This window comes from Stenotrophomonas sp. P5_A9 (assembly GCF_056400525.1).
The window spans coordinates 1-56308 of sequence record NZ_JBFULC010000012.1; the positions used below are offsets into that span (position 1 = coordinate 1).

Annotated in this window: 52 protein-coding genes (1 of these 52 cut by a window edge); 22 read left to right on the plus strand and 30 right to left on the minus strand. The window is 68.9% G+C overall.

Going from position 1 to position 56308, the window contains the following annotated elements:
* The 3 genes from AC1DR7_RS05460 to AC1DR7_RS05470 all read left to right on the plus strand — a co-directional run.
* Positions 1–585 (plus strand): uroporphyrinogen-III synthase (locus AC1DR7_RS05460; RefSeq protein ID WP_478076414.1); only part of this gene is annotated, 585 nt, incomplete at its 5' end.
* Positions 586–693: 108 nt separating this feature from the next.
* A complete protein-coding gene (locus AC1DR7_RS05465; protein WP_478051507.1) occupies positions 694–1677 on the plus strand; it encodes a uroporphyrinogen-III C-methyltransferase in 984 nt (327 codons plus the stop codon).
* On the plus strand, positions 1674–3020 hold the full coding sequence (locus AC1DR7_RS05470; RefSeq protein WP_478051506.1) for a heme biosynthesis HemY N-terminal domain-containing protein: 1347 nt from the start codon (positions 1674–1676) through the stop codon (positions 3018–3020). Before AC1DR7_RS05465 ends, AC1DR7_RS05470 begins: the two co-directional genes overlap by 4 nt.
* A 196-nt stretch (positions 3021–3216) precedes the next feature.
* Here the strand turns inward: AC1DR7_RS05470 and AC1DR7_RS05475 are convergent, their stop codons facing one another.
* Positions 3217–4512, minus strand: coding sequence for an acetyl-CoA C-acetyltransferase (locus AC1DR7_RS05475; protein ID WP_256776778.1), 1296 nt, complete (start codon positions 4510–4512; stop codon positions 3217–3219).
* A gap of 92 nt (positions 4513–4604) precedes the next feature.
* Here AC1DR7_RS05475 and AC1DR7_RS05480 point away from each other — a divergent pair, with 92 nt between their 5' ends.
* Complete coding sequence (locus tag AC1DR7_RS05480; RefSeq protein ID WP_478076415.1) at positions 4605–5492, plus strand: hypothetical protein; 888 nt, start codon at positions 4605–4607, stop codon at positions 5490–5492.
* A gap of 133 nt (positions 5493–5625) precedes the next feature.
* Here the strand turns inward: AC1DR7_RS05480 and AC1DR7_RS05485 are convergent, their stop codons facing one another.
* The 11 genes from AC1DR7_RS05485 to glnA all read right to left on the minus strand — a co-directional run bounded on the left by AC1DR7_RS05485 (position 5626) and on the right by glnA (position 16364).
* Positions 5626–6261 carry a superoxide dismutase family protein gene (locus tag AC1DR7_RS05485; RefSeq protein WP_457319906.1) on the minus strand — a complete coding sequence of 212 codons (636 nt, stop codon included), beginning with the start codon at positions 6259–6261 and terminating at the stop codon, positions 5626–5628.
* 53 nt (positions 6262–6314) lie between these two features.
* A complete protein-coding gene (locus AC1DR7_RS05490; RefSeq protein WP_457319904.1) occupies positions 6315–6881 on the minus strand; it encodes a superoxide dismutase family protein in 567 nt (188 codons plus the stop codon).
* Between the two features lie 92 nt (positions 6882–6973).
* Positions 6974–8422, minus strand: a complete 1449-nt coding sequence (gene ntrC, locus AC1DR7_RS05495) for a nitrogen regulation protein NR(I) (protein WP_457319902.1) — start codon at positions 8420–8422, stop codon at positions 6974–6976.
* Positions 8412–9485 carry a two-component system sensor histidine kinase NtrB gene (locus tag AC1DR7_RS05500; protein ID WP_256776773.1) on the minus strand — a complete coding sequence of 358 codons (1074 nt, stop codon included), beginning with the start codon at positions 9483–9485 and terminating at the stop codon, positions 8412–8414. Before AC1DR7_RS05500 ends, ntrC begins: the two co-directional genes overlap by 11 nt.
* Before the next feature lie 109 nt (positions 9486–9594).
* Entirely contained in the window at positions 9595–9846 is a 252-nt protein-coding gene (locus AC1DR7_RS05505; protein ID WP_478051505.1) for a hypothetical protein, read from the minus strand.
* Positions 9847–9883: 37 nt separating this feature from the next.
* The gene (locus AC1DR7_RS05510; RefSeq protein WP_478051504.1) at positions 9884–10234 is read right to left on the minus strand and encodes a VOC family protein; all 351 of its coding nucleotides are present in this window, start codon (positions 10232–10234) and stop codon (positions 9884–9886) included.
* Between the two features lie 86 nt (positions 10235–10320).
* Positions 10321–11481, minus strand: a complete 1161-nt coding sequence (mltA, locus tag AC1DR7_RS05515; RefSeq protein WP_457318883.1) for a murein transglycosylase A — start codon at positions 11479–11481, stop codon at positions 10321–10323.
* A gap of 270 nt (positions 11482–11751) precedes the next feature.
* Entirely contained in the window at positions 11752–12492 is a 741-nt protein-coding gene (locus AC1DR7_RS05520; protein WP_457318884.1) for an N-acetylmuramoyl-L-alanine amidase, read from the minus strand.
* A 265-nt stretch (positions 12493–12757) separates the two neighbouring features.
* Positions 12758–14188 carry an ammonium transporter gene (locus tag AC1DR7_RS05525; protein WP_478051503.1) on the minus strand — a complete coding sequence of 477 codons (1431 nt, stop codon included), beginning with the start codon at positions 14186–14188 and terminating at the stop codon, positions 12758–12760.
* Positions 14189–14206: 18 nt separating this feature from the next.
* Complete coding sequence (locus tag AC1DR7_RS05530; RefSeq protein ID WP_026070924.1) at positions 14207–14545, minus strand: P-II family nitrogen regulator; 339 nt, start codon at positions 14543–14545, stop codon at positions 14207–14209.
* A 409-nt stretch (positions 14546–14954) separates the two neighbouring features.
* On the minus strand, positions 14955–16364 hold the full coding sequence (gene glnA, locus AC1DR7_RS05535; RefSeq protein WP_256776768.1) for a type I glutamate--ammonia ligase: 1410 nt from the start codon (positions 16362–16364) through the stop codon (positions 14955–14957).
* Between the two features lie 222 nt (positions 16365–16586).
* Between glnA and AC1DR7_RS05540 the strand changes: the two genes are divergently transcribed.
* On the plus strand, positions 16587–17381 hold the full coding sequence (locus AC1DR7_RS05540) for an undecaprenyl-diphosphate phosphatase (RefSeq protein ID WP_256776767.1): 795 nt from the start codon (positions 16587–16589) through the stop codon (positions 17379–17381).
* A gap of 71 nt (positions 17382–17452) precedes the next feature.
* Positions 17453–18286, plus strand: a complete 834-nt coding sequence (locus tag AC1DR7_RS05545) for an META domain-containing protein (protein ID WP_457318886.1) — start codon at positions 17453–17455, stop codon at positions 18284–18286.
* A gap of 208 nt (positions 18287–18494) precedes the next feature.
* Here AC1DR7_RS05545 and AC1DR7_RS05550 read toward each other — a convergent pair whose 3' ends face one another.
* From AC1DR7_RS05550 to AC1DR7_RS05590, 9 genes are all read right to left on the minus strand, one after another.
* Positions 18495–19106 carry a YbhB/YbcL family Raf kinase inhibitor-like protein gene (locus tag AC1DR7_RS05550; protein WP_457318887.1) on the minus strand — a complete coding sequence of 204 codons (612 nt, stop codon included), beginning with the start codon at positions 19104–19106 and terminating at the stop codon, positions 18495–18497.
* Positions 19107–19116: 10 nt separating this feature from the next.
* A complete protein-coding gene (locus tag AC1DR7_RS05555) occupies positions 19117–21186 on the minus strand; it encodes a tetratricopeptide repeat protein (RefSeq protein WP_478051123.1) in 2070 nt (689 codons plus the stop codon).
* 84 nt (positions 21187–21270) lie between these two features.
* On the minus strand, positions 21271–22260 hold the full coding sequence (locus AC1DR7_RS05560) for a YheT family hydrolase (RefSeq protein WP_256776799.1): 990 nt from the start codon (positions 22258–22260) through the stop codon (positions 21271–21273).
* A gap of 56 nt (positions 22261–22316) precedes the next feature.
* Entirely contained in the window at positions 22317–23108 is a 792-nt protein-coding gene (locus AC1DR7_RS05565) for a lysophospholipid acyltransferase family protein (RefSeq protein ID WP_457318019.1), read from the minus strand.
* Positions 23109–23289: 181 nt separating this feature from the next.
* The gene (locus AC1DR7_RS05570) at positions 23290–23727 is read right to left on the minus strand and encodes a hotdog fold thioesterase (protein WP_256776762.1); all 438 of its coding nucleotides are present in this window, start codon (positions 23725–23727) and stop codon (positions 23290–23292) included.
* Positions 23728–23752: 25 nt separating this feature from the next.
* Positions 23753–25837 (minus strand): phospholipase D family protein, encoded by a 2085-nt coding sequence (locus AC1DR7_RS05575; RefSeq protein ID WP_457318020.1) that lies wholly within the window; start codon positions 25835–25837, stop codon positions 23753–23755.
* Entirely contained in the window at positions 25834–26424 is a 591-nt protein-coding gene (locus AC1DR7_RS05580; protein WP_256776760.1) for a YceI family protein, read from the minus strand. Before AC1DR7_RS05580 ends, AC1DR7_RS05575 begins: the two co-directional genes overlap by 4 nt.
* A 4-nt stretch (positions 26425–26428) precedes the next feature.
* Positions 26429–26905: a SixA phosphatase family protein gene (locus AC1DR7_RS05585; RefSeq protein ID WP_256776759.1), complete on the minus strand. Its 477-nt coding sequence runs from the start codon at positions 26903–26905 to the stop codon at positions 26429–26431.
* A 17-nt stretch (positions 26906–26922) separates the two neighbouring features.
* Positions 26923–27555: a nucleotide-binding protein gene (locus AC1DR7_RS05590; RefSeq protein WP_457318021.1), complete on the minus strand. Its 633-nt coding sequence runs from the start codon at positions 27553–27555 to the stop codon at positions 26923–26925.
* Positions 27556–27685: 130 nt separating this feature from the next.
* Between AC1DR7_RS05590 and AC1DR7_RS05595 the strand changes: the two genes are divergently transcribed.
* Entirely contained in the window at positions 27686–29170 is a 1485-nt protein-coding gene (locus AC1DR7_RS05595; RefSeq protein ID WP_478051125.1) for an AAA family ATPase, read from the plus strand.
* 231 nt (positions 29171–29401) lie between these two features.
* Here the strand turns inward: AC1DR7_RS05595 and AC1DR7_RS05600 are convergent, their stop codons facing one another.
* The 3 genes from AC1DR7_RS05600 to AC1DR7_RS05610 all read right to left on the minus strand — a co-directional run bounded on the left by AC1DR7_RS05600 (position 29402) and on the right by AC1DR7_RS05610 (position 31864).
* Positions 29402–30316 (minus strand): AEC family transporter, encoded by a 915-nt coding sequence (locus AC1DR7_RS05600; RefSeq protein WP_457318023.1) that lies wholly within the window; start codon positions 30314–30316, stop codon positions 29402–29404.
* Between the two features lie 115 nt (positions 30317–30431).
* Complete coding sequence (locus AC1DR7_RS05605) at positions 30432–31082, minus strand: tetratricopeptide repeat protein (RefSeq protein ID WP_457318024.1); 651 nt, start codon at positions 31080–31082, stop codon at positions 30432–30434.
* A 161-nt stretch (positions 31083–31243) separates the two neighbouring features.
* A complete protein-coding gene (locus tag AC1DR7_RS05610; protein ID WP_457318025.1) occupies positions 31244–31864 on the minus strand; it encodes a DUF938 domain-containing protein in 621 nt (206 codons plus the stop codon).
* A 143-nt stretch (positions 31865–32007) separates the two neighbouring features.
* On the opposite strand from AC1DR7_RS05610, the gene AC1DR7_RS05615 reads away from it, so the two are divergent.
* From AC1DR7_RS05615 to AC1DR7_RS05655, 9 genes are all read left to right on the plus strand, one after another.
* On the plus strand, positions 32008–33636 hold the full coding sequence (locus AC1DR7_RS05615; protein ID WP_457318026.1) for a TldD/PmbA family protein: 1629 nt from the start codon (positions 32008–32010) through the stop codon (positions 33634–33636).
* A gap of 57 nt (positions 33637–33693) precedes the next feature.
* Positions 33694–35328 carry a TldD/PmbA family protein gene (locus AC1DR7_RS05620; protein WP_457318027.1) on the plus strand — a complete coding sequence of 545 codons (1635 nt, stop codon included), beginning with the start codon at positions 33694–33696 and terminating at the stop codon, positions 35326–35328.
* 20 nt (positions 35329–35348) lie between these two features.
* Complete coding sequence (locus AC1DR7_RS05625) at positions 35349–36683, plus strand: TldD/PmbA family protein (protein ID WP_457318028.1); 1335 nt, start codon at positions 35349–35351, stop codon at positions 36681–36683.
* Positions 36684–36690: 7 nt separating this feature from the next.
* The gene (locus AC1DR7_RS05630; protein ID WP_457318029.1) at positions 36691–37392 is read left to right on the plus strand and encodes a DUF4159 domain-containing protein; all 702 of its coding nucleotides are present in this window, start codon (positions 36691–36693) and stop codon (positions 37390–37392) included.
* 63 nt (positions 37393–37455) lie between these two features.
* Positions 37456–38439 carry an AAA family ATPase gene (locus AC1DR7_RS05635; RefSeq protein ID WP_457318030.1) on the plus strand — a complete coding sequence of 328 codons (984 nt, stop codon included), beginning with the start codon at positions 37456–37458 and terminating at the stop codon, positions 38437–38439.
* A 2-nt stretch (positions 38440–38441) separates the two neighbouring features.
* Positions 38442–39338, plus strand: coding sequence for a DUF58 domain-containing protein (locus tag AC1DR7_RS05640; protein ID WP_457318031.1), 897 nt, complete (start codon positions 38442–38444; stop codon positions 39336–39338).
* Entirely contained in the window at positions 39335–40462 is a 1128-nt protein-coding gene (locus AC1DR7_RS05645; protein WP_457318032.1) for a BatA domain-containing protein, read from the plus strand. Before AC1DR7_RS05640 ends, AC1DR7_RS05645 begins: the two co-directional genes overlap by 4 nt.
* A complete protein-coding gene (locus AC1DR7_RS05650) occupies positions 40459–42597 on the plus strand; it encodes a hypothetical protein (protein WP_457318033.1) in 2139 nt (712 codons plus the stop codon). Before AC1DR7_RS05645 ends, AC1DR7_RS05650 begins: the two co-directional genes overlap by 4 nt.
* Positions 42594–44429 (plus strand): hypothetical protein, encoded by a 1836-nt coding sequence (locus AC1DR7_RS05655; RefSeq protein WP_457318034.1) that lies wholly within the window; start codon positions 42594–42596, stop codon positions 44427–44429. Before AC1DR7_RS05650 ends, AC1DR7_RS05655 begins: the two co-directional genes overlap by 4 nt.
* 21 nt (positions 44430–44450) lie before the next feature.
* On the opposite strand, the gene AC1DR7_RS05660 is transcribed toward AC1DR7_RS05655, so the two are convergent.
* Together AC1DR7_RS05660 and AC1DR7_RS05665 are read right to left on the minus strand one after the other, a co-directional pair.
* A complete protein-coding gene (locus AC1DR7_RS05660) occupies positions 44451–44927 on the minus strand; it encodes a hypothetical protein (RefSeq protein WP_457318035.1) in 477 nt (158 codons plus the stop codon).
* A gap of 86 nt (positions 44928–45013) precedes the next feature.
* Positions 45014–45700, minus strand: a complete 687-nt coding sequence (locus AC1DR7_RS05665) for a hypothetical protein (RefSeq protein WP_457318036.1) — start codon at positions 45698–45700, stop codon at positions 45014–45016.
* Between the two features lie 98 nt (positions 45701–45798).
* Between AC1DR7_RS05665 and AC1DR7_RS05670 the strand changes: the two genes are divergently transcribed.
* From AC1DR7_RS05670 to AC1DR7_RS05685, 4 genes are all read left to right on the plus strand, one after another.
* On the plus strand, positions 45799–46098 hold the full coding sequence (locus tag AC1DR7_RS05670; RefSeq protein ID WP_457318037.1) for a hypothetical protein: 300 nt from the start codon (positions 45799–45801) through the stop codon (positions 46096–46098).
* 104 nt (positions 46099–46202) lie between these two features.
* Positions 46203–48683 carry a DEAD/DEAH box helicase gene (locus tag AC1DR7_RS05675; RefSeq protein WP_478052578.1) on the plus strand — a complete coding sequence of 827 codons (2481 nt, stop codon included), beginning with the start codon at positions 46203–46205 and terminating at the stop codon, positions 48681–48683.
* Complete coding sequence (locus AC1DR7_RS05680) at positions 48680–49798, plus strand: ribonuclease H-like domain-containing protein (protein WP_457318256.1); 1119 nt, start codon at positions 48680–48682, stop codon at positions 49796–49798. The genes AC1DR7_RS05675 and AC1DR7_RS05680 overlap by 4 nt, the downstream gene beginning before the upstream one ends.
* Positions 49799–49890: 92 nt before the next feature.
* On the plus strand, positions 49891–50211 hold the full coding sequence (locus AC1DR7_RS05685; protein WP_256777303.1) for an I78 family peptidase inhibitor: 321 nt from the start codon (positions 49891–49893) through the stop codon (positions 50209–50211).
* Between the two features lie 45 nt (positions 50212–50256).
* Here AC1DR7_RS05685 and AC1DR7_RS05690 read toward each other — a convergent pair whose 3' ends face one another.
* The 3 genes from AC1DR7_RS05690 to AC1DR7_RS05700 form a co-directional block, all read right to left on the minus strand.
* The gene (locus AC1DR7_RS05690) at positions 50257–51147 is read right to left on the minus strand and encodes a hypothetical protein (protein ID WP_457318257.1); all 891 of its coding nucleotides are present in this window, start codon (positions 51145–51147) and stop codon (positions 50257–50259) included.
* 142 nt (positions 51148–51289) lie between these two features.
* Positions 51290–53101 carry a M56 family metallopeptidase gene (locus tag AC1DR7_RS05695; RefSeq protein ID WP_478052579.1) on the minus strand — a complete coding sequence of 604 codons (1812 nt, stop codon included), beginning with the start codon at positions 53099–53101 and terminating at the stop codon, positions 51290–51292.
* A gap of 3 nt (positions 53102–53104) precedes the next feature.
* Complete coding sequence (locus AC1DR7_RS05700; protein WP_256777300.1) at positions 53105–53491, minus strand: BlaI/MecI/CopY family transcriptional regulator; 387 nt, start codon at positions 53489–53491, stop codon at positions 53105–53107.
* A 201-nt stretch (positions 53492–53692) separates the two neighbouring features.
* Here AC1DR7_RS05700 and AC1DR7_RS05705 point away from each other — a divergent pair, with 201 nt between their 5' ends.
* Entirely contained in the window at positions 53693–54835 is a 1143-nt protein-coding gene (locus AC1DR7_RS05705) for a serine hydrolase domain-containing protein (RefSeq protein WP_457318259.1), read from the plus strand.
* Here the strand turns inward: AC1DR7_RS05705 and AC1DR7_RS05710 are convergent.
* The gene (locus tag AC1DR7_RS05710; RefSeq protein WP_457318260.1) at positions 54792–55901 is read right to left on the minus strand and encodes an SDR family oxidoreductase; all 1110 of its coding nucleotides are present in this window, start codon (positions 55899–55901) and stop codon (positions 54792–54794) included. The two genes, AC1DR7_RS05705 and AC1DR7_RS05710, sit on opposite strands and share 44 nt — an antisense overlap.
* Positions 55902–56059: 158 nt before the next feature.
* Between AC1DR7_RS05710 and AC1DR7_RS05715 the strand changes: the two genes are divergently transcribed.
* Positions 56060–56308, plus strand: partial view of a hypothetical protein gene (locus AC1DR7_RS05715; protein ID WP_256777297.1) — the 5' portion only. It continues 93 nt past the right edge of the window; the window shows 249 of its 342 coding nt (coding positions 1–249); it begins with the start codon at positions 56060–56062; its stop codon lies beyond the right edge, outside the window.

The following is a 56308-nucleotide window of genomic DNA, read 5'->3' on the forward strand; positions in this document are numbered from 1 at the left end:
GTGTTCAGCAGCCCGGCGGCCGTGCACGCCGCCGCGCGCCTGCAGCCGCTCGGTGGCGCCCACCCAGGCACCTGGCTGGCGGTCGGTGCCGGCACCGCGGCGGCGCTGCACGCGCACGGCGTCGGCACGGTGCTGGCGCCCACGCGGATGGACAGCGAAGGCCTGCTGGCCTTGCCCGAGCTGGCCGACCTGCACGGGCTGGAGGCCGGGCTGGTCACCGCTCCGGGCGGGCGCGGGATCATCGCCGCCACCCTGGTCGAGCGCGGTGCGCAGCTGCAGCGCGCCGATGTCTACCAGCGCGTGCCGCTGGCGCTGCCACCGCGCGCGCTGCAACGGCTGCGCCGCAGTGCCACGCCGTGGGTACTGGCACTGAGCAGTGGCGAGGCGCTGACCCTGCTGCTGGCGCGGCTGCCGCACGATCTGCAGTCCCGGGTGCGCGAGGCGATCGTGGTGGCCGCCAGCGCGCGCCTGGCCGAACAGGCCGCCGACGCGGGATTTACGCAGGTGCAGCTCGCCCAAGGCCCCTTACCACGCCAGCTGGCGCAGGCTGCACACGCTGCGATCATCACTTCCGCGTCTTCCTGAACAGGCGACGTTCCCGGCCTTGCGGGCCGCGCGGGCGACGGGCGATGCTGTGCATCACGTCGCTCGCCAGCTTGTGGACAGCCCGGCGCGATCGACAAGGATGCCCGCATGAATGACGACGTTTCGCCACCTCCCGCTTCCCGCTCCCTGCGCTGGATCGCCCCGCTTGCGGTCGTGCTGGTGATCGGTGCGGGCGTGGCGTGGGGCTGGACCCGTTGGCAGGCCGAACAGGCGCGCGTCCTGCAGCGCGAAGCCGATGCCGGCCTGCAGCTGCAGGGGCTGGTGGACAGCGTGGAAGCGCTGCGCCGCGACCAGCGGTCGACGTCGCAACGGGTGCAGGATGCGGCCGCCACCAACCGGGTGCTGCGCGATGAAATGCTGGGCCTGAGCCAGCGCAGCGCGCTGCTCGAAGACAACCTGGCCAAGCTTGCCGACAGCACCCGCCACGGCGCGCAGGCACTGCAGCTGGAAGAGACCGAACTGCTGCTCAGCCAGGCCGCGCAGCGTCTTGCCTATGCCGATGACGTGGACGGTGCCAAGCGCCTGTACGCACTGGCGGCGGCCACACTGGCCGACGTGCAGGGCAATGAATACCTCAACGTGCGCCAGGCGCTGATGCAGGAACGCAATGCGGTGGATGCGCTGGGTCCGGGCGCGCGCGTGGCGACCGGGCGGCAACTGGCGGCGTTCTCCAAGGCCCTGGAGCAGGTGCCCGAGCAGGTCGATGCCGGTACTGGCCCGGAGGCGGGTGCGCCGTGGTGGCAGCAGGTGCTGGCACCGTTTGTGACCATCACCCCCACCCGCACGCAGGGCCCGCTGACCGACGCCGAGCGCGTGGCCGGCTGGGATGCGCTGCAACTGGAATTGACCTTGGCACGCGCGGCGGTCGAACGCGGCGACCAGGCCGGCTTCACCCAGGCCGTGGACCGCGTGGCGCTGTGGCTACCGCGGCTGTGGCCGGATTCACCCGCCCTGCGCGAGCGTCGTGCTGAACTGCAGCAACTGCGCATGCGCGTGCTGCAGCCCGCGCTGCCCGAACTGGGCAGCACCCTGCAGCAACTGCGCTCGATGCGCGATGGAGATGATCGATGAAACCCTTCCAATCTTTGGTGGTGCTGTTGCTGGCCGTGGCGCTGGGCGTGATCGCCTCGCAGTTCCTCGGCACCGAGCAGCTTCGCCAGTTCGGCGAAGTGATCTACCGCTACGGCGGCAACGACTACCGCTCGACGGTGCCGCAGGTGGCCTTGATGGCGCTGGTCGGGCTGCTGGTGCTGTGGCTGCTGTGGAGCCTGCTGGCCTCGCCGTTCCGCGCCTGGGGCCGCTACCGCCGCAAGCAGGGCCGCGCGCGCCTGATCGACGGCATCCACGCCCACGAACAGGGCCAATGGCAGCGCGCTGAAAAGCTGCTGGAAACCGCCGCCGAAGACAAGGACGTGGCCGCCGTGGCGATGGTCACTGCCGTGCGCAGCGCACAGGCGCGCGATGACCAGGCCGCCGTGAATCAGTACCTGCAGCGGTTGGCCAGCGAGGATGCCACCCTGCACGCCCTGCTGCAGGCCGAACGCCTGCTGGCGCAGGAACGCCCGGTGGATGCGATCAACCTGCTGGACACCGCGACGATCCAGCCGCTGCCGCCGCGCGGCCTGTGGCTGCGCACCGAAGCCCTGGCCCGCGCCGACCGCGCGCACGAGGCTTACGGCCAGCTGGGCGCGCTGCGCAAGCAGAAGGTGCTGCCGGACGAGGCGGTCGCCGAACTGGAAACCCGCCTGGCGGCGCAGTCGCTGCTGGAAGCGGGCGACGTCAATGCCTTGGCCGCGCAGTGGGAAGCCACGCCCAAGGCCCTGCGCAGCGATCCGGACGTGGTCTCGGCCTATGCGCTGCGCGCGGTGGCGCTGGACTGGGACGAGCCGGCGCTGCTGAACCTGGAGCAGGCGCTGGATACGCGCTGGGACGAATCGGTGGTGACCCTGTACGGACAGATGCCGGTGGACAAGCTGGCCACGCGCCAGGCCAACCTGCAGCGCTGGCTGGGCAACCAGCCGGCCAGCCCGGCGCTGCTGCTGGCACTGGGCCGCATCGCTACGCGTCAGCGCCAGCACAGCCTGGCCGAGGATTACCTGCACCGCGCTATCGCCGCTGGCGCCGGTCCGGCCGCGTGGGAAGCGCTGGGCCAGTTGTTCGTCGACCGTGGCGAACCGGCGTTGGCGTCGCAGTGCTTGGCCAACGCGCTGCGCCAGCAGCGTGGTGATGACAGCATCGCGCTGGCCCGCGCCAATGCCGCCGTGGCACCGCTGGAACCGGTGGTGCCCGAGCGCGCGACGGTGGAAGAACAGTCGTTGATGTCCCAGCCGTTGCCGGGTCAGCGGATCGACCCGGTCCTGGCCCCGGTCGTGCGCGATGAGCGCGACGAATTCGGCAACCCGCGCCTGCCGTGATTGCGGGCGCTGCATCCACGCATACGTAGTGCCGGCCGCTGGCCGGCTCCACACACACCCATCCAACGTCCATGGAGAGCCGGCCAGCGGCCGGCACTAGCGGGCTTCGGATGGTTGTGCAGCCACCCATGGGGTGGCTTTACATACAGAAAGGCCGCCCCTTGGGCGGCCTTTTCGGTTTGCGCATCGGGCCCGATCAGCGTTCGACGATCGCCACCACGCCCATGCCGCCAGCGGTGCAGATCGAGACAAGCGCGCGGCCACCGCCGCGTTCGGCCAGCTGCTTGGCCGCCGTGGCGATCACTCGCGCACCGGTGGCGGCGAACGGGTGGCCGGTGGCCAGCGACGACCCCAGCAGGTTGATCTTGGCCGGGTCGATACGGCCCAGCGGCGCATCCAGGCCGAGGCGGTTGCGGCAGTAATCTTCGCTTTCCCACGCGCGCAGCGTGCACAGCACCTGCGCGGCAAACGCTTCATGGATTTCGTAGATGTCGAAATCCTGCAACGTCAGCCCGTTGCGCTTGAGCATCTCCGGCACCGCAATGGTCGGGGCCATCAGCAGGCCTTCGCCGTGCACGAAATCGACGGCGGCCACCTGCGAATCGCGCAGGTAGGCCAGCGGTTCGTGGCCGTGCGCGCGCGCCCATTCCTCACTGGCCAGCAGCACCGCCGAGGCGCCGTCGGTAAGCGGGGTGGAGTTGGCGGCGGTCAGCGTGCCGCGACCGGACACCTTGTCGAAGGCCGGCTTGAGCGTGGCCAGCTTTTCCAGCGAGGTATCGGCGCGCAGGATGTTGTCGCGCTCGACGCCACGGAACGGGGCGATCAGGTCGGTGAAGAACCCGCGCTCATAGGCGGCGGCCAGCTTCTTGTGCGAGGACACCGCCCATTCGTCCTGCGAATCGCGCGAGATGTTCCATTCCTTGGCCATGTCCTCGCAGTGGTCGCCCATGCTTTTGCCGGTACGCGGCTCGGCCACGCCGGGGAACTCGGGCTTGAGCTCGCTGAGCTTGAAGCCGCGGGTCAGTGCCTTGAATTTGTCGCCGGTGGACTTGGCGCGATTGGCCGCCAGCAGGCGCGCGCGCAGCTTCTTGCCGTACACGATCGGCACGTCGGAGGTGGTGTCCGATCCGCCGCCGATGCCCGATTCGATCTGGCCGAGCGCGATCTTGTTGGCCACCGCGATGATGGTGTCCAGCGAGGTACCGCAGGCGCGCTGCATGGTGATGCCCGGGGTCAGCGGGGACAGGCCCGAGGACAACGTCGCTTCCCGGCCCAAGTTCCAGTCGCTGGAGTGCTTGATCACCGCGCCCATCGCCACTTCGCCGAGCTGCTGCCCGTGCAGACCGAAACGTTCGACCAGCGCGCCGAGCGTGCGTACCGACATGCCGAGGTTGCCGACGTCCGAATAGGCCGTGTTCTGGCGGCAGAACGGGATGCGGACGCCACCGAGGATGGCGACGGGACGGGCGTTGGGCATGGAGATACCTGGCATGGGAGGGGTGTCTGCAACATGGCCTGCACGAAGGAGCAGGCATAATGGGGGCAAGTGTAGCTGCCGCCCTGTGATGGGCCAACCGTGAAACCATGAGCAAACCCGACCCCGGCATGAATGCCCTTGGCGTCCTGGCATTGGAACTGGCTGGCGGCGACGTGCCGCGCCATGCCGCGCTGTCCTCCGAACAGGCTGGCGAACTGGCCGAACGCGTCGGCCGCGACCTGGCCAGACTGGTCCCGGCCGTCAGCGGGCTGGACTTCGTGTTCGCCGGCGCGCATTTCGATCCGGCTGAAGTGCTGCGCCCGGGTTGGCCGGTGCACCGCCGTCTGGAAGAACTGCAGATGCGCGCGCCCGGCCGCAGCCACGGCCCGCGCATGCTGGCCTTCGGCGCCGGTGCCGACGGCGACGTACCACTACCGTTCCAGGCCGATGCCGGGCTGACCGGCGGCGGTCTGMGCGTGGTGCCGTTCCTGCTGACCGGTACCGAGGTGGCGCAGACCCAGGCCGTTGCCGACGCGCTGGAAGAGGTGCTGCTGGCCCAGGGCATGGCCCAGGCCGACACCGCCCTGCAGGCGCAGACCGCCTTCGGCGCGCAGATCGAACACGCGCGCTATTTCACGGTGAATGACCTGGCCGCGATGATGTCGATGCAGTACGACAACCAGGGCCTGGCGGTGCTGTGGCCGCTGATCGAGACCGCACTGATGGCGCCGCATGTCGAGGAATGGCTGGACGCGCCGCCCGAGCCGCTGCTGCGATACGCCGATGGCGAAGTGCGTATGGCGTTGTTCGATCCGGCCGGCTGGTGCGCGTTCTACAACCACGGCACCGGCGACTGCGATCGTCTGCAGGGCATCTACGACCAGTACCTGATCCGCCAGCGGCAGATGGCGGCGGTGCTCGAATCGCACGGCTTGCCGGTGCTGTTCGTGCATTGCGAAGCCGGCCAGGACGCGCGCGAGCTGCTGACCCGCTAACGGTAGGGCCGGCCGCTGGCCGGCTCCCGCGGGCATCGATAGCGATCATGGCAGCCACGCATGGCGTGGCTCTATCCGCGCTCCAAAAAAAACGCCGGCAATCGCCGGCGTTTTTCATTCTGCACCGCCTCGGTTACGGCGCGGCTTTGATCACCGCACAGGCCAGGCGCGCACCCGCGTTGCCGGTCGGCTGGGTCTTGTAGTCGTCCGCGTCGGCGTGGACGATCAGGCCACGGCCGATGATGTCGAAGTCATCGCCCTTGCCCACGTTGACGTTGGTGGACACGTCGGCATCGACCATGGCGTTGCCCTGGGCGTCGGCCTTGATGTTGGGGATGTCACCGCCGTGGTGCGGGGTGGTGGCGACGTTGCCGTGATCTTCCTTGGCCGGGTTGAAGTGGCCGCCGGCGCTGGCGCCGTCCGGCGCGCTGCAATCGCCCTTCTCGTGGATGTGGAAGCCGTGCTCGCTGTTGGGCTTCAGGCCACTGACCTGGCCCTTCACGTGGACCTTGCCGTCGACGACGCTGAAGGTCACGTTGCCCTTGACGTCATTGCCCTTGGTCGGGGCAAGCTCGGCCACGGCGCCCTGGTTGGCGTGGGCTTCGCTGGTCATGGCCGGCGGTGCGTCGGTCGTGGCTTCGGCGGCCGGCTGCGAAGCGGTGGCTTCGGCGGCCGGCGTGGCTTCCGGCGTGGGTTCGGCCGGCTTGTTGCAGGCGCTCAGGCCGAGCGCGGCGATGGCGGCGAACAGGGTGGTATGGATCAAACGCATGTGGAACTCCTTGCGGGTAGCGGTGGAAGAAGCAGCGTCAGCGGGAGGCGCGATCAGCGCACGACCCGGATGAGGCCACAGGCAATTCGGGCGCCGGCATTGCCGGCGGGCTGGCTGCGGTAATCGTCGGCGTTGGCATGCACGACCAGTGCACGCCCGGCGATATCGGTGGCTGCGCCGCCGCCAAGGGTAACCGCTGGCAGGCGAACGTCGACGTTCACACGTCCCTGCGCGTCCGTACGCAGGTTGTCCATGTCACCGGCATGGTGCGGGCCGGCGCTGTTGCGACCGTGCGGCTGCGCGGTCGGGTTGAAATGCGGACCGGCGCTACTCGCGTCCACGGCGCTGCAATCGCCGCGCTCATGCACATGGAACGCCGCCGTCTGCATCGGCTGCAAGCCTCCGATGACACCGGTGATGTGCACCCCGCGCGCATCGGGCACCAGTGCCAGGCGGCCGCTGACCAGGCTGGCCGACGCCGACGACAGGTTGGCTTCGGCCATCTTGGCCGTGCTCACCATCGGTACCGGTGGCGCGGTGGGGCGCGGCGGCGGTGTAGTGCCGCAGGCGGCCAGACCGAACAGGACGGCCGCAGCGAGGATGACAGTGGAACTGCGCATGGAAGACTCCTTGGTTGCAAACTAACGCGGTGCTCGTCCACAGGCCATGAAAGCGGCACGGACGTGGCGCACACGCGGCGTGGACATGCGGTTCATCCGCCGCGACGGCGCCCGGCGCCGAGCTTGCGGGTCAGGGTGTTGCGGCCCATGCCCAGGCGGGCAGCGGCCTCGGCGCGACGGCCGTGGGTGATCTGCAGCGCGGCCTCGAGCAGGGCCTGGTCGACGCGTTCGCGGACCTGCGCGTGCAGGCCTTCCGCGCCTTCCGCCAGTCGCTGCCGGGCCCAGGCCGACAGCAGGGCCTCCCACTGACCCGGATCACCGGCCGCGCGCGTGCGCGGGCCGCCGCCCCGGTGCAGCGCACTGTCCACATCGGCGACGCCGATGGTGTCCGAGGCGGCGAGTGCGGCCATCCGCCAGCACACGTTTTCCAGCTCGCGCACGTTGCCCGGCCAGTCGTGCTCGCGCAGCGCCTGCAGCGCCGATGCGGTGAGGCGCTTGGGCGGCGTATCCAGCTTGCGTGCCGCCGCAGCCAGGAAGGTATCGGCCAGGTGTGCGATGTCGTCGCGACGCTCGCGCAGCGGCGGCAGGCGCAGGCGCACCACGTCCAGCCGATGCAGCAGGTCGGCGCGGAAGCGCCCCTGCGCGACCAGCGATTCCAGGTCCTGGTGGGTGGCGGCGATCACCCGCACGTCCACGCGGATAAGCTCGCGCCCGCCGACGCGGAAGAACTCGCCCTCGGCCAGTACGCGCAGCAGGCGCGTCTGCAATGGCAGCGGCATGTCGCCGATTTCATCGAGGAACAGCGTGCCGCCGTTGGCCTGCTCGAAGCGGCCGACATGGCGCCGCTGCGCGCCGGTGAACGCGCCCGCTTCGTGGCCGAACAGTTCGCTTTCGAGCAGCTCGGCGGGAATCGCAGCGGTGTTGAGTGCGACGAACGGCCCCTGCACGCGCGGGGATTCATGGTGCAGCGCATGCGCGACCAGTTCCTTGCCGGTGCCGGTTTCGCCGTTGATCAGCACCGACAGCGGCGCCTGCGCCAGCCGCCCGATCGCGCGGAACAGCGCGCGCATCGCCGGGGTATCACCGACCAGCTGCGGGCGCTGGTCGGTGCCCGGTTCGGCGGCGGCAGGCACGGGTGCAGCGGCCAGCGCGTCCGGTTCGGGCAGCACGCGCTGGGCCAGCGCTACCGCGTCATCCAGATCGAATGGTTTGGACAGGAATTCCTGCGCACCGCCACGGAACGCGCCGGCGGTGCTGGCCACATCGGTGTAGGCCGACATCACGATCACCGGCAGCTGCGGGTGCGCGGCCTTGAGTTTGTCCAGCAGCACCAAGCCATCGTCACCGGGCATGCGCACGTCGGTGAACAGCAGGTCCGGCGGCGGCTGGCTGGCAAGCATCGCCAGCGCCGCAGCGGCGCCATCGAAGCCTTCCACCCGATAGCCCGCATCGCGCAGCGCCGTACAGAGCACGAAACGCACCGCGCGGTCGTCATCGACCACCCAGACACGCTGGGCGGTGCGATTGGTGTCATCCGCCATGGGCGGCCTCCTCGGCAGGCGTGCCGTGGCCGATCGGCAGCAGCACGGTGAACACGGTATGCCCCGGGCGCGAGCGGTAGGTCAGCGTGCCGCGATGTTCGCGCGCCACCTGCTGGGCCAGCGCCAGGCCCAGCCCGGTGCCTTCGGCGCGGCCGCTGACCAGCGGCAGGAACAGGTGCTCGGCCAGCTGCTCGGGCACGCCGCGGCCGTCGTCGGCGATTTCAAGACGCAACGCAAGCGGATGCAGCCGGTCGCCGATGCGCACGCCATGTTCAACCCGGGTCCGCAGGGTGACGCTGCCGGCGCCGGCCTGGATCGCATTGCGCACCAGGTTCCACACCGCCTGGGTGAGGCGGTCGGCGTCGCCGTCGAATTCGGGAATGCTGGGGTCGTAATCCCGCTGCAGACGCACCGCCCAGCCGCCCTCGCTCTCGGCCAGCCGCAGCACGCGCTCCAGCGAGGCGTGGATGTTCAGCGGCGCATGCGGCGCGGCCGGCGCAGGCGACAGCAGTTGCTCGAGCAGCCCGTTGAGGCGTTCGATCTCCGAGCCGATCAGCTCGATCAGCTCGCGTTCGTCCGGGTCGCGCTCATCGGCGGCCCGCTGCGCGTTGCGCCGCGCCAGCAACTGCGCCGCGCCCTTGAGCCCGGCCAGTGGATTACGCAGCTCGTGGGCCAGTCCTTTGAGCGCCGCGCTGAGCGCACTGGGCAGGGCCTGGGTCGGGTCGAGCCCGGGGAATTCATCGACCGGATGCGCTTCAAGCAGCCAGCCGCCCGCGTCCCACCGGCTCAGCCAGCCTTCGGCGAAGCGCGGGGCGTCGCCCGGCAGGGCGAGGGCGAGACGGTGCAGGCGCAGGGTATCGCGCTCGTCACGGGCCAGGAAGTGCGCCAGGGCCTCGCCCTGCACTTCCAGCGAGGCCAGCGGCTGGCCCAGCAGGCGGCGAACGCTGACGCCCAGCCAGCGGGCAAAGGCGGGGTTGCAGCCGACCACGCGGCCATCGGCGTCGGCCCAGGCGACCGGAGTGCCGAGGACGTCGAGGGCGGGCGGGGGTAGTGCGGCAGTCATTGCACCAATGTAGTGCAAAACCGGGATGGGTTGAGCTTGGCACAGGCCGGCGGGTCCCGGTCTGTGCATCCTCGCCGCTCAATGGACCGGACAAGGCGCCGTTCTGCGGCTACCAGAGCGGTTCTTCCACTGTGTGGATGTAAAGCTTCTCCGCGTGCTCCCGAACGTCCAGGAAGTACTTTGCCGCGCAGCCCCTGCAAACCGCTGGATGGTCTTCGTCGCTTCCCCGCTGATTTTCCAGTGCTACAGCGAGGACGGGATAGGCGCATTCGAAACAGCAGAATGCAATGTTGTTGCCGTGTGGATCGGCATCGATCTCGTCACCTTCGGCATCCATCACCAGAAAACCCGTGATTTTCATGCTGTTCCTCCCTATGTCGACATGTGTGTCGCCGGCCTCACCCATGCTGCAGGAGGTTGATCAGCCGGCCCAGCGGGTCACGGACGTAGAACCGTCGCACGCCCCACGGCTCACGGACCGGTCCGTACTCGATGGCGATGTTGGCCGCTCGCACCCTGCGCAGTGCTTCATCCAGGTCATCGACCTCCACTGAGAGGTCCGGCACGTGGGTGCCCGCCCCCCCCTGCTGGGCGAAACTGACCTGCACCTGCATGTCGCCGTTGCCGGCATACGTACGGATCCAGCCGTGGTCCATGGCAAGTTCCAGCCCCAGGATACCCTGATAGAAGCTGTCCGCCGACGCCGGATCGGACGTCGCGATGTTGGCGATGATGCGCTTGACCTGCATGGTCATTCCCGTGGTGCGGCGGCGGCCCTTTTTATACCGGAGCTTTGCTTCCCGCGCCGGCCCGCGTTTACGGGCCGACAACGCGGTCAGCTATCCGCCGGCGCCTTCGGCAACGCCGCGCCCTTCGGCCACAGCATCCAGAGGCTGCCCTTCTGCTTCATGTCCCCGGCCAGCTTGCCGGCCGCGTCGCCGGTGCCCCAGAACAGATCCGCGCGCACTTCGCCGGCGATGGCCCCACCGGTGTCCTGTGCGGCGACCGGGCGCACCACCGGTGTGCCATCCGGGCGCGTGGTGGACAGCCACAGCAGGCTACCCAATGGCACTACGGTACGGTCTACCGCGACGCTGTAACCGGCGGTGAGCGGCACGTTGAGCGAGCCACGCGGGCCCTGGTCACCGTCGGGGCCCTTGGCGAAGAACACGTAGCTGGGGTTGCTGGCCAGCAGTTCCGGGATGCGGGTGGGATGTGCGTTGGCCCAGGTGCGGATGGCGTCCATGGTGACGTCGTCTTTTTTCAGTTCGCCCTGCTCCACCAGCCAGCGGCCGATCGGACGGTACGGATGACCGTTCTGGTCGGCGTAGGCGATGCGCAGGTGGCGGCCGTCGTCCAGCACGATGCGGCCCGAGCCCTGGATCTGCAGGAACTGCAGGTCCATCGGATGGGTGAGCCAGGCCAGCACCGGGGCCTTGACGCCCTTGGCGGCGATGGTTGCGGCATCGTCATAGGGTTTGAGCACGCGCCCATCTACGCGACCGCGCAGGCGCTTGCCCTTCAGCTCGGGGTAGAGGCTGTCCAGCTGCACGCTGACCATGTCGGTGGGTACGCCGTATACCGGCACCGTCGCCTTGGCGGTGCGGACGAGGCTGCCGGGATAGATCGGCTCGTAGTAGCCGGTGATCAGGCCGTCGGCGCGGTTGCCGCCGGCGCGCAGCGCGTAGACATCCAGGGTGTTCTGCAGGAACTGGCGGATGGCAGCCGGGCTGGTGGCGACGTTTGCCGCAGCGCTGCAGGTGCCCGCCCAGGTGGCATCGGTCTTCAACCGTGGGCAGCTGCTGCGCCACGCCGCGAAGCCGGACTGCAGGTCGGCATCGGAGACGGCGGGCAACGCGGTCCAGGCGGCCTTGACGTAGGTGTTGCCGGGCGCGCTGGGGCGCTGCGGGGACACGGCGCAGCTGGTCAGCAGGGCCAGGCCAATGAGCAATGCCGCCGGAAGTCGGCAGGCGGCGGTGAGGCGTGGGATCGTCATGGGCGAGGGTCCTGAAATGGTAGAGCCGACCGTTGGTCGGCTGACGCGGCTGGAATCGTAGAGCCGACCGTTGGTCGGCTGACGCGGCTGGAATCGTAGAGCCGACCGTTGGTCGGCTGGCGGTACGACCGCGCGGGGTGTGTGAGGGAGAGCAGCCGACCAACGGTCGGCTCTACCGGTTCTCGGGTGCGCGTGAGGACCAGTGCCACAGGACGTCGGCGTGCGGCGATGAGGCGTGGGATCGTCATTGGTCCTGGGATCGCGCCGCCGTTATGGCGTCTGCCGCAGCAGCGAATGCAGGATGCGGGCGTCTTCGGCATCCAGTGTGGCGGGCAGGTCGTCGCGGCCGCGGAAGCGGCGATGGAATGCGCCGACGGCGGCATCGCGGTCGTCCAGCGGGTAGCCGAAGGTCTGCAGCGCCAGGTACGCATCGAATCCTGCCGGTGCGGCGCCGTCGCTGTCGCGCGGCCACACGCCGAAGCCGGCCTGGGCCAGCTGCTGCCATGGGAAGAAGCGGCTGGGGTCCTGCTTGCGGGTGGGGGCGAGATCGGCGTGGGCGATGATCTGCGTGCGCGGAATACGCAGGCGCGTGCACAGGTCGTCCAGCAGGCGGATCAACGCATCGATCTGCGCGGGCGCGAACGGGGTGTCGCCATCGTTGTCGATCTCGATGCCGATGGAGGCCGAGTTCAGGTCGGTGATCGTGCCCCAGCGGCCGGGGCCGGCGTGCCAGGCGCGGCGGTCGTCGCCGACCAGTTGGTAGATGCGGCCATCGGCGCCGACCAGATAGTGCGAACTGACCTTGCCGCCGCTGTTGGCGCTGCGCAGGGTGTCCAGGCTCTGCTGCACCGAATCCTGGTCGGTGTGGTGCAGCACGATGATCACCGGGTCGCGCGCGTTGTGATTCGGCGAGGGCACCCAGCTGGCGAGCGGGCTGCGGACCGGGGGGGTGGCGCAGGCGCTGAGCAGCAGGCAGGCGAGCAGCGGCAGCAAGGTGCGGATCGGGGGCATGACCACATTGTGCGGGATTGGGCGCGGGGATGCCCGGCGTGGCGGGATCCGACCGTTGTGCCCGCGTCGCGAAGCGCAGCCACGCCTGGCGTCGCGCTACCCGCGCATTCGACCTGGTAGCGCCACGCCATGCGTGGCTGCCGTTGGCGACATCCCCAACAAAAAGCCGGCGACCCGAAGGCCGCCGGCGAACGTACAACGTCTCTCTCTCGTTTCTTGTCTCTGTCGGTGCCGGGCAGCGCCCCGCACTACGCGGTTGCGGCGATCAGGCCTCGTAGGCCGATTCGCCGTGCGAGGTCACGTCCAGGCCGGTGCGTTCTGCTTCTTCGGTGACGCGCAGGCCGAACACCAGGCGCACCACCAGCAGGATGGCCACGGTGACCACGGCGCACCAGACGATGGTGAAGCCGACGCTGACCAGCTGCACCCAGACCTGGTGGCCGATGTCGAGATCGGCCTTGGTGCCGCCCAGCGACTGCGCGCTGAACACACCGGTGAGCAGCGCGCCGACGATGCCGCCGATGCCGTGCACGCCGAACACGTCGGCGGTGTCATCCACGCGCAGCAGGCGCTTGAGGCCAGTGACGCCCCACACGCAGACCACGCCGGCCACCAGCCCGATCACGATCGCGCCGAGCGGACCCACCGTGCCGCAGGCCGGGGTGATACCGACCAGGCCGGCCACCGCACCGGACGCCGCGCCCAGTGCCGAGGGCTTGCCCTTGCTGACCGCTTCAACCAGGGTCCAGCCCAGCACCGCGGCCGCGGTGGCGAGGATGGTGTTGATGAAGGCCAGCGAGGCGACGGTGTCGGCGGCGGCCGCCGAGCCGGCGTTGAAGCCGAACCAGCCCACCCACAGCAGCATCGCGCCGATGTAGGTGAACGGCACGTTGTGCGGCTTCAGCGCGGTCTGGCCATAGCCGATCCGCTTGCCGACGAAGTACGCGCCCACCAGGCCGGCCACGCCAGCGTTGATGTGGACCACGGTGCCACCGGCGAAATCGATCGCGCCCATCGCGCCGAGGTAACCGCCGCCCCACACGATGTGTGCCATCGGGATGTAGCTCAGGGTGAACCACAGCGCCGAGAACAGCAGCACCGCCTTGAACTTGATGCGCTCGGCGAAGGCGCCGACGATCAGCGCGGTGGTGATGCCGGCGAAGGTCGACTGGAAGGCGACGAACAGATAGTCCGGCAGGCCCTTGATCGGCGTGTTGCCTACCGTGTCGGGACCGAAGCCCTTGAGGAAGGCGAACTGGGTGAACGAGCCGAAGAAGGCGTTGCCTTCGCTGAACACCGCGCTGTAGCCGTAGGCCACCCACAGGATCAGGATCAGCGAGAACACCACCAGGATCTGGCTGAGGATGGACAGCACGTTCTTCGAACGCACCAAGCCGCCGTAGAACAGCGCAAGGCCGGGCACCACCATCAGCAGCACCAGCAGGGTGGAGGTGAGCATCCAGGCCACGTCGCCGTGGTCGAAGGTGGGCGCGGCCGCGGCGGCAGTTTCAACAGCCGGTGCCGGGGCGGCGGTGGGAAGCGGCTCGACCGCGACGGTTTCCGAGGGCACCGGGGTGACCTGGGCCTGCGCATGGGCCGTGCTGGAGAACGCACCAACGGCCAGCGCGCTGATCAGCATCATCAGGCACACGGCATGGAACCGGGCTTGCCACCCGGTGAACAAAGAGGTCTTCATTGTGGGCTCCGAGTGGGGTTAGAGCGCGTCAGCGCCGATTTCGCCGGTGCGGATGCGGACGACCTGTTCGACCGCAGTCACGAAGATCTTGCCGTCGCCGATCTTGCCGGTGCCGGCCGCGTTCTGGATCGCTTCGACCACCGCGTCCAGGCGATCGTCGGTGACCACCGTTTCGATCTTGATCTTCGGCAGGAAATCCACGACGTACTCCGCGCCGCGATACAACTCGGTGTGGCCCTTCTGGCGCCCGAAGCCTTTGACTTCGGTCACGGTGATGCCCGACACGCCCGCATCGGAGAGGGCCTCGCGGACCTCGTCGAGCTTGAACGGCCGGATGATGGCGGAGATCAATTTCATGCGCATGTCCCGATGGTGGATGGAACCGGCGGTGTGTTGCTGGCCGGTGTCAGGTCAGCGGGCGGCCACTTGCACATGGCCGCCCCCTGGTGCGCCGAACGCTGCATGGGCCTCGCCAGGGCCGTCGCCGGGAAGGCGGCGGCGCTGGTGACGCGGGAGGGAGGAAAGGCCCATGGCACGCGTCCGGTCTCTCTTGCCCCTGGTGGTGCAGCGGACCAACGGTCCGCTCTACCGTAATCGGCGGACCAACGGTCCGCTTTTCCTATTCAGCGGACCAACGGTCCGCTCTACTGCGATCGTCGGACCAACGGTCCGCTCTACGCATGGTTGCGTTGCCGGCTCCCCAGCCGACAAAGCGGCGACGATGACGAAGGTGGGAGGGAGGTCCTTCGTCATCGTCGCCTGTTGCTCAGTTGGCGTAGTACATCTGGTATTCGAGCGGGTGGGTGGCGGCGCGGAAGCGGGTCACTTCCTGCATCTTCAGCGCGATGTAGCCATCGATGAAGTCGTCGCTCATCACGCCACCGGCCTTGAGGAACTCGCGATCCTTGTCCAGCGCTTCCAGGGCCTGGTCCAGCGAGGAGCAGACCTGCGGGATCAGCTTCTCTTCTTCCGGCGGCAGGTCGTACAGGTCCTTGTCGCTCGGTGCCCCCGGGTCGATCTGGTTCTTGATGCCGTCCAGGCCGGCCATCATCAGCACGGTGAAGGTCAGGTAGCCGGACTGGATCGGATCGGGGAAGCGCATTTCGATGCGGCGCGCCTTCGGGTTGGACACCCACGGAATGCGGCACGAGGCCGAGCGGTTGCGGGCCGAGTAGGCCAGCATCACCGGGGCTTCAAAGCCCGGGACCAGGCGCTTGTAGCTGTTGGTGCCGGAGTTGGCAAAGGCATTGATGGCCTTGGCGTGCTTGAAGATGCCGCCGATGTACCACAGCGCCAGCTGGCTCAGGCCGCCGTAGCCGTCGCCGGAGAACAGGTTGGTGCCGCCCTTGGACAGCGACTGGTGCACGTGCATGCCGCTGCCGTTGTCGCCGACGATCGGCTTGGGCATGAAGGTGGCGGTCTTGCCGTTGCGGTGGGCGACGTTCTTGATGACGTGCTTCATGCGCAGCAGTTCGTCGGCCTTCTGCACCAGGGTGCTGAACTTGGTGCCGATTTCGCACTGGCCGGCGGTGGCTACTTCGTGGTGCTGCACTTCCACTTCGATGCCGACCTGTTCCAGGGTCTTGCACATTTCAGCGCGCAGGTCGTGCAGCGAGTCGGTCGGCGGAACCGGGAAGTAGCCGCCCTTCACCGCAGGACGGTAACCACTGTTGGCGCCGTCGTACTTGTCGCCGGTGCTCCAGGCGGCTTCTTCGGAATCGATCTTGAAGAAGGTGTGGCCCATGTCGTTGGCAAAGCGGACCGAGTCGAAGATGAAGAACTCCGGCTCCGGGCCGAAGAAGGCCTGCTCGGCGATGCCGGAGGACTTCAGGTACGCCTCGGCGCGCTTGGCGATGCCGCGCGGGCAGCGGCCGTACGGCTGCATGGTGGCCGGGTCGAGGATGTCGCAGCTGATCACCAGGGTCGGGTCGGCGTAGAACGGGTCGATGTAGGCGCTGGTCGGGTCCGGAAGCAGGACCATGTCCGATTCGTTGATGCCCTTCCAACCGGCGATGGAGCTGCCATCGAACATCTTGCCTTCTTCAAACAGCGACGGCTCGACGATGCTCACCGGGAAGGTGACGTGCTGTTCGATACCGCGCATGTCGACGAAACGCAGGTCGATGAACTCGATCTGGTTGTCCTTGATCAGCTTCTCAACGTTTTCCACGGACATCGGTGAAACCCTCGGATGGATGATTGCGTAGGTTGATAGAGCAATCGCCGTGCCAACTTTTCCATTTTCACAAGTCGTTGATTTTGTTGGCCTGGCACGGCACCGGGCGCGGAACCCTGCGCACCACGATGGTGCAACGGCCCCACCACGCACACATTTGGTGCGGCGTTTGATGTTTTATGCTCTACCGCGATTTCACCCATTCCGAGCCCCAGCATCCCGATGTCCGACCTGCTCTCCGCCCTCCTGTTGGGCATCCTCGAAGGCCTCACCGAATTCCTGCCGATCTCCAGCACCGGCCACCTGCTGATCGCCCAGCATTGGCTGGGCGCGCGCTCGGATTTCTTCAACATCGTCATCCAGGCCGGCGCGATTCTGGCCATCACCCTGGTGTTCCGCCAGCGCCTGTGGTCGTTGGCCACCGGCCTGCACGAGCGCGCCAACCGCGACTACGTGATGAAGCTGGGCACCGCCTTCCTGGTCACCGCGATCGTCGGCCTGCCGGTGCGCCTGGCCGGCTGGGAACTACCCGAAACGGTCACCCCGGTGGCCTGGGCGCTGATCATCGGCGGCATCTGGATGATCCTGGTAGAGACCTACAGCGCGCGCCTGCCCGACCGCGATGAAGTCACCTGGAAGGTGGCCATCCTGGTCGGCCTGGCGCAGGTGGTGGCCGGGGTGTTCCCGGGCACGTCGCGCTCGGCGGCGGCGATCTTCATCGCGATGCTGTTCGGCCTGAGCCGGCGCGCGGCGGCCACCGAGTTCGTGTTCCTGGTCGGCATCCCGACCATGTTCGCGGCCAGCGGCTACGCGTTCATGGAAATGGCCAAGGACGGCAAGCTTGGCAACGAGAACTGGACCGACGTCGGCGTGGCCTTCCTTGCCGCTGCCGTCACCGGTTTCGTCGTAGTGAAGTGGCTGCTGGGTTATATCAAGTCGCACAAATTCACCGCGTTCGCGGCGTATCGCATCGCACTCGGTGCCGCGCTGCTGCTGTGGTTGCCTGCTGGCAACTGAACACGGCCGGCGCGCGCCAACCCCGTTTCGCGTATCACCCCGTTTTTCCACGGGTTCCCAAGGAGATGTCCATGAACCGCACCCGCACCCTGATGCTGATCCTGCCGCTGGCCCTGATGGCCGCCTGCAGCAACCCGTCCACCCCGGCCCCCGCCGGTCCCGGTGGCGATGACCTGGCGCCGGCACCGACCGCCGCTGCCGATGCCAAGGCCGTGGAGAAACTGGACGTGCAGCGCCTGCAGGGCAACCACTGGCTGCTGGACAGCGCTACCGATGCCGGCGGCAAGCGCGTGGATGCGCTGTTCGCGCGCGGCGACAAGCCGGTCACGCTGGACTTCAAGGACGGCCGCCTGTCGGTCGGCAATACCTGCAACCGGATGGGTGGCGGCTACACGCTGGCCGATGGCACGCTGACCGTCTCGCCGATGGCCTCGACCATGATGGCCTGCACCGACAAGGCGCTGATGGCGCTGGACCAGGCCGTGGGCTCGCGCCTGGAAGGCGCGCTCAAGGCCGAACTGGCCGGCCAGGGCCAGCTGACCCTGCACAACGCCGCCGGCGACGTGCTGGTGTTCAACCCCGAGCCGACCGCGGAAACCCGCTACGGCGGTGAAGGCGAAACGGTGTTCATCGAAGTGGCCGCGCAGACCAAGCCGTGCTCGCATCCGATGATCCCGAACATGCAGTGCCTGCAGACCCGCGAAGTGTCGTTCGACGACAAGGGCCTCAAGCAGGGCACGCCGGGCGCGTTCGAGAACTTCTACGGCACCATCGAGGGCTACACCCACGAAGACGGCGTGCGCAACGTGGTGCGGGTGAAGCGCTACAAGATCGCCAGCCCGCCCGCCGACGGTTCCTCGCTGGCGTACGTGCTGGACATGGTGGTCGAGTCGGAAAAGAAGTAACCGGCAGGTACCGGCCGTTGGCCGGTACGCGGCCAGAGCGGCACGCACGCGCCGCAAAAGAGGAAGGGCGGCCAAGGGCCGCCCTTCGTCGTTACCAGGTAGTGCCGGCCGTTGGCCGGCTCCTCGCATATCTCCCCGGAGGTTCATGAGGAGCCGGCCAGCGGCCGGCATTATTCGGCATCGCGCGAGGGCGTTGGCTGGACGCCGATCAGGCCAATGCCGGGTTCAACGTGTAGGTGCCATGCAGCGCCGCTTCGGCCAGCACGTGGCCGTGCATCGCACGGTGCACATCGGCGCCGGTGAACGGGGTGGGCAGGTCCAGCTGCGCCACGTCGAGGGCGAACACACGGAAGAAATACCGGTGCATGCGCGCGTCGTTGAACGGCGGGTACGGGCCGTCATAGCCCAGGTACTGCCCGGCCATGTCCGGATTGCCGGCGAACCAGCCGGTGAAATCATTCAGGCCCTGGCGCGCGCCGGCGGGTCCGGCCGGTGCGGTTTTGCCCTTGACCGTGAAGCCCTCGCTGCAGCTGCCGGCGGCGATGTCGTGCACGCTGGCAGGGATGTCGGCCATCGCCCAGTGCACGAAATCCGCGCGCGGCTGGTCGCGCGGCACGCTGCAATCGTGGCGACCGACCGTTTCCGGCACCGTCGGCACGTCCGGGTCGATGCACAGCAACGCGAACGAACGGGTGCCCTCGGGCACCTCGCTCCAGGCCAGCTGCGGGTTGCGGTTGGCGGCGAAACCGTTGGCATCGCCGGCGGCGAATTCGGCCGCGATCGGCTGGCCGTTGTGGAAGCTGGTACTGCTCAGGCGCATGGGAGAGTCCTCACTGTTCCGGGTAACCAAGGCGAACGGCGACCGGGGTCAACAACGCGAACGCCGGGGCCATCAGCTCGCGGTAGTGGCGCCATTCCCCACTCGGCATGCGCGGTGGGCCCAGCGTCGGCGCCGGCGGCAGGCGCGTGCCGAGCAGCCGGCCCAGATGCTCGGCCATCACCGCCGGATCGTTGCCGATGTCGTCGATGCGCACCAGCGCGTGCGGGTACAGGTCCTGTTCGTGCAGGGTGGCCACCTGCGTCAGCGCGCGGGCCAGCCACTCGGCCGCCTCGTTGATGGAGGTCACCGCCAGCGGTGCCGGCGCGCCGTTGGCCAGCCAGTGCAGCAGCATGTCGCGCGGGTCGCGCAGCACCAGCAGCAGGCGGCCTTCGGGCAGCTGCGGGCGCAGCGCCCACAGCAGGGCGTTGTCCCACCACAGCAGCCAGTCGATCAGGTTGGCGTCGGCCAGACCGCGCGACGGCATCTGCTCACGCCACTGCTCCACCAGCCGCTCCGGGCTGAGTTTGCCGGTCGAGAGGTCCTGCAGGGTGTGGTAATTCTGGAAGGCGTCGTCGGGCGGATTGGGCCCGTAGCGGTCGCCACGCAGCACCGGGCTGGCGGCGGCGATCGCGGCGATCACCCGCTCCACGCCGGAGCCGGGCGCGCCCCAGACGAACATCGGGCGGGCGGTGTTGTCTTCGCTGATCGTGCCGATCTCCGGCCAGCTCAGCGGGGCCTTGGCCTGCGGCGGCAGCGGCAGGCGCTGGCTGGCCTCGGCCACGTGCAGCTCGACCCACGTGCGCAGGGCATCGGCGTGCTGGCCGGCCTCGTGCTGCACCGACCCCAGCCACGCGCGCAGGCTCGGCTTGGCGGCGTCCTCGGCGGTGTCATGGATGGCCTGCACGCGCGCCACTGCAGCAGCAGGGTCGCGCGCCATCAGCGCCTCGACGATGCGGGTTTCGCCGCTGGCGCGGCCCGGTTCGATGGCCACGATGCGCCGTGCCACGGCTTCGGCGGCGTCGTTCTCGCCGGCCATGTCGTGCAGGCGCAGGCGCGTTTCCATCGCCGGCAGGTGCTCGGGCATGGCCTGCAGCCAGCGCTCGGCCACCGCGACCGATCCGGCACTGCCCACCGCTTCGATGGACAGCCGTGCCAGCCACAGGTCGTGCAGCTGCGGGTGGGTCTCCAGCAGCGCATCGAGGGTGTCACGCGCCTGCTGTTCGCGGCCCAGGCGCTGCCAGGCCATCAGCAGCAGCTGCAGGGTCTGGCGATCGGCGGGGGTCTGCTCCAGCACCGGCAGCAGGTGTTCCAGTGCCTGCAGCGGCTGCCCGGACTGCAGCTCCAGCTCGCCGGCCAGGCGGCGCATGGCCGGGGTGTCGCCCTCGGCCGTGGCCAGGATCTGGCGCATGGTCGCTGCGGCGCCATCGGTGTTGCCCTGGCGGACCTGCAGCTGCACCAGCAGGCCCTGCAGCGACGTCAGTGCGGGGCTGAGGTCCAGCACGCGGCGGAACGCCTGCTCGGCGAAGGCCAGCATGTCCTTGCCCAGGTAGGCAAAGCCCAGCGCGTACAGCACCCGCGGATCGTTGGGCAGGGCCTGGGCGGCGGCCGACAGCAGGGCCACCGCGCGGTCGCCCTCGCCGCGGCGCAGCGCGATCATGCCGTTCAACGCGGCCAGCTCGGGGTGGTCTTCATCCACGCGGCTGGCGGTGCGGGTGATCTTCTCGGCCTCGTCCACGTCGTTGCGGGCCAGCGCCATGTGCGCCTGCATCAGGTAGGCGGTCAGCTCGTTGGGGTTGAGCGTGGCGGTGCGGTCCAGCGCCGAACCGGCCGCCTCGAACTGGCGCAGCGCCAGCAGCAGGCCGGCGTGCTGCAGGTGCAGATCGGGGTTGTCCGGGGCCAGCGCCAGCGCCTGTTGCAGGCTGTCCAGGGCGGCATCGAACTGGCCCTGTTGTTGCAGCGACAGGGCCAGCCAGCGGTGCGCCTGCGGCTGCTCCGGCTCGGCACTGGTCCATTGCCGCGCAAGCTGCACGGCTTCGTCGGCCGCATTGCGGCGCAGGGCTTGGAGAATCTTGTCTTGCATGACGGTCCAGCTTGGGGTCAAACCCCGATTGTAGAACACGTCATGCGGCGCACCGTGGTCGGGGTGCCCAACCCCCGGGCGAGGTCAGCCGACGGTTTCGATGCGCAGGCGCTGCGCGACCCAGCGCTCGGAGAAACCATCGCCTCGCCAGTTCTCCAGGAAGCCGCAATGGCCGCCCCACGGGGCGATTTCCAGGTGGGCGTGGGCGGGCAGGCGCCAGCCGTTGAAGGTGGCGAAGGGGATGACCGGGTCATCCTTGGCCATCAGGATGTCGGCCGGCACGGTCAGCTCGGCCAGGCGGTCGCCGGCGATCGAGTAGCCATCGAAGTAGGCCTGCAGCGAGCCGAAATCGGTATGGTGCTCGACCAGCCACGCGGTGAGCGCGCGGATGTCGAGCTTGAGTACCTGGTCGTCCCAATCGCTCAACTCGGGGAACAGATCACGCTTGCGCCGCAGCGAGCCGGCCCACTTGCGGCGGAAGTACCAGTCATACATCGCCGGGCCGTTCTCGATGCTCTCCATGGTGATGGCCGGATCGAGCACCGGGCAGACCGAGGCCACCCGGCGCAGCGGGACGCCGGCAGAAGGTGCGCGCAGCGCCAGGCGCAGCACGAAGTTGCCGCCCAGCGAATAGCCGGCCGCCACCAGCGGCAGCTGCGGCCAGCGCCGGGCGATGTCACCGGCGGCCTGCACCACTTCATCGATGCGGTTGGAATGGAAGATGCCGGGATTGAGGTGATGGGTGTTGCCGTGGTCGCGGAAGTTCAGCCGGACCACGTCGAAGCCCTCTTCGAGCATGCGCGCGGCGGTCATGCGCATGTAGCTGGACTCGGCGCTGCCTTCCCAGCCGTGCAGCAGCAGCGCCATGCCGATCGGCTCGCGGCCCTGGACATGGCTGTGCCAGCCCTGCAGCCGCACGCCCTGGCCGCCGTCCAGGATCAGTTCTTCGGTGACCGCGCCGGTGGCGGCCAGCAACGTCAGCCCACGCTGCATGCGCATGCGGCTGGAGCTGAGCATGGACTGCAGGTGCGGATTGCGCAGCCAACGCGGCGGGAGGTAGTCGGCAGCGGTCAACATGGGCGGCAGACTGCTCCCGGCTGCGACGCTGGCGCGTGAAGGGCCGCCATGCACTACTCGGCGGACATCGCCGCCAGGATGCGCGCACGCGAGGTTTCCGCGATGCGGCGACGGCCTTCCAGATCCTGGGTTCCGATGGGCGCCAGAAAATGTACTTCGGCACGGCGTGCCGGTTCCCCCAGCAGGCGCAGGAAATTGGCGAAGAAGCTCTCGCCCGGGCCGAACGCTACGATGGCCTGGGCATCGCCACGCCAACCGTAACGCAGCGCCACCGGCTGCACCGGGACCTGGGCTTCGACCGCTGCCTGGAAGATGCGCGCATGGAACGGGCCCACATCATGGCCACCACGGGTACGCCCTTCCGGGAACACGCCCACCGCCTTGCCCTCGCGCAGGCGCACCACCATTTCCTGCATGACCCCACCGAGCGACTCGGTACTGCCGCGCTGGTGGAAGATGGTCTGGCCGCGCGCGGCCAACCAGCCGACCACCGGCCAGCTGGCAATCTCGCGCTTGGCCACAAAGCCCATCATGCGCTGGCTGTGCAGCATGTTGATGTCGACCCAGCTGACGTGATTGGCCACGAACAGCACCGCGCCCGGCAGCGGCGTACCGATCCGGTGCAAGCGGAAGCCGAAGATCCACATCAGGCCAGTGGACCAGAGGTTCACCGCGGCATGTTCGAACAGGCGGCTGCCCACGCGCATGCGTCCCCACGGCGGCAGCATGGCGATCAGCAAAATCGGCAGGAACAGCAACAGGTGGACCAGCAGCAGCGGTACGCGGTACAGATAACGGCACACACGCGCCACGCCGCCACGTGAGGCCGGGGTGGGGGAAGTCATCTGCGCACGATACCCGAGCGCCGCAGGCTCTGCCAGCCGAAAACGGACAAATCGATGGCAATGCAGGGCCAGACGCCGCAGGCGGTCAAGCGGGTGCCCGGTTGCGGCACGGCGCCGGCGCCGACCATGCGCTGGCGCACTGGGATGGCCGGCGCAACACAGCATCCACGCGTTGGATCGATCAGCCGGGGCGGACCGCCGGCACCACGGCCAGGGTCAACCGCGAGGTGCACACCAGGCGTCCGCCGTCGTCTTCGATACGGATGTCCCACACCTGCGTGCTGCGGCCCACGTGCACCGCACGCGCCGTGCCGGTGACCACGCCGCTGCGCATCGCACGGATGTGGTTGGCGTTGATCTCCAGGCCCACGCAGACCTGCGCGCGGGTATCCACGCACAGGTTGCCGGCGCTGCTGCCGAGGGTTTCGGCCAGCACCACCGACGCACCGCCGTGCAGGATGCCGTAGGGCTGGCGGGTGCGTTCGTCGACCGGCATGGTCGCGCTGATCCAGTCGTCCCCTGCTGCGGTGAAGGCGATGCCGAGGTGTTCGATCAGGGTGTTGCGGCTGAGTGCGTTGAGTGCCTCGATCGACACCGCTTCGCGGAATACCTGGGCCATGCGGCGTCTCCGTGCGACGAGAAAATTACAGGATGGGCACCAGGCCGGCGCCGAAGGCGGTCAGCATGCGCACCAGCAGCCACTTCGGGCCGACGTTGACCTCGGGGAAGTCACCGACCGAGACGTAGCAGGTGTGGAAATCCTTGTCCTGGCGACGCAGCGGTTCGGGACAGTTCGGACCGGGCTGGAATTCGTAATCGGTGGCGTAGCGCCACGGCCAGAAATCCAGCACCGGCAGGGCTTCGGACGCCTTGCCGACGCTGTAGTTCAGGCCCGACAGCACCGGCGGCTTGATCCGCGGCGCGACCGTCCACGAGTTCTGCGGGTGGATGTCGCGCAGGATGCTCTGGGCCAGGGCCTCGGCGAACACCGGGTCGTCGATGATCACCGCGCCTTCGGTGTTGTAGTTCTCGCTGCGCGGGTCGAAGTTGTGCGTGCCGATCACGCCGATGCGGCGGTCCACCACCATCGACTTGGCATGCAGGCCCATGCGCGCGCCGGTACGGGTGACCGGTAGCGGCTTGTTGACCGCCTTGGTGCCCAGGAACGAGGGCCGGGTTTCGGCACGCAGTACGCGACGTTCGACCACGCTGCCGTCGGTGCGGCGGCGCGCGGCCGGTCCAGGCGTGGGCTGGCGCCGGACCGGGTCGGCCGCGGCAGCGGTGCCCGGAGCAGTGCCGAGGTCCACCGGGGGGCTGGCATCGGCACTGCGGCGGTTGCCGCTGCCGGCGTTGCCGCGCGCGTTGCTGCCGGCGGCACTGCCCCCGATCAGGCTACTGCGCTTGCCGTCCGAGGCGGGCGCCTCGCCCAGCGGGGCCGGCAGCAGGTTGCGGTAATCGACCGGGGCATCCAGCGGGAACGGCTTGAACTCGTAAAGGTTGAAGCCCAGCTCGCGCATGTTGCGGCGTTTGTACTTGTAGGACAGCGCGTAGACGATCGGGTTGTCGGTGGCCGCCAGGCTGTTGGTGGAGACCACGATGCGCGGCGGCTGTTCGCGCTTGCGCAGGTCGCGGAACAGCTTGCGCGCCGGCTTGGACAGCACCAGGTAGGGCGTCTGCAGCAGCACTTCGGTCTGCGCGCTGGCGATCAGCGCATCCAACTGCGGCTCGGTGACGTGCTGGCCGTTGGTCGGTTGGTTGGGGCGTTCGCGGCGATGCTTGCGCGGCAGATCGGCGACATAGCGCACCGAGGCCACCGCCAGGGCGGTATCCACGAACGCACGGCTGACGTAGCCCGGGTCGTTGGCCTCGTCGCTGACCCGCTGCAGCCGCTGCGGATTGCGGTAGTCGGGCACCGGCATCTGCGGCGCGCCGGTCTTGAGCAGGGCGGCGCCGACATCGTTGAGGCGTTCGGCCGGGACACTGCGCGGGGCGCGCCAGAACGCGTCGAAGTTGGTCGCCATCTCGCGCACTTCCGGCCCGGCCACCAGCACGTCGCGGTCGCGGAAGTTGTATTCGCTGTCCCAGTCGTAATAGTCGTCCTGGTAGTTGCGTCCACCGACCACGCCGAGCGCATCGTCGATCACCAGCAGCTTGTTGTGCATGCGCTGGTTGAAGCGGCGGAAGCAGCACAGCACGCTGGCGGCGTAGTCGACGTAGTTCAGCCGCGCCTTGCCGAAGGTCGGGTTGTAGACGCGCAGTTCGAAATTCTGGTGGCTGCTGGCCAGCGCACCGAGGATCTGCAGGTCGGAGATCGCCGAGAGCTGGTCGATCAGCACCCGTACCTTGACCCCGCGCCGGGCGGCGGCCAGCAGTTCGTCCAGCACCAGCCGGGCGCTGTCGTCCTTGTCGAAGATATAGGTCTGCAGGTCGATGCTGCGGGTGGCGCTGCGGATCAGGTTGAGCCGGGCGACCAGCGACACCTCGCCTTCGTCGATGATGGTGGCGTAGTGGCGCGGCGCCGCCTCGGTGGACTCGGCAAATGCCTTGCCGCCGAGCGCGCGCAGGGGTGAATCCAGGGCGCAACGGTCCGGCGCGGTGCAGTCGACCACGCTCGAACGCGCCTGCACGGCGATGCCGGCGGCGCGCTCGCGCTCGGCGTTGGACAGCGACGCACAGCCGCTCCCCAGCAACAGCGTTGCCAGCAGTACCACCCGCAGCCATGGATTCACGGTTTCGGCGCCTCGCTCAGACGCGCACGCAATACAAAGGTCACTCGATCACTCAATGCTAGTTGCCAGCTGTCCATTCCATACCGGCCACGCTGCACGGTACCGCGGCTGACCACGTCGCAATCATACCCGGCCCGCGGGCAGGCCGCCGGTTCCACCCGCAGCGTCTCGGGGTGGCTGACCCCCCGCAGGATCAACCGGCCCTGCACCCCGCCGCCCTTGTCCACCACCTCGGGCCAGTAAGGGACGGAGTCGAATTCGACCACCGGGTAGCGCGCCGAGTCGAAGAACTCCTCCCCGCGCATCCAGCCGGTGTAGCGGTCCTTGCCGGGAATCTCCACGTAGCGGGTGAACATCCGCAGGTGCACCTGGTGGCGCCCATCGGGCAGCACCTCGATACGCCCCTCGAAACGCGGGAACTCCCCTTCGATGCGTTGCCCCAGCCGGGTGCGGATCTCGAAGCCGAAGCGCGAGCGCGCGGTATCGAACGCCAGCACCTGGCGGGGCGCTTCGGCCGGCGGTTCGGCGCAGGCCACGTCGGCTGCCAGTGCCAGCAGGCAGCCCAGCAGCGCGCGCACTACCGTCATGGGGTCACGGCCACCAGAAGGCGGTCAGGGTGCCCACGCCGGGCTCGATGCGGGCCTCACGGTCGAAGGCCAGTACCGCGATGCCACCGGGCGGCATGCCGCGGTAGTCGCTGCTGGTGCCTTCGCTCATCAGCGCTACCAACCGTTCCAGGCCGGGGTTGTGACCGACCACCAGCAGGCGCTCGACATCGCGACGTTCATCGATCAGGCCGGCCAGGGTGCCGGGGGTGGCGTCGTAAACGGCGTCTTCAAGGCGCTTTTCGACGAAGCCGGTAATGCCCAGGACCGCTTCGAGGGTTTCGCGGGTCCGCCGCGAGGGCGAGCACAGCACGCAATCGGGCAGCAGGTTGTTTTCCTTCAGCCAGCGGCCGGCCGCTTCGGCTTCGGCCAGGCCGATGGGCGACAACGGGCGGTCAAGGTCGGCCTGGCCGGTACCGGCGGCTTCGGCGTGGGCGTGGCGCAGCAGGATCAGTTCTCGCATAAAGGCTCTCTTCCGGATCAGGCTTTCTTCAGCCACTTCAACAGTGGCTCCCAGTCACTCTGGTGCTCGCGCACCTGCGCGGAGCGGTAATCGAACAGGCTGCGTCCCAGCCCGACCATCACCACGTAACTCTGGCTGTCGCGCAGCTGGGCGACAACCTCGTAAGGCCATTCGGCCAGCATCTGCATGGCTTGCTGGGAGGTCTGGGTCCACGGCTTGGTGCGGTTGAGCACCAGCCCCACCGGCAGCGCGCGGCGGTGCACGCGCGGCACTTTGGACAGACTGTTGAGAAAGCCGACGATGGCTTCGATGTCCAGCGCGGAGGGCAGCACCGGGACCACGACGGCATCGGCAACATCGAGGAAGTGGCCCAGATCGTCGGCCAATGCACCTGCGGGGGCGTCGATGACGACCTGGTCGGTGCCGTCGGGGATCAGCTTTTCCCAGTTTTTCTTGCGGTACACGTCGATCGGCAGCACGGCGCTTTCGAGCATCGAGCGGCGCTGCGCCCAGCGGGTGCTGGAGCCTTGCGGATCGGCGTCGGCCAGTACGGTCCGTTTGCCGTCCAGGGCGGCATGCGCCGCCAGGTGGGTAGCGACGGTGGTTTTGCCCACCCCACCCTTGGAACCGGCTACCAGGATCGTCTTCATGCCAGCCTCGCTTCCGGGGAACGTCGTCGCAGCGTACACCGCCCTCCGTGACGGAGATAGTCGCACTGCTGAACCCCTGCGTGGCCCGGCGCTTTGCTATCGTGCGCGATCCAAAGGATTGCAAGCCGGCATGAGCGAGTTACAGGACCTGAGCGCACTCATCCGCGCCAACACCCCGCTGATCATCATCGAGACCCAGGACGAGGGTCGCATCGTGGAGCTGTTCCGGCAGACCCTGATGCATGTCTGGCGTGCCCTGCACCGCTGGTCGATCACCGAGGGCCTGCGCCGCATCGACATGGACCGCGAGGACGACCCGGTCGGCCCGCCCGATGCCAGCTCGGCCCTGCAGATGATCCGCCAGGCCGAACAGCGCGGCATCTACCTGCTGCTGGATTTCCATCCCTACCTGGGCTACGCCAGCCACCAGCGCGCGCTGCGCGACCTGATCCAGCGCCGCCACTGCCAGGCCCACGTGCTGGTGCTGATCGGGGCCAAGGTCGAACTGCCGGCCGAGCTGGAGGCGTTGGCAACCCGCTTCAACCCGCGCCTGCCCGACCTCAACGCGCTGCTGAAGATGCTGCGCGAGGAGGCCGAGGCCTATGCCCGCGAGAACGGCGGGCGCCGGGTGGAAGTGGACAACGAGGCCGTCAAGAAGATCCTGCACAACCTGCGCGGCCTGAGCATGGTGGACGCGCGGCGGATCGCGCGGCAGCTGATCTTCGCCGACGGCGCGCTCAGCCAGGACGACCTGCCGCAGCTGGCCCGGCTCAAGTTCGAGCTGCTCAACCGCGCCGGCCACCTGCATTACGAGTACGACACCACCCGCTTTGCCGACGTGGCCGGGGCCAACCGGCTCAAACGCTGGGTCAACCAGCGCCGCCCGATCTTCCTCGGCGGCCAGGGCCCGGCCGGGCTGGATCCGCCCAAGGGCATGCTGTTGCTGGGGGTGCAGGGCTGCGGCAAGTCGATGCTGGCCAAGGCCACCGCCGCCGGCTTCGGGGTGCCGTTGCTGCGCCTGGACTTCGGCAGCCTGTATGACAAGTACCACGGCGAGACCGAGAAGAATCTGCGCGAGGCACTGGCCTCGGCCGAACAGCTGGCGCCCTGCGTGCTGTGGATCGACGAGATTGAAAAGGGCCTGGCCAGTGGCGGCGAGGACGGGGGCGTGTCGCGCCGCGTGCTCGGCCACCTGCTGACCTGGCTGGCCGAGCGCAAGAGCACGGTGTTCATCGTGGCCACCGCCAACCAGGTGCACGAGCTGCCGGCCGAACTGCTGCGCAAGGGTCGCTTCGACGAGATTTTCTTCATCGACCTGCCCGACGCCAATACCCGGGTGGAACTGCTGCGCCTGCACCTGGGCCGGCGCCAGCTCAATGCCGACGATTTCGCGCTGCCGGCGCTGGCTGCGGCCAGCGATGGGTTCTCGGGTGCGGAGATCGAACAGGCGGTGGTCGCCGGGCTGTATGCCGCCCATGCGGAAACGCGCGTACTCGATACCGAGCTGCTGATGCAGGAGATCCGCGGCAGCCGTCCGTTGTCGGTACTGATGGCCGAGCAGGTCACCGCGCTGCGCGAATGGGCACGCGGCCGCACGGTCAGCGCAGACGAGTAACGCCGATCACCGGCACGTAGAGCCGACCGTTGGTCGGCTGCTTCGTGGGTCGGCGGTGTCGTGGGTCGGCGCTGTCGGTGGCCTTGGGTGGAGCAGCCGACCAACGGTCGGCTCTACCGGGTTTTGTGCGGTGTCGGTGGCCTTGGGTGGAGCAGCCGAGCAACGGTCGGCTCTACCGGGTTTTGTGCGGTGTCGGTGGCCCTGGGTGGAGCAGCCGAGCAACGGTCGGCTCTACCCGGGGTGCTGCAGCAGCCACGCCCAGGCTGGCAGCGTCACCAGCGCGAACACGATGCCGTAGCCGACCATCGCCGCGGCCAGGCGCGGGGCCAGCTGGTGCGAGATCGCCAGGGCGGCGGCAGTGATCATGGTCGGCATCGCCGATTCCAGTACGTTGACCTGCAGCATCGTGCCGTGCAGGCCGAACAGCCAGGCCAGCGGCACCGCCAACGCCGGCATCACCAGCAGCTTGAGCAGCAGCCCGATGCCCAGTGGCGTGAGTTCGCTGCGCGACAGCCGCAACCGGATCGACAGCCCCACCGCGAGCATCACCAGCGGCAGCATCGCATCGGCCAACTGCTTCAGCGCGGTGCCGATCCAACCCGGCGGCTGCGCGGGCATCAGCACCAGCGCGAACAGCAGGGCCCACAGCGGCGGGAACGTCGCGATGCGTGCCAGCACCTGGGCTGCGCTCGGCGGGGTATCGCCGCTGTAGCGGGCGATCACGTACAAGCCGAACGTGGACAGCAGCACGAACGTGCCGAACTGGTCATAGACCACCGCGTACGGCAGGGCCGCATCGCCCAGCAGCGCGCGCACCATCGGATAGCCGATGAAGCTGGAGTTGGCCAGGGTCACGCAGATCAGCAACACGGCGTGCACGTCGCGGGCGAATCCGCACAGGCGCGTAGCCAGCGACACCAGCGCCCAGCTGGCCAGCATCAGCAGCCAGGGCGTGGCCATCAGCCCGACCAGGCTCACGTCCAGATGCAGGCGTGGCACGTAGGTGAGCACCGCCGCCGGCAGGCACACGTAGAGCACCACGCGGTTGAGGACCTCGGCACTGTTGTCGGGCAGCGTGCGCAGGCGCGCGAACAGCATGCCCAGGCCGAGCATGCTGAGGATCAGGGCGAATGCATCGAAGGCCATTGCGGCAGCCTAGCCGATGCGCACGCGGCGACGGCCTCGACCTTGGTCGAAGCCGAAGCTCATCGCGCCGCTTGCCACCGACAGCGACCGCACGAGGCGGCCGCCCCCGATCGGATCAGGGCCAGGCCGGCGGTTGCGCCGCCCAGGCCTGCTGCACCTCGGCCAGGGTCTTGCGCTCGCTATCGCGCCAGCTCGGCAGCAGCGTGGCGTAGTTGGCCGTACTGCTCCATTGCTGCGGCTCGGTGCGGACCGCCGCGGCATACCAGCGCACCGCCTCGTCCTTGCGGCCGAGGGTCCACAGCGCCAGCGCGTAGGTGGCCGGCACCCACGCGGCATTGCCGCGCAGGCCACCCTGGGCACTGCTCCACTGGGCCAGTGCCGCGTCGACCTCACCCAGCCGGAACAGGTCCCAGCCGTAGTTCCAGCGCACCGTGCGTCCGGCCGCGGTGGTGGCCGTGGTGCTGCCGATGGCCTCGGCATACAGGCTGCGGCCCAGCTCCGGGCGCCCCTGCGCGAACGCCACGCCCGCCAGCTGTACGGTGGCGTCGAGCGTCCTGCGCCCGCGCTCGCGCTGCTTCATGAGCTGGTCGACCAGATCACTGCTGTCGGCAGGCACCACCACCGCCGGAACGGCGGCGGCATCCTGGTCGAAATAGAACTCCTGCACTGCCGGCAGCGATTGCGCCGCCACCCCGAACGCGGCCAACGCCGCCGTCAATCCAGCCGCCAGCATCACGCCGGCCAGCCTGTGTCTTGCCACTGCCATGCAAACTCCCCCGGGTTGTCACAACAACCTCCCGGCCCCGATCCTACCCTCAGCGTGCGTCCCGGCGCGAGTGCCCGTTGGCCATTTCGACGCCACCGTTGCCAACCGCGACGTTCCGGGCGTGCCTGCAGCAGGCGTGCCCGCCGACTTTCCCGGCCTGATCAGCCCCGCCGCCACACCCGCAGCCGGTTGTTGGCGGGCATGGCCACGTCCTCGATCAGCTGCAGGCCCTGCGCGGCCGCGAGCGCGTCCACCGCCTCCGCATCGCGGATACCTGAATCGGGATCGCGCGCCTTCAACCACCCATCGAACTGGCGGTTGCTGTCGCTGCTGAACTCGCCGTGGTAATTGAACGGCCCGTAGATGAACAACAGCGCGTCGTCCGCCATCACCGCCGGCAACCCGGCGAACAACGCCTGCACGTGCGCCCAGCTCATGATGTGCAGGGTATTGGCACTGAACACCGCATCGAAGGCGGGCGCGGCATCGGGCAGCGGTGCCAGGCCGGGCTGCGGCGCCAGCACCGCCTGCAACGGCCACGGTGCCGGCGCATTGGGCAGCGCGGCGGTGGCCAGGCGCTCGGCGATGCCGGGCACATGCTCCGGATGGTCGCTGGCCTGCCAGTGCAGGTGCGGCAGCGCCGCCGCGAAATACGCGGCGTGCTGGCCGGTGCCACTGCCGATCTCAAGCACCGCGTGGCGGTCATGCAGGTGCCGCTGCAGCACCGTCAGGATCGGGTCGCGGTTGCGTTCGCAGGCTTCGGACCACCGCTGCTGGCTCATGGAAGGCTCAAGATGAATTCGACAGCGTGCATCCAACCATGACCGGAGTCACTTGTGCCACTCCCGGTAGCCACCGAAAGTCAAAGACTTGTCCACTGTCGCCGGCGACCTGCCGCCGACCGTACCCCGGGGAATCGCAAGCTGTGCAACGCCGTGAGTTTCTGACGCTGTCTGGCATGGGCCTGGCTGGCCTGATGCTGCCGCACTCCCGCCTGATCGCCGCCGAGCAGCTGCTCGAGCCTGGCAACGTGGGCCGCAACAAGGCGCTGGCCGAGGCCGCGCTGGCCGCGGCCAGGCGTGCCGGTGCCAGTTACTGCGACGTGCGCATCGGCCGGTATCTCAACCAGGCGGTGATCACCCGCGAAGCGCAGGTGCAGAACATCACCAACAGCGAGTCCTCGGGTATTGGCATCCGGGTGATCGTCAACGGGGCCTGGGGTTTTGCCGCGACCCACCAGCAGACCCCGGCCGCGGTGCTGGCCACGGTCGAGCAGGCCGCCGCCATCGCCCGGGCCAACGCGCGCATCCAGACCCGTCCGGTGCAGCTGGCGCCGGTGCAGGGGGTCGGCGAGGTGAGCTGGAAGACGCCCATCCGCAAGAACGCCATGGCCGTGCCGATCCAGGACAAGGTCGACCTGCTGCTGGGCTTGAATGCCGCCGCGCTCAACGCGGGCGCCAATTTCATCAACTCCACCCTGTTCCTGGTCAACGAGCAGAAGTACTTCGCCTCCAGCGATGGCTCCTTCATCGACCAGGACGTGCACCGGATCTGGCTGCCGTTCACCGCCACCGCGATCGACAAGGCCAGTGGCAAGTTCCGCACCCGCGCCGGGCTGTCCTCGCCGATGGGCATGGGCTACGAATTCCTCGATGGCGATGCCAGCGGCAAGATCGCACTTCCCGGCGGCATCACCGCTTACCGCGACTCCTATGACCCGGTCGAAGACGCCATCGCCGCTGCACGGCACGCGCGCGAGAAGCTCAAGGCACCGTCGGTGAAGCCGGGCAAGTACGACCTGGTGCTGGATCCGTCCAACCTGTTCCTGACCATCCACGAGAATGTCGGCCATCCGCTGGAACTGGACCGCGTGCTCGGCTACGAAGCCAACTACGCCGGCACCAGCTTCGCCACGCTGGACAAGCGCGACGCCGGCTTCCGCTGGGGCAGCGAGCGGGTCAACTTCTTCGCCGACAAGACTGCCCCCGGCAGCCTGGGTGCGGTGGGCTACGACGATGAAGGGGTCAAGACCAGGCGCTGGGACCTGGTCAAGGACGGCATCCTGGTGAACTACCAGGCCACCCGCGACGAGGTGCACCTGCTGGGCGAGACCGAATCGCACGGCTGCAGCTACGCCGACTCGTGGTCCAGCGTGCAGTTCCAGCGCATGGCCAATGTGTCGCTGGCCCCGGGCAAGGCGCCGCTGAGCGTGGCCGAGATGATCAAAGACGTGGAGAACGGTATCTACATCCACGGCCGCGGCTCGTACTCGATCGACCAGCAGCGCTTCAACGCGCAGTTCGGCGGCCAGCTGTACTACCAGATCAAGAACGGTGAGATCACCGGCATGGTCGAGGATGCCGCTTACCAGATCCGCACGCCGGAGTTCTGGAATGCCTGCAGCGCGATCTGCGATGCGCGCGACTTCCGTTTCGGTGGTTCGTTCTTCGACGGCAAGGGCCAGCCGGGCCAGGTCTCGGCCGTGTCGCACGGTTCGTCCACCACCCGTTTCAATGGCATCAACATCATCAACACCGCGCGCAGTCTGGGATGAACCTGTCCCGCACCGTCGCCGTTTCCCCGCCCCCCCACACCAACGTGGAGAGCTGCCTTGCAAAGACGTGACTTCCTTGCCCTGACCGGGCTTACCGCAGGCGGCCTGATCGTGCCGTCGTTCTTCGGCAAGGTGATTGCCGCCGAACAGCTGCACAGCACCCTGGACCTGGGGCTGAAGAAGCGCCTGGCCGATGCGGCGCTGGCCGCCGCCCGCCAGGCCGGCGCCACTTACTGCGACGTGCGCATCGGGCGCTACCTGCGCCAGTTCGTGATCACCCGCGAGGACAAGGTGCAGAACGTGGTCAACACCGAATCCACCGGTGTGGGCATCCGCGTGATCGTCAACGGCGCCTGGGGCTTTGCCGCCACCAACCAGCTGGGCACCGCCGATGTGGCCCGTGCCGCCCAGCAGGCTGCGGCGATCGCCAAGGCCAACGCCGGCGTGCAGACCGCGCCGGTACAGCTGGCCGCCGCGCCGGGCGTGGGGGAAGTGAGCTGGAAGACACCGATCCGCAAGAACGCCATGGACGTGCCGATCAAGGAAAAGGTAGACCTGCTGCTGGACGTCAACGCCGCCGCGTTGGCCGCCGGGGCCAGCTTCGTCAATTCGATGCTGTTCCTGGTCAACGAACAGAAGTACTTCGCCTCCACCGATGGCTCCTACATCGACCAGGACGTGCACCGCATCTGGGCACCGATGACGATCACCGCCATCGACAAGGCCAGCGGCAAGTTCCGGACCCGCGAAGGCCTGTCCTCGCCGATGGGCATGGGCTACGAGTACCTGGACGGCGCCGCGGCCGGCAAGGTGCTCACGCCCAACGGCGTGGTCAACTACAGTTCCTCCTACGACATGAAGGAAGATGCGATCGCCGCGGCCAAACAGGCGCAGGAGAAGCTGAAGGCACCGTCGGTGAAGCCAGGCAAGTACGACCTGATCCTGGACCCGTCGCACACCTGGCTGACCATCCACGAATCGATCGGCCATCCGCTGGAACTGGACCGCGTGCTCGGCTACGAAGCCAACTACGCCGGCACCAGCTTCGCCACCCTGGACAAGCGCGAACAGCACTTCCAGTACGGCAGCGACAAGGTCAACATCTTCGCCGACAAGACCCAGCCGGGCAGCCTCGGCGCGGTGGCCTACGACGATGAAGGCGTCAAGACCAAGCGCTGGGACCTGATCAGCGAAGGCAAGCTGGTGGACTACCAGACCATCCGCGACCAGGCCCATATCCTCGGCAAGACCGCCTCCGATGGCTGCTGCTATGCCGACTCCTGGTCCAGCGTGCAGTTCCAGCGCATGGCCAATGTCTCCATGGCGCCGGGCAAGACTCCGCTGAGCGTGGCTGACATGGTCAAGGATGTCGAAAACGGCATCTACATCATCGGCGACGGCTCGTTCTCGATCGACCAGCAGCGCTACAACGCGCAGTTCGGTGGCCAGCTGTTCTACGAGATCAAGAACGGCAAGATCACCCGCATGCTCGAAGACGTGGCGTACCAGATCCGCACGCCCGAGTTCTGGAACGCCTGCAGTGCCGTGGCCGATGAACGCGACTACCGCCTGGGCGGCTCGTTCTTCGACGGCAAGGGCCAGCCGGGCCAGGTCTCGGCGGTCTCGCATGGTTCGTCCACCGCGCGCTTCAACGGCATCAACGTCATCAACACCGCGCGCAGCCTCGGCTGAGCGGTCAGGAGCCCCAATCCATGAGTATCTTCACCGAAGCCCAGGCCAAGGCCATCCTCGACAAGGTCATCGCGCTGTCCAAGGCCGATGAGTGCACCGCCGTGCTGGCCGGCGCGATCGACGGCAACATCCGTTTCGCGCTCAACAACGTCTCCACCAGCGGCATCGTGGACAACACCGAACTGGCCGTCACCGTCGCCTTCGGCAAGCGCGTGGGCACCGCCTCGATCAACGAGTTCGACGACGCCGCGCTGGAACGCGTGGTGCGCCGTGCCGAAGACCTGGCCCGCCTGGCCCCGGAAAACCCGGAGTTCATGCCGGCCATCGGCAAGCAGACCTATACGCCCAGCCCGACCTTCAGCGCGTCCACCGCGGCCATCGATCCGGCGTTCCGGGCCAAGGTCGCCGCCGACTCGATCGCCCCGTGCCGGGGCCACGGCCTGATCGCCGCCGGTTTCCTGGAAGACGGCCAGGGCTTCCAGGCCACGGCCAACAGCAACGGCAACTTTGGCTACCAGCGCACCACCAACTTCGACTACACCTGCACCGTGCGTACCGAAGACGGTCGTGGCTCGGGCTGGGTGGGCCGCAACCTCCAGGATGCCGCCGACTTCAAGGCCGAGCAGGACATCCAGATCGCGATGCGCAAGGCCACCGAATCGCAGGAAGCCAAGGCGCTGGAGCCGGGCAAGTACACGGTGATCCTGGAACCGGCCGCGGCCGCCGGCCTGATCAGCTTCATGATGAACTTCTTCAGCGCCCGCTCGGCCGACGAAGGCCGCAGCTTCCTGTCCAAGAAGGGCGGCGGCAACAAGCTCGGCGAGCAGGTCTACGACCCGCGCGTGAACATGCATGCCGATCCCTGGCACCCTGAAGCCGCGGTCCTGCCGTGGGACAACGAAGGGATGCCGCGTACCAAGCTGCCGATCATCGAGAACGGTAAGATCGCCAACCTGGAGTACTCGCGCTTCTGGGCGCAGAAACAGGGCAAGACCGCCAATGCCGGTCCGGGCAACCTGCTGATGAGCGGCGGCGACAAGAGCACCGCCGAGCTGGTCCGTGGCACCCAGAAGGGCATTCTGGTCACCCGCACCTGGTACATCCGCATGGTCGATCCGCAGACCGTGCTGCTCACCGGCCTCACCCGCGATGGCACCTTCTACATCGAGAACGGCCAGATCAAGTACCCGGTGAAGAATTTCCGCTTCAACGAGTCGCCGGTGATCATGCTCAACAACATCGAAGAACTGGGCAAGCCGGTGCGCGTGGCCGGTGACGAGTCGAACTTTGTGATGATGATTCCGCCGATGAAGCTGCGCGATTTCACCTTCACCTCGCTCTCCGACGCGGTCTGATGCACGGATGAACCGCGCGCAGTTCCTGCGCCTGATGCTGGGCAGCGCCGCACTCGCGGCGTTGCCCTCACTGGCGCGCGCCCAGGCCGGTCGCTACGACTTCTGGTTCACCCGCCTCAAGTACGACTCCGGCGACTGGGACGTGGATGCGCGCATGCCGTCCAACGTGATCACCTCGCTGATCGATTACACCTCCCTGCGCGTGGACCCGACTGAGCACGTCATCGCCCTGTCCGACCCGCGCATGCTGGAGGCGCCGTTCTGCTACCTGGCCGGGCACAAGCTGGTGGAGTTCAACGCCGCCGAGCGGCAGAACTTCGTGCGCTACGTGCGCAACGGCGGCTTTGTGCTGGTCGATGACTGCAACCATGACATCGACGGGCTGTTCGCCACGTCCTTTGAAGCGCAGATGGCCAAGCTGTTCGGCCCGGCCGCGTTGAAGAAGCTGCCCAACAGCCATGCGCTGTACCGCAGTTTTTTCCGCTTCCCCGAGGGCCCGCCGGCCACCGGTTTCGAACTCAATGGCTGGGGCGACGACCTGGTCCATGACTACCTCAAGGGCATCGAGGTCGATGGTCGCCTGGGCGTGCTTTACAGCAACAAGGATTACGGCTGTGAGTGGGACTACGACTGGCGCAACAAGCGCTTCCTGGCCGAAGACAACACCCGCTTTGCGGTCAACATCGTGATGTATGCGTTGAACAGTTAGGTTTCTTCCTGCATTTTCAGCCACGCATGGCGTGGCCTTATGACGATTTTCTGCGAGTGCCTTATGACGACCGACAGCCTTGATGCCCTTCTTCCCAAACTGCAGCAGCTGCGCGCCGCGTTGGGCCAGGCCGTGGTCGGCCAGCACGCGGTGGTGGAACAACTGCTGATCGGGCTGCTGGCCGGTGGCCACTGCCTGCTCGAAGGCGCGCCGGGGCTGGGCAAGACGCTGCTGGTGCGCTCGCTGGGCCAGGCGCTGGAGCTGCAGTTCCGGCGTGTGCAGTTCACCCCGGACCTGATGCCCAGCGACATCCTCGGCACCGAGCTGCTGGAAGAAGACCATGGCACCGGACATCGCCATTTCCGCTTCCAGCAGGGGCCGATCTTTACCCACCTGCTGCTGGCCGACGAACTCAACCGCACCCCGCCCAAGACCCAGGCCGCACTGCTCGAGGCGATGCAGGAGCGCACGGTCAGCTATGCGGGCACCACCTACACCCTGCCGGCGCCGTTCTTCGTGCTGGCCACGCAGAACCCGATCGAACAGGCCGGCACCTACCCGCTGCCCGAGGCGCAGCTGGATCGGTTCCTGCTGCACGTGCGGGTGGATTACCCGACCGAGCAGGAAGAGCGCGACATCCTGTTGCAGACCACCGGCAGCGCCAGTGGCACGGTGCCCAAGGTGATGGATGCCGAGGACGTGCTGGCCCTGCAGGCGGCGGTACGCCAGGTACATGTGAGCGAGGACGTGCTCACCTGGATTACCCGGCTGGTGCGCGCCAGCCGACCGGGCCCGGTCGCACCGGAGGCGGTCAACCAGTGGATCAAATGGGGCGCCGGTCCCCGCGCCGGGCAATCGCTGGTGCTGGCGGCCAAGGCCCGCGCGCTGCTGCAGGGCCGCTTCGCCGCGACCCGCGAGGACGTGCAGGCGCTGGTGGCGCCAGTGATGCGCCATCGCCTGCTGCTGTCCTTCGCCGCCGAAGCCGAGCAGAAGGGCGCCGACGATGTGATCGCCGCATTGCTGCAGGCCGTGCCGTTCCCGGCCTGAGCATGACCCCGCACGCCCCGATCGCCCTCCCCGCCGATGTGCGCAGCCGCCTGAAGGCGCTGCGTCTGCTGCCGCGGCGTGCACGCGGTGCGCATGGCATCGGCCAACACGCCAGCCGCAGCCGCGGCGCCGGCCTGGAGTTCGCGCAGTACCGCGCCTACGAACCGGGCGACGAGCTGCGCCAGATCGACTGGAAGCTGTATGCACGTTCGGACCGCTTCTTCGTGCGCGAGTCCGAGCGCGAAAGCCCGATCACCAGTTGGGTGCTGATCGATGCCACTGCGTCGGCCGCGCAGCGTGATCGCGCGCGGCCGCCGTGGTCGCGCCTGGACCAGGCCTGCGCCACCGCCGCCTGCGTGGTCGAACTGGCGCTGCAGCAGGGCGATCGTTTCGGGGTGATCGCGGTCAACGGGCTCGGCGTGCAGCTGGTGCCGGCCGGCAGCGGCCCGCGCCAGCGCGACCGCGTGCACCTGATGCTGCGCCAGTTGCAGGCGCAGGGCGGCTGGCCGGCGGTCGACACGCTGCGCCCGGTCTGGGAGCGCGTGCAGGCCGGTGACCTGCTGGTGGCACTCGGCGATGGCTTCGACGAGGCCGGCATCGTGCTGCTGGAACGCCTGGCGGCCGCCCGCCGCGAGGTGCTGCAGATTCAGCTGCTCAGTGCCGACGAACGCGATTTTCCGTTCACCGACGGCCACCGCTTCCGCGATCCGGAGACCGGTGAGGAGCTGCTCGGCGATGGACGGGTGATCCGCGCCGACTACCTGGCGCGCTTCGGCCAGGCACAGCACGCGCTACAGGCGCGGCTGCATGCCAGTGGCATCGCGCACGCCGTGGGCTACATGGACCAGCCGCTGGATGCACCGCTGCGGCTGCTGTTCGGCCCGGGCAGCGGCGCATGAACCTGGCGCTGCTGTTCCCGCTGGGTCTGCTGGCATTGGCCGCGTGGCTGGTGCCGCTACTGGTGCATCTGGCCCGCCGTCATCACTACGCGCCGTTGGATTTCGCCGCGCTGCGCTGGCTGCGCGCCAAGGTACGGCCGCGCCAGCGCATCCGTTTCGACGAATGGCCGCTGCTGCTGGTGCGCCTGCTGTTGCTGGCCGCGCTGGCCCTGCTGCTGGCGCGACCGGTCCTGCAGGGCAGCGCGCCCGATACCCACGCGGTGATCGCCGTGGCACCCGGCCTGGATGCCGCGGCGCTGCGCGCGCAGCAGCCGGAGGCGGACTGGCGCTGGCTGTCGCCCGGTTTTGCATCGACAGATACGCCGGCACCAAGCGCCACGCAGCCACTGTCCAGCCTGCTTCGCGAACTGGACCAGCAGCTGCCGGCCGGTGCACCGCTGACCGTCTACGTCCCGGACCGGATGCCCGGCGCGGATGCGCAGCGCCCGCGCCTGTCGCGCCCGGTGCAGTGGCGCCCCATCGCACGCACAGTGCCGGCCGCGCCAGACGCAACCAGCAGTGCGCCGCGACTGCGCCTCGGCGGAGAGGCCGATGCACCGGCCCAGCGCGTCCTCAACGCGGTCCAGCGGGCGTGGTCCGGCCAACCCTTGGCTGCCGCCACGGACGCAGCGCCGGTGCAGGGCGAGATCGGCGTGTGGTTGTCCGCCGCGCCGCTGCCGCCTACGTGGCAGGCATGGCTGGACGGTGGCGGCACGCTGCTGGTCACGCAGCCCGTAACGCGCGCGGCTGCCGAAACGGTGGTGCTGCGCGACGCGCAGGGGCAGGCGGCCATCAGCGAGCGCCGCGTCGGCAACGGTCGCCTCCTGCGCTTCCATGCTGCGATGACTCCTTCGACACTGCCGATCCTCGAAGATCCGGCTTTTCCGCAACAGCTGCTAGCCCTTGCACGACCACCCGCCGCACCGCAGTGGGTGGCCGCCGCCGCGCATGCACCGTTGACCGGAGCCCACGCACCCGCGCCGCAACCGCTGGACCTCGCGCCGTGGCTGCTCGGGCTGATCGTGCTGCTGTTCGCGCTGGAACGCTGGCTGGCGACGTCGCCACGTCGCGGGGTGCCGGCATGAGCCCCCTGCTGCAGCGCAGCTGGCAGCGCGCGCGGCGGCGCCAGTGGTGGGCCACGCTGCTGCTCGCGCTGCCACTGGCGCTTGCCGCCACCGCGCTTACCTTGCGCGTGGGCGGCTTCGATAGCGCCACGGTAGTGCTGCTGATCAGCCTGCTGGCCAGCGTGGCGTTGTCCACCTGGCGCAGTCGCCAGCTGGACCGGCACTGGCTTGTGCGCCAGCTCGACACCCATCGCATCGTCCAGGACAGCGCCGACCTGCTGTTTGCCGATGCGGCCACGCTCAACCCGTTGCAGCAGCGCCAGCAGGCGCGGGTAACGGCCGCGCTGCAGGCATCCATTCCCGAGCTGCGGCCGCGCTGGCCACGGCGCTGGATGGCGGTGTCGTGGTTGCTGGGACTGGTGGTGATCGCACTGGTGCTGGGCTGGCCGCGCAGTGTCGGCGGCAACGTGATGCCGTCCCTGTCATCGCCGCCCGCCGCTACCGCTGCACTGCCGCCGCGCCTGCAATCCACGCGCCTGGCGATCACAGCCCCGGCCTACACCGGCCAGCCGGCCCGCGTGCAGACCACGCTGGACGCCAAGGTCGCGCAGGGCAGTGGGCTGCAGTGGTCGCTGCGCTTTTCCGCGCAGCCCACGCAGGTCGCCCTGCAGTTCCACGATGGCCGACGCATGGCGCTGGTGCGCACCGGCGAGGAATGGACCGGCACCTGGAACGCGGACCGCGCCGCGCTGTACCGCGTGGTCACCGAACCGGCGCTGCGCGAACAACGCCTTTACCGTCTGGATGTGCTGCCCGATCGGCCACCGAACGTGCGCGTGATCGTCCCGGACCGCACGCTGGTGCTGGGCACGCCGGGACAGCGCCAGTGGGCCCTGCAGTTCGAGGCCAGCGATGACTACGGTGTCGCCGCCGATGCCCAGCTGAAGATCACCCTGGCCCAGGGCAGCGGCGAGAACATCACCTTCCGCGAGCAGACGCTGACGTTGTCCGGCAGCGGTGCACCGGCACTGCGCCGCTTCGCACGCACGCTGGACCTGGCCGCGCTCGGCGCGGCGCCGGGCAATGATGTGATCGCGCAGTTGCAGGTGCGCGACAACCACGCCCCCACGCCGCAGGCTGCGCAGAGCACCAGCCTGATCCTGCGCCTGCCCAGTGCCGAGCAGGTGCAGGGCGCCGAACTGGAGGGCATGGTCAAGAAGACCCTGCCGGCGTACTTCCGCAGCCAGCGCCAGATCATCATCGACGCCGAAGCGCTGATCAAACGGCGCCGGCAGTTGCCGCCGGAAGAATTCACCCGGCGCGCCGATGCGATCGGCGTGGACCAGCGCATCCTGCGCCTGCGCTATGGCCAGTTCCTGGGCGAGGAGAGCGAGGGCGGCGCGAAGCCACCGCCCACCAGCGATGCGCTGCCGACCAGCGACACACCGCCCGATCACGATCACGACGACGACAAGGCCGGTGGCGACGCGCATGACCACGGCAGCGCGCAGACCGGCAGCCCACCGGTATTCGGCAGCGCCACCGACGTGCTGTCCGAGTACGGCCACACCCATGATCACGCCGAAGCCGCCACCCTGCTCGACCCACAGACGCGCGCCACGCTGAAGGCCGCGCTGGACCAGATGTGGTCCTCCGAAGGCGAGCTGCGCCAGGGCCGTCCGGAGGCCGCGCTGCCCTATGCCAACAAAGCGCTGGCCTTCATCAAGCAGGTCCAGCAGGCCGAGCGCATCTACCTGGCGCGGGTCGGCCCGGAACTGCCACCGATCGACGAAGGCCGACGCATGAGCGGCAACCGCGCCGACCTCGCCAGCCGCACGCTGCCGATCCGCGCACTGGACGCACCGGATACCGCCATCGTGGCGGTATGGCAGCAACTGGGCGCGACCGAGACCGTGCCCGATCTGGATGCGCTGACCCGATGGCTGCGCCGCAATGAAACGCGCCTGACCGACCCGCTCAGCCTGGCGGCGGCGATCGAAGAACTGCGCATCGCCCCGGACTGCAGCGCGTGTCGGCAGACCCTGCGTGCGCAGCTGTGGCGCGCATTGCTGCGTCCATCACCGCAGGTGCCGCGGCGCGCCGCACCCGATCGGATGGGGCAGTCGTACCTGGATGCCCTGGAGGGCGCGCGATGATCGAGTCACGCTGGATCGCATTGGCGCTGCTGGCCATCGCGCTGATCGGCAGCGCGCGCCTGCTCTGGCAGCAGCGGCGCGGACCGCGTCGCAGCGCCCCGCACCTGGCCGCGCTGCTGGCACTGCAGATCGCCGTCAGTGGGCTGCTGTACTTCACCCTGGTACCGCCGCTTACGCAGGCGCGCGCCGATCGTCTGACCGTGCTGACCCACGGTGCGGAGGAGGTGCAGTGGTCAGCTGCCAGCGGCGACACCATTGTCGCCCTGCCGGAGGCCGCGCAGTCCACCGCGACCGCCGTCCCCGACCTCGGCACCGCGCTGCGCCTGCATCCAGGCACGCAGTCGCTGCGCGTGATCGGCGATGGCCTGCCGGCGCGCGACCGCGACATCACCCTGCCCGGGCAGGTGCACCTGCTGCAGCCGGCGCCACCGCGCGGCTGGCGTGCCTTGCAGGCGCCACCCATCACCGCGCCGGGCAGCGTGTTCCAACTGCATGCACGCGCGCAGGGCGTTGCCGGTGCCAGCGCCGAGCTGCTCGACCCGGCCGGGGTCGTGGTTGATCGCGGCACGCTCGGCAGCGACGGCAGCATCGCCCTGGAGGGTGTGGCGCGGGCCGGCGGCCGCAGCACCTTCAGCCTGCGACTGCTCGATGCCAGCCGCCACGTAGTGGACAACGTGCCGGTGCCCCTGCAGACGCTCGACCAACCCGCGCCGCGCGTGCTGATCCTCGCCGGCGCACCAGGCCCGGAACTGAAATACCTGCGCCGCTGGGCGGCCGATACCGGGCTGGACGTGCAGGCCCAGGCCAGCGCCGGCGGCGGCGTCTCGCTCGGCGATGCCCCCGTGGCACTCACCGCCACGCGGCTGGCGGCCACCGACGTGCTGATCCTCGACGAACGCAGCCTCCTCACCCTCGGTGTCGCCCAGCGCAGCACCGTGCAGCAGGCGCTGCGCGAGGGCCTGGGCGTGCTGGTGCGCACCGGCGGGCCGCTCGGTGACGGCGCACGCCGGGTATTACGCGGATGGGGCCTGCCCGTTACCGGCAACACCCCGGGCACACCGTTGCAGCTGGCCGCCGATCCGGATGCCGCGCTGCTTCAGGCGCGTCGCGGCCCGCAACGTCCGGCGACGCAGGCAACGACCTACATCGATGAGGCCGATGCGGCCTCGCACAGTGCCGCGGTACCGGTGCTGGAGCAGTTCCCACTGCGCGCCACCGACGCCACCGCCCTGCTGCGCGACGACAAGGGCCAACCGGTCGGCGGCTGGCGCAGCGTGGGCAAGGGCCGCCTGGCGCTGCTGCCGGTCAGCGACAGCTACCGGCTGGTACTGGCTGGCCGCGATGATCGCCATGCCGAATTGTGGAGTGGTGTACTGGCCAGCGTGGCGCGACCGCTGCCGAATGCGGTGCAGGTGCGTATCGATGCGCCCACGCCGTGGGCGGGCGAACGTGTGGTGCTGTGCAATGTGGCCGCCGAAACGCAGGTGCGCAGTCCGGCCGGCATCGCGGTGCCGCTGCGTGTCGATCCGGCCACCGGCGCCGGGCACTGCGCCGGCTACTGGCCGCAGCAGGCCGGCTGGCACCAGCTGCAACAGGGCGACCTCGCGCAGGCGTTCTACGTGTTCGATCCCGCCAGCGCGCCGGCGCTGTACCGCCAGCAGCAACGCGATGCGAATGCGCTGCTGGTGCGCGATGCGGTGGGCAGTGCGGCATCGGGCACCGTGAACGCCCCCGGCCCGCGCTGGCCCTGGCTGCTGGCGTTCGTGCTGGTGGCCGGGCTGCTGTGGTGGCTGGAGCGCTGGCGACCGCGTAGGGTCCCGCCTGCCCCCTGATTTGCCTGGCCCGCGAACCGGCTATCGCCCCGCAGGCACCACGCAGTCGTCCTGCCGCGCACAGAATTCCTGCGCGCGACGCTGCTGCTCGGCACTCAACTCCGGTGGCGGGCGGGCCACGGCGGACTGGATCTGGTCCGGGCCGCCGGTGAGTTTGTGCAGCCCCTGCGCGGCCTTTCCCAACCCGTAGTTGATGCCCATCATCAGGTAGCCGCCGCTCATGCTGACCTGCTCGGGGGAGGGCGGTTCGCTCCAGGAGCGGCTGAAACGGTTGGACTCCAGCTTCACCGGGCTCTTGTAGCGGTACAGGTCCAGCGGCTGATCATCCTCGGGCTTGAGCGCGCGCACTTCGCCCAGCGTGGTGACCTGCGCCGGCGCCTCCGTCGGCGGCGGCATGGCCGGCTCCGGCGGCGATTCCACCTGCTGTGCGTGCACCCCGCCGGCGACCAGCAGGCCGGCCAGTACTACTGCTTGATATCCACTCAGTGCCACCGCCATGTCCCTGCCCGTTGCGTGCTGCGGCCAAGCATACGGAGGCAGGCGTCAGATTTCGTAGAGGCGCTGGAGCTGCGGTTCAGCTGCGCTCAACGGCGGCCCTTGTCGCGGCGGTAGACCCCGTTGAAGCGCACGTTCATGCCGCCGCACGCGCTGTTGTCGGTCACGATCAGGTAGTCGCCCAGCCAGCGCGCCTGCAGGGTGCACGATGCGTCGTCCTTGTCGACGGCCTCCAGCACTGTGCCGACCGGGCGTGCCACGGCGTCGATCTGGCCCAGGTTGGGCCCGTAGGGGCGCTGCGCGGTCGGCTTGGCCGACGGCCAGAATGCTTCACCGGTGAGCACGAGCTGGTCGTCCCGCACCACCAGATCCAGCGTGTTGTCGCCGTCGTGCCACTGCCCGGCCCAGTCGCGCAGCGTCGGTGCGGCGCGCGCGGGCACGGGCTGCAGGCGCCGCACATCGACCCAGCCGGCGCTGCCGCCAACATGGTTGGGGAAGAAGCCGCAGCGATAACTGCCCAGCGTGCGCCCGGTGATCAGCGTATCGCCGCCGACCACGTAGCTGCGCTGGCGGCAGGCGGGCTCGCCCTTGGCCGGGCAACCGTCGAGGTCGCCGAGCAGGTACAACCGCGTGTCACCGCTCACCGTGGCCAGGGCGAAGTCGCTCTGCTGGGCAGGGAAGGCCCCGTTGCGGCAGGTGCCGTCAGCGGCGGCGTCGAGCGCCAGCGCGGTCCCGGGCAGGGTGGACAGGGCAATAAGAAAAAGCAGACGCGTCATGCGCGGGCAGGCTCCGATGGAAGGGGGGGCAGGCAGCGCGATGCCGTTCGAGCGCGTGCCGCCGGTGCCTATACTGCGACTTTCCAGGAGAATCGCCCATGTCGCGTGTCGTAGTGATGGTCGCCATGGCGCTGGTGTCCAGCGCGTCGGTGTTGCACAGCCGTGCCGCGTGGGCGGTGTCCGGCCCCAGCAATCTCAGCAGCAGCCGTTACCCGGCGCCGCGCTGCGAGCCGCCGCGCAAACCTTCGGGCAATACGCCGTCGGACCAGAGCCGCTACCAGCGCGAGGTCAAGGAACACTTCCGCTGCGTGGAGAAATACGTCGACGCCGGGCAGAACGACATCAAGCGCATCCAGGAATCCATCGACGCGGCGGTGAAGGGCGCCAAGCGCTACTGATCCGCCGGCGGCGGCGCTGAATCATTCACCCGCCGCCGCTGCGGTGTCTCAAACATTGAGACCGGTCTGTGATTCCATAGCGTCCTTTGCAGACCGTTGCCCCCATGGCCTACGAACTCGCCAAGCGCACCGAAGACGCCGAGCGCCGCCTGTCCACCACCGACGGCCTGCCCTCGCGCAACGGCGCGCTGCTTACCGCACGCCTGCAGCAGCGCTATGCCGACCGCATCACCGGCAGCTTCACGATTCCCGCCCGCGAAGGCCGGTATGCACCGCTGCCTGCCGATGTACCGGCCGCGTTGGCCGCCGCGCTGAAGGCGCGCGGCATCGAGCAGTTGTACAGCCACCAGGCCGAGGCCTGGGAGGCCTCCCAGCGCGGTGAGCACGTGGCCATCGTCACCCCCACCGCCAGCGGCAAGTCGCTGTGCTACACCCTGCCGGTGGTGAGCGCGGCAATGCAGGGCAAGGCCAAGGCGCTGTACCTGTTCCCGACCAAGGCGCTGGCCCAGGACCAGGTGGCCGAGCTGCTCGAACTCAACCGCGCCGGCGACCTGGGGGTGAAGGCCTTCACCTTCGACGGCGATACCCCCGGCGATGCACGCCAGGCGATCCGCCTGCACGGCGACATCGTGGTCTCCAACCCGGACATGCTGCACCAGGCGATCCTGCCGCATCACACCAAGTGGGCGCAGTTCTTCGAGAACCTGCGCTATGTGGTGATCGATGAGGTGCATACCTACCGCGGCGTGTTCGGCAGCCACGTCACCAACGTGCTGCGCCGGCTCAAGCGGATCTGCGCGTTCTACGGGGTGGAGCCGCAGTTCATCCTGTGCTCGGCCACCATCGGCAACCCGCAGGCGCATGCGCAGGCGCTGATCGAAGCGCCGGTCACCGCCATCACCGAGTCGGGCGCGCCCAGCGGTCCGAAACATGTATTGCTGTGGAATCCGCCGGTGGTCAACGCCGACCTCGGCCTGCGCGCCTCGGCCCGCTCGCAGAGCAACCGGATTGCCCGCATCGCAATCAAGTCCGGGTTGAAGACGCTGATCTTCGCGCAGAGCCGGCTGATGGTCGAAGTGCTGACCAAGTACCTCAAGGACATCTTCGACCATGACCCGCGCAAGCCCGCGCGGATCCGCGCCTACCGCGGCGGCTACCTGCCCACCGAACGCCGCGAGACCGAGCGCGCCATGCGCGCCGGGCTGATCGACGGCATCGTGAGCACCTCGGCCCTCGAGCTGGGCGTGGACATCGGCAGCCTGGACGTCGTCGTGTTGAACGGCTATCCGGGCAGCGTGGCGGCCACCTGGCAGCGCTTCGGCCGCGCCGGGCGTCGGCAGCAACCGGCGCTGGGGGTAATGGTGGCCAGTTCGCAGCCGCTGGACCAGTACGTGGTCCGCCATCCGGACTTCTTCGCCGACGCCTCGCCCGAGCACGCGCGCATCGCGCCGGACCAGCCGCTGATCCTGTTCGATCACATCCGCTGCGCCGCCTTCGAGCTTCCGTTCCTGGCCGGCGACCCGTTCGGCCCGATCGATCCGCTGGTCTTCCTGGAAGCGCTGGCCGAAACCGAGGTGATCCACCGCGAAGGCGACCGCTGGGAGTGGATCGCCGACAGCTATCCGGCCAACGCGGTCAGCCTGCGCTCGGTGGCCGACGGCAACTTCGTGGTGGTCGACCGCAGCGATGGCAAACAGCAGATCATCGCCGAGGTGGACTATTCCGCCGCCGCGCTGACCTTGTACGAAGGCGCCATCCACATGGTGCAGTCCAGCCCCTACCAGGTGGAGCGGCTGGACTGGGAAGGCCGCAAGGCCTATGTCACCCGCACCCACGTGGACTACTACACCGACAGCATCGACTTCACCAAGCTCAAAGTGCTGGACCGCTTCGACGGCTGCATCGCCGGCCGCGGCGATTCCCACCACGGCGAAGTGCATGTGGTGCGGCGCGTGGCCGGCTACAAGAAAATCCGCTATTACACCCACGAGAACATCGGCTACGGCCCGGTCAACCTGCCCGACCAGGAACTGCACACCACGGCGGTGTGGTGGCAGTTGCCGCAGGCGCTGCTGCTGACCGCGTTCGACAGCAAGCAGGAAGCGCTGGATGGCTTCCTCGGCGCGGCCTACGCGCTGCACATCGTGGCCACCGTGGCGGTGATGGCCGACGCGCGCGACCTGCAGAAGGCCGTGGGCAACGGCGACGGCGCGTGGTTCGCGGTGGCCGACCAGAGTGGGCGCGGCCAGCTGCGCGGCGCCGAGTTCGATGCCAGCGCGATCGAACTGCAGCAGCAGTTCGTGCCCACCGTGTACCTGTACGACAACTTCCCCGGCGGCGTCGGCCTGAGCGAACCGCTGTGGCTGCGCCAGGCCGAACTGCTGCAGCGCGCGCGCGAACTGGTGCAGCGCTGCGACTGCAAGGCCGGCTGCCCGGCCTGTGTCGGCCCGGTGCTGGCCGGCCAGGAGGACGATGCCACCACGCCCCGGGCGCTGGCGCTGAAGGTGCTGGACCTGTTCGACGACCACGCGTTGCCCAGCGCCGCCGAGCGCGAGCGCGTCACCGCCGAGGTGGTGCCGCAGTGAGCCTGAGCCTGGACAAGCTGCGCCTGCTGCGCCGGCAGGCCGGCGATGCCACGCCGGCGCCTGCCCGGGAGTGCGTTGCGGCCAGCGGTGAAACGCTTGCGCCAGCAGGCAATGCGTTGGTCGCTGCCGACCATGCGTCGCCCCCCATCGGCCCATCGGCCGGTCCCCTCCCTGGTGCCGCCAACGACGCCCACGCGCGCAAACCCGCGCCGGCCTCGGTCTTCGCCTGGGTCGAGCAGGAAATCCGCCACAAACCCACGGGAGAGTCTGCCCCGGTTCCGGCAGCGAAGGCGCCTGCACCGACCCTGCGCAAACCCGACGTCGGCGGCCTGCATCGCCTGCTCGGCCTGCGCGGGCGCGGCGCCAGCGCCACCGCCGCCCAACCGCGCGCCACCGCGCAGGACCGCCACATCCCCGGCGAGGAAATCGCGCCAGGCCTGTTCCTGATCCAATCGTTCCTGCCCCAGCCCATCCCCACCCAGGCGCTGTCGCTGGCCTTCGCCAGGCGTGAGGGCGAACAGGTGCAGCCGCAGGACCTGATGTTCTTCGACACCGAGACCACCGGCCTGGCCGGCGGCACCGGCACCCGCGCCTTCATGATCGGCGCCGCCGACTGGCATGCCCATCCCGAACAAGGCGACGGCCTGCGCATCCGCCAATTGCTGATGACCACCATGGCCGCCGAAACCGCGATGCTGCGCGAGTTTGCCGGCTGGTTGCAGCCCAGTACCGTGTTCTCCAGCTACAACGGCCGCTGCTACGACGCCCCGTTGCTGAAGACCCGCTACCGCCTGGCCCGGCAACGCTGCCCGATCACCCCGCTGGACCACGTGGACCTGTTGTTCCCCACCCGCCGCCGCTATCGCGGCACCTGGGAGAACTGCCGCCTGGCCACCATCGAACGCCAGTTGCTGCAGATCGTCCGCGAAGACGACCTGCCGGGCGCCGAAGCGCCTGCGGCGTGGTTGAACTACCTGCGTGGCGGCAGCGCGGTGAACCTGCGGCGCGTGGCCGACCACAACCACCAGGACGTGGTCACCCTGTCGCTGCTGATGCTGCGGCTGGTCGCCGAAGAACAGCGCGAGCGGGAGACGTTGGCGTTGCAGGGTGGCTGAGCCGGCACCGGGTCATGGACGGTGCTTTTGACACCGCGTGAAGCACAGACCCACCACACTGCCCGCTACTTACCGCCCGTGAGGAACGCCGCATGCGTATGACACTCCTGCTTGCCCTCGGCTGTGCCCTGCCCCTGGCCGCCTGCAGCCAACCCCCGAAGAGCAGCGCGCCGACCTCCGAGCCGATGGCCGCCGGCGCCGACAGCGCCAGCCGCTGCGATGCCGAAAAGCTGACCGGCCTGGTCGGGCAGACCGCCAGCGAGGCGGTGATCAGCAAGGCGGTGAAGGACAGCGGCGCCCGCCATGCACGCGTGCTCAAGCCGGGCATGGCGATGACCATGGACTTCCGCGAAGACCGCCTCAGCATCGAAGTGGACGAACAGAACAAGATCGTGCGCGCCAACTGCGGGTAAGCGCACGCTGCCCGATGGCCTCGGTGGCACCGAGGCCCGGTGCGCCTATCCCTGCACTTGCGCTGGATCGACGTGCTCTTCGGCTTGGGTCGCCGCGCCAGCGGAAGGTGTCGCGGTGTCGCCCGGTGCGTCGAGCGCATCGGCGTCGCTCAGCCCAGCCGCTTGCCCCGGCTCGACCTCCATCGCGCCCGCTGCCATGGCGGGCGCATCGACAGCCGCGACCTGCACGTTGGATTCACCGATCAGCGCGGTGATGGTCTCGCGATCCGCCAGCCCGAGCATGTGGGCGATCAACACCGCACATTCCGGGCCGATCTGCCGCGAGGCTTCCGCTACCGCGGCATGATCATTGGCCTGCCACTCCGACAGCGGTCGCTTCTGCTCGAACTGGCCTTGGCAGCTGCCACGTGCGCTGGCACGTCGCGCGCCAGGCGCCTTCAAGGTGGCCGTGACGGTGTAGGACAGGATGTAGTCATCCTTGAACATGCCTTCGTAATCCAGCGACCATTGATCCTGGCGCAGCGCGATCTCGTAACCGGCTTTGGTGTCCTGCGCCACCTGAACGCCGGCCGATCCTGCCCACGCCTGCAACGCCGCCTGCACCAGCACCGCCGGCCCCTGCTGTGCCACCCGCTGGTGGCCGAATTCATTGATGCCGCGTTGGGTCAGGTCGCTGGAAATCTGCGCGACCTGCATCGCGTCCTGCAGGTTGCCGACCGGGCTTCCCATCGCGTTGCCCACCACCATGCCCAGGCCGAAGGCGGCCATGCGCTGGCCCTTGGTCCTGACCGCCACGGTGCCGACGCCCTTCAAGGGCTGGAACACGATACCGGCGGCTTTTACGCCGTCGACGGTGTCGGCCTGCACGGCGCCTGCGGACGGGGAGACCAGCATGGCGCACAGCGCCACCGGCAGTAGCGCGATCGGAAACTTCATGAACATCCTTGTCGAACCGGGAAAGAGTGCAGATGCCCGGGAGCGACGCGTACCGCGCGCCCGCCGCCTGCGTAGGCGTATCGGCAGGGGACGGGCGAACTTGAGTGGCCGGCGACAACGGCGCCCGCGCGGGGCGCTTGCCTCAATTGCCCAGACGCTGCGCCTTGCCGCTTGACAGGGCCTGGTCGATGACGATGCGGACTTCGCGCATCGCACGTGCCGACGCCACCGCCTGCTGCTGGGCCAACGTCGCCTGTTGCCTGCCGAATTCGGCCTGCTGCCGCGCAGCGCTTGCCATCTGACTGGCATCCACCGCCCGGCGCGCGTCGATGCGTGCCTGACGTGCGGCGCGGCTGGCGGCGGAGGCCGCCTCGACGCTGGCCTGACGTGCCGCCTGGTTGGCCACTTCGGCCACATCCACCGAGGCCGTCGCATCGGCGGCGACCTGCAACGACACCGTTGCCATGTGTTCGCCGATGTCTGCCTGGCGATCGCCCAATGCGGCCTGCGCATTGCCCAGCGCGGCCACCTCGGCCTGCGTACGGATCAGCTGCTTGAGCACGGCCGGATCGCGGATCAGGTAGCGCGTCTGGCCCCGACGCACCCACAGGGCGGGTTCGCCGTTACCCGCATCGTGCCGCGCCTGCTTGAGGTCGGCGAGCGAGGCGTTGACCAGGTTGTCGCCGTTGCTCATCAGTACGAAGGCCTGCCCCGGTTGCTGGGAGAGGTTGAGCTGGCCGTGGGTGACGAACGAGGTGTCCGTGCCCAGCGCCTGCGGCTGCTGCGGTGCGCGCGGTGGCGCAGGCGCGGTCGCCGCTGCCGGGGCCTGCGGCGCGGGCATCGGCCTGGGGGCCGACGCAGGGGTCGGCGCCTCCATCGGTTCCGGCGCCGGCAACGGCTCCGCTGGCGTCGGCAGGCTAGGCGCAACGGGAGCGGGCGGCGGCGGCGGGGCTACCGCCGCGACCAGGCGCAGCGGTGCCACGCCGACCAGCACGAACACCGCCGTGATCGCCAGCGCAGCCACGCGCGGAAAACGGCGGGTCTGCTGCAGGCTGAGCAGGCGCCGCTTGAGGCTGCGGAAGTTCGGCGAGGCACTGGCCACGCCCACCGCCGGACGCGGCGCCACCCCCAACTGCACCAGCAGCCGGCCGTAGTCGTGGCGGCAGTGTCCGTGCCCGGCCACCACCGCACCATCGCAGGCTTCCTCGCGGGCCAACGCGTATTCGCGGGCGGCCAGGTGCACCAGCGGATGGAAGAAGAACACGTGCTGCGCCAGCGCCGGCAGCAGGCCCCACCACAGGTCGCGACGCTGCAGGTGGATCAGCTCGTGGGTCAGCGCCATGTCCAGGTCATCGGCACCCATCGTCGGCAGTTCGCGGGCGGGCAGCAGCAGCACCGGGCGCCACGGCCCGATCAGTTGCGGCGACCGGATCTGCGCGGAAATCTTCAGCGTCGGCGCGCGGCGCAGGCCATGCGCTTCGGCCGCCAGGTGCAGCGCTTGCTGCAAGGTGGCATCGGTGCATTCGGCGGCGTCGCGCACCAGCACGCGGCTGTGGCGGTACCCGCGCAGGCTGTGCAGCAGCAGCACCAGCACACCGGCCGCCCACACCGCCAGCAGCAGCGCCGGCCACGACCACAGCGCTGAAGCCGGTGCGGCCATCGCAACCGTCTCCAGTGCGGCAGGCGCCGCGCCGAGCGCGGCGTCCATGGCCGGCAGCGCCACCATGTGCGTGGTCTGCGTTGCCGGCGCCGGCAACACCGCCAGTTCCAGCGGACTGCTCCAGACCAGGCCCAGCACCGCCTGCGCGGCCACCAGCCACCACAAGCGCACGCGTGTTGCGGCCGGCAGGCCGGGCAGCAGCCGGCACACGCCCCACACCAGCCCCACCAGCACCGCGCTCTGCACGCTGGTCCAGCCCAGCCGTGCCAGCAATTCCATCATCATGATGTCCATGGCTCAGCCCTCCCGCTTGCGTGATTGCAACTGCGCCACCAAGGCTTCCAGCTCGGCCAGCTCCTGGTCGCTGACGTCGGCCTTGTGCGACATGAAGGCCACGAACGGCGACACCGATCCCTGCAGGGTCTTCTCCACGAAGCTGGCCACCGCGCCCTGCACCACGCGGTCCTGGCCACTGGTGGCGGCGTAGCGGTACACGCCCTGCACCTGCTTGCGCTGCAGGTAGGCCTTGCCGCGCAGGCGCTCCATCATGGTCAGCACGGTCGAACGGGCCAGGCCACGCGCTTCGCCAAACCCGGCCGCCACCTCACCCACGGTGGCGCCGCCCTGTTCTGCTACGTACTGCAACAGGGCCAGCTCCTGGTCCCCGATGGTCTTGCCGCGCATGGCGCTCTCCGATGACTACACGTGTCGCTACCGTGCCAGTGACTACAACTGTCGTCAAGTGCCGGAGGGCGTGCGCCGACGAACGGCAGCCGACGCGTCCATTAAACCTTTTGGCCCGCCGCCGCATCCAAGCCTGCGAGCCCGGACCGTCCCTGCTCCACCGGCGCCCGGCGTTCGGTGCACCCGCCCAAGGAAAGCTGCATGCGTTCCCGCACCCTCCGCGCCACCGTCCTGGCCGCACTCGTCATGCCCCTGGCGTGCTTCGCCGCTCCGTCCACCGCCTGGGACCAGGCCAACGCGCAGACCCGCCAGTTCGTGCAGGAAACAATGCAGGCCAAGCGCATTCCCGGGCTGCAGATCGCCGTCGTCAAGGACAACCACCTGGTGCTGTCGGAGGCCTACGGCATGGCCAACGTCGAGAATGCCGTCGCTACCACGCGCGATACGCGCTTCCCGCTGAACTCGGCCACCAAGTCCTTCACCGGGGTGGCGATGGCCCAGCTCGCCCAGGCCGGTCGCGTGGACCTGCAGGCCCCCGTGTCGCACTACCTCGATGATCTGCCGCCGGCGTGGGGCAAGGTGCGGGTACGCCAGCTGCTCGCCCACACCTCCGGCCTGCCGGACATTCTCGATGCGCAGGGGCTGCTCGGCGGCGGTACCGAACAGGAGGCCTGGAAGCAGGTCACCGCCCTGCCGGTGGAGGCCGCGCCCGGCGAGCGCCACCGGTACAACCAGACCAACTACGTGCTGCTGGCGCGGATCATCGCCAAACAGTCCGGCATGCCGTACGAGCAGTACATGGCAAAACACCAGTTCAACGTGGTGGGCATGCCGCGCACCACCTTCGGCGACAGCTACGATCTGGTCGCCACTGCCGCCACCATCTACAGCTGGTTCCCGCGCAGGACCGACGCACCGGATGCGCCGGCGCGGCTGTCACACTGGTTCTACGATCTTTCACCGGGGCTGTGGGCCGGCGCCGGCATGCTCACCACCGCCGACGAAGTGGGTCGTTGGATGATCGCGCTGTCCAAGGGCCAGCTGCTCGACAAGGACGGCGTGCGCCGCATGTGGGCGCCGGAGGTCCTGAGCAACGGGACCCCCGGCGCCTGGTCGGCTGGCTGGCCGGTCATGGGCACGGCACCGGATCTGCAGGTCGGCGGCATGGGCGGCGCACGCGCGGCCTTCATCGTGTATCCCGAACGCCGGCTGGCGGTGATCGTGCTGACCAACCTGGTCGGGGCCAACCCGCAGGACTTCATCGCCCCGATCGCCGCCTTCTACACCGACCCGGCCATGCTCAACCGCGCGGACCGCCCATCACCGGCAGGATCACCCCGCTGATGTAGCTGGCGGTGATCGGCGAGGCCAGGAATACGTACGCCGGGGACAACTCCTCCGGCTGTGCCGGGCGGCCCATGTCGCTGTCCTTGCCGAACTCGGCGACGTCGGCAGGCTTCTTGTCGGCCGGGTTGAGCGGCGTCCACACCGGTCCCGGCGCCACCGCGTTGACCCGGATGCCACGCGGCAGCAGCTGGCTGGCCAGCGCCTTGGTGAAGGCATGGATGGCGCCCTTGGTGGCCGAATAGTCGATCAGCGCCTTGCTGCCGAACAGCCCGGTTTCCGAACCGGTATTGATGATGCAGTCGCCTTCCTGCAGGTGCGGCAGCACCGCACGCGCCATCTGGATGTAACCGCCGATGTTGGTCTGCAGGGTCTCCTGCAGGTGTGCATCTTCCAGGTCTTCCAGGCGTTCGCAGTGCAGCTGGAATGCCGCGTTGTTGACCAGGATGTCGATCCCGCCGAATGCCTTGGCGACCTGCTTGACTGCCTTGTTGCAGAATTTTGGATCGCGCACGTCGCCAGCGATCACCACGCAGCGCGCGCCCTCGGCTTCCACGTGCTGGCGGGTGACCTTGGCATCGGCCGCTTCGTCCAGGTGCAGCACGGCCACGTCGGCGCCTTCGCGGGCGAACAGCACCGCTACGGCGCGGCCGATGCCCGAGTCGGCGCCGGTGATGATCGCGCGCTTGCCTTTCAGCTTGCCGCTGCCCCGGTAGTCGGGGGCCAGGAAGCGCGGCGCCAGCTGCAGTTCGTGCTCGTTGCCGGGCTTGGACACCTGCTGCGCCGGCATTGTTTCCGGTTGTTTGCGGGGACCGGCCTGGGTGGCCTTCTTCGTGGCCTTTTTCGCCGCTACCTTCTTCGCGGCCTGCTTGGCCACGCGCATGTCCTTGGCCTTCTCCTGGTCCTGCAGGCGACGCTGGCGCGCGGCCACGCGGGCGGCGCGCGGATCCTTGGCGGCGGCCTTGCGGGTGGCCGTCTTCACCACCGGCGTGCGTTCGGCCGACGGCTTGGCGGCCTTCTCGGCGGCGACGGGAGAGGTGCGGGTGCGGGTCTTGCGGGTGGCCATGCGAGGCTCCTTTGCGAAAGCGTTCAAGTGCACAGGCAGTGTGGACACCCACGCGACCACGCAAAGTGAGCGCGATGTAGGCGTGCCGTGCAGGCTTCATCCGCTGCATACGCGCGCAGCGGCACGCTGCAGTCCGGAAAACCTGCCGGAGTCACCCCATGTACCGCACCCTTGTCGCCGCCGCCGCCCTCGCCACCCTCTCTGCCTGCAGCAGCACCCCGGTGGCGCAGATCCAGCCCATTGACGGGGTGATCTCCGGCCAGTGCCATGTAGACAAGGTGCGCGGCGCGGTCGGGCTGGCCGCCTCGGCCGCCACCGTCGAGCGCGCCCGCGTGGACAGCGACAGCCTGCAGGTCAACGTGGTGCGCGGCCAGCGCGCCGAGAGCGGGCCGACCGCCAGCGGCGCG

What these genes read in the sequence shown, in the direction of transcription:
- AC1DR7_RS05465 (WP_478051507.1), top strand. Translation starts at nt 694, where the DNA reads ATGAATGACGACGTTTCGCCACCTCCCGCTTCCCGCTCCCTGCGCTGG.
- AC1DR7_RS05470 (WP_478051506.1), top strand. Translation starts at nt 1,674, where the DNA reads ATGAAACCCTTCCAATCTTTGGTGGTGCTGTTGCTGGCCGTGGCGCTG.
- AC1DR7_RS05475 (WP_256776778.1), bottom strand. Translation starts at nt 4,512, where the DNA reads ATGCCAGGTATCTCCATGCCCAACGCCCGTCCCGTCGCCATCCTCGGT.
- AC1DR7_RS05485 (WP_457319906.1), bottom strand. Translation starts at nt 6,261, where the DNA reads ATGCGTTTGATCCATACCACCCTGTTCGCCGCCATCGCCGCGCTCGGC.
- AC1DR7_RS05490 (WP_457319904.1), bottom strand. Translation starts at nt 6,881, where the DNA reads ATGCGCAGTTCCACTGTCATCCTCGCTGCGGCCGTCCTGTTCGGTCTG.
- ntrC (WP_457319902.1), bottom strand. Translation starts at nt 8,422, where the DNA reads ATGGCGGATGACACCAATCGCACCGCCCAGCGTGTCTGGGTGGTCGAT.
- AC1DR7_RS05500 (WP_256776773.1), bottom strand. Translation starts at nt 9,485, where the DNA reads ATGACTGCCGCACTACCCCCGCCCGCCCTCGACGTCCTCGGCACTCCG.
- AC1DR7_RS05505 (WP_478051505.1), bottom strand. Translation starts at nt 9,846, where the DNA reads ATGAAAATCACGGGTTTTCTGGTGATGGATGCCGAAGGTGACGAGATC.
- AC1DR7_RS05510 (WP_478051504.1), bottom strand. Translation starts at nt 10,234, where the DNA reads ATGCAGGTCAAGCGCATCATCGCCAACATCGCGACGTCCGATCCGGCG.
- mltA (WP_457318883.1), bottom strand. Translation starts at nt 11,481, where the DNA reads ATGACGATCCCACGCCTCACCGCCGCCTGCCGACTTCCGGCGGCATTG.
- AC1DR7_RS05520 (WP_457318884.1), bottom strand. Translation starts at nt 12,492, where the DNA reads ATGCCCCCGATCCGCACCTTGCTGCCGCTGCTCGCCTGCCTGCTGCTC.
- AC1DR7_RS05525 (WP_478051503.1), bottom strand. Translation starts at nt 14,188, where the DNA reads ATGAAGACCTCTTTGTTCACCGGGTGGCAAGCCCGGTTCCATGCCGTG.
- AC1DR7_RS05530 (WP_026070924.1), bottom strand. Translation starts at nt 14,545, where the DNA reads ATGAAATTGATCTCCGCCATCATCCGGCCGTTCAAGCTCGACGAGGTC.
- glnA (WP_256776768.1), bottom strand. Translation starts at nt 16,364, where the DNA reads ATGTCCGTGGAAAACGTTGAGAAGCTGATCAAGGACAACCAGATCGAG.
- AC1DR7_RS05540 (WP_256776767.1), top strand. Translation starts at nt 16,587, where the DNA reads ATGTCCGACCTGCTCTCCGCCCTCCTGTTGGGCATCCTCGAAGGCCTC.
- AC1DR7_RS05545 (WP_457318886.1), top strand. Translation starts at nt 17,453, where the DNA reads ATGAACCGCACCCGCACCCTGATGCTGATCCTGCCGCTGGCCCTGATG.
- AC1DR7_RS05550 (WP_457318887.1), bottom strand. Translation starts at nt 19,106, where the DNA reads ATGCGCCTGAGCAGTACCAGCTTCCACAACGGCCAGCCGATCGCGGCC.
- AC1DR7_RS05555 (WP_478051123.1), bottom strand. Translation starts at nt 21,186, where the DNA reads ATGCAAGACAAGATTCTCCAAGCCCTGCGCCGCAATGCGGCCGACGAA.
- AC1DR7_RS05565 (WP_457318019.1), bottom strand. Translation starts at nt 23,108, where the DNA reads ATGACTTCCCCCACCCCGGCCTCACGTGGCGGCGTGGCGCGTGTGTGC.
- AC1DR7_RS05570 (WP_256776762.1), bottom strand. Translation starts at nt 23,727, where the DNA reads ATGGCCCAGGTATTCCGCGAAGCGGTGTCGATCGAGGCACTCAACGCA.
- AC1DR7_RS05580 (WP_256776760.1), bottom strand. Translation starts at nt 26,424, where the DNA reads ATGACGGTAGTGCGCGCGCTGCTGGGCTGCCTGCTGGCACTGGCAGCC.
- AC1DR7_RS05585 (WP_256776759.1), bottom strand. Translation starts at nt 26,905, where the DNA reads ATGCGAGAACTGATCCTGCTGCGCCACGCCCACGCCGAAGCCGCCGGT.
- AC1DR7_RS05590 (WP_457318021.1), bottom strand. Translation starts at nt 27,555, where the DNA reads ATGAAGACGATCCTGGTAGCCGGTTCCAAGGGTGGGGTGGGCAAAACC.
- AC1DR7_RS05595 (WP_478051125.1), top strand. Translation starts at nt 27,686, where the DNA reads ATGAGCGAGTTACAGGACCTGAGCGCACTCATCCGCGCCAACACCCCG.
- AC1DR7_RS05600 (WP_457318023.1), bottom strand. Translation starts at nt 30,316, where the DNA reads ATGGCCTTCGATGCATTCGCCCTGATCCTCAGCATGCTCGGCCTGGGC.
- AC1DR7_RS05605 (WP_457318024.1), bottom strand. Translation starts at nt 31,082, where the DNA reads ATGGCAGTGGCAAGACACAGGCTGGCCGGCGTGATGCTGGCGGCTGGA.
- AC1DR7_RS05610 (WP_457318025.1), bottom strand. Translation starts at nt 31,864, where the DNA reads ATGAGCCAGCAGCGGTGGTCCGAAGCCTGCGAACGCAACCGCGACCCG.
- AC1DR7_RS05625 (WP_457318028.1), top strand. Translation starts at nt 35,349, where the DNA reads ATGAGTATCTTCACCGAAGCCCAGGCCAAGGCCATCCTCGACAAGGTC.
- AC1DR7_RS05630 (WP_457318029.1), top strand. Translation starts at nt 36,691, where the DNA reads ATGAACCGCGCGCAGTTCCTGCGCCTGATGCTGGGCAGCGCCGCACTC.
- AC1DR7_RS05635 (WP_457318030.1), top strand. Translation starts at nt 37,456, where the DNA reads ATGACGACCGACAGCCTTGATGCCCTTCTTCCCAAACTGCAGCAGCTG.
- AC1DR7_RS05640 (WP_457318031.1), top strand. Translation starts at nt 38,442, where the DNA reads ATGACCCCGCACGCCCCGATCGCCCTCCCCGCCGATGTGCGCAGCCGC.
- AC1DR7_RS05645 (WP_457318032.1), top strand. Translation starts at nt 39,335, where the DNA reads ATGAACCTGGCGCTGCTGTTCCCGCTGGGTCTGCTGGCATTGGCCGCG.
- AC1DR7_RS05650 (WP_457318033.1), top strand. Translation starts at nt 40,459, where the DNA reads ATGAGCCCCCTGCTGCAGCGCAGCTGGCAGCGCGCGCGGCGGCGCCAG.
- AC1DR7_RS05655 (WP_457318034.1), top strand. Translation starts at nt 42,594, where the DNA reads ATGATCGAGTCACGCTGGATCGCATTGGCGCTGCTGGCCATCGCGCTG.
- AC1DR7_RS05660 (WP_457318035.1), bottom strand. Translation starts at nt 44,927, where the DNA reads ATGGCGGTGGCACTGAGTGGATATCAAGCAGTAGTACTGGCCGGCCTG.
- AC1DR7_RS05665 (WP_457318036.1), bottom strand. Translation starts at nt 45,700, where the DNA reads ATGACGCGTCTGCTTTTTCTTATTGCCCTGTCCACCCTGCCCGGGACC.
- AC1DR7_RS05670 (WP_457318037.1), top strand. Translation starts at nt 45,799, where the DNA reads ATGTCGCGTGTCGTAGTGATGGTCGCCATGGCGCTGGTGTCCAGCGCG.
- AC1DR7_RS05675 (WP_478052578.1), top strand. Translation starts at nt 46,203, where the DNA reads ATGGCCTACGAACTCGCCAAGCGCACCGAAGACGCCGAGCGCCGCCTG.
- AC1DR7_RS05685 (WP_256777303.1), top strand. Translation starts at nt 49,891, where the DNA reads ATGCGTATGACACTCCTGCTTGCCCTCGGCTGTGCCCTGCCCCTGGCC.
- AC1DR7_RS05690 (WP_457318257.1), bottom strand. Translation starts at nt 51,147, where the DNA reads ATGAAGTTTCCGATCGCGCTACTGCCGGTGGCGCTGTGCGCCATGCTG.
- AC1DR7_RS05695 (WP_478052579.1), bottom strand. Translation starts at nt 53,101, where the DNA reads ATGGACATCATGATGATGGAATTGCTGGCACGGCTGGGCTGGACCAGC.
- AC1DR7_RS05700 (WP_256777300.1), bottom strand. Translation starts at nt 53,491, where the DNA reads ATGCGCGGCAAGACCATCGGGGACCAGGAGCTGGCCCTGTTGCAGTAC.
- AC1DR7_RS05705 (WP_457318259.1), top strand. Translation starts at nt 53,693, where the DNA reads ATGCGTTCCCGCACCCTCCGCGCCACCGTCCTGGCCGCACTCGTCATG.
- AC1DR7_RS05710 (WP_457318260.1), bottom strand. Translation starts at nt 55,901, where the DNA reads ATGGCCACCCGCAAGACCCGCACCCGCACCTCTCCCGTCGCCGCCGAG.